The 57,671-nt window shown below is 33.6% G+C and carries 65 protein-coding genes, 1 tRNA gene and 1 riboswitch (2 of these 67 only partly in view); of the genes, 4 read left to right on the forward strand and 62 right to left on the reverse strand.

Annotated elements, in window-relative coordinates:
• From BUA21_RS14860 to BUA21_RS01425, 23 genes are all read right to left on the reverse strand, one after another.
• Window positions 1-446, reverse strand: partial view of a type I restriction-modification system subunit M gene (locus tag BUA21_RS14860; protein ID WP_200796490.1) — the 5' end (the start) only. It extends 742 nt beyond the left edge of the window; 446 of the gene's 1,188 nt are visible here — the first part of the coding sequence; the start codon lies at window positions 444-446; its stop codon lies beyond the left edge, outside the window.
• Window positions 447-725: 279 nt separating this feature from the next.
• On the reverse strand, window positions 726-3,290 hold the full coding sequence (locus BUA21_RS01320) for a S8 family peptidase (RefSeq protein WP_072742722.1): 2,565 nt from the start codon (window positions 3,288-3,290) through the stop codon (window positions 726-728).
• The gene (locus tag BUA21_RS01325) at window positions 3,290-4,252 is read right to left on the reverse strand and encodes an AAA family ATPase (RefSeq protein ID WP_072742723.1); all 963 of its coding nucleotides are present in this window, start codon (window positions 4,250-4,252) and stop codon (window positions 3,290-3,292) included. Before BUA21_RS01325 ends, BUA21_RS01320 begins: the two co-directional genes overlap by 1 nt.
• Window positions 4,253-4,510: 258 nt before the next feature.
• The gene (locus BUA21_RS01330) at window positions 4,511-5,812 is read right to left on the reverse strand and encodes a ComEC/Rec2 family competence protein (protein WP_072742724.1); all 1,302 of its coding nucleotides are present in this window, start codon (window positions 5,810-5,812) and stop codon (window positions 4,511-4,513) included.
• A gap of 178 nt (window positions 5,813-5,990) precedes the next feature.
• Window positions 5,991-6,491: a hypothetical protein gene (locus tag BUA21_RS01335; protein WP_072742725.1), complete on the reverse strand. Its 501-nt coding sequence runs from the start codon at window positions 6,489-6,491 to the stop codon at window positions 5,991-5,993.
• A gap of 76 nt (window positions 6,492-6,567) precedes the next feature.
• A complete protein-coding gene (locus BUA21_RS15270; protein ID WP_072742726.1) occupies window positions 6,568-7,830 on the reverse strand; it encodes a flagellin N-terminal helical domain-containing protein in 1,263 nt (420 codons plus the stop codon).
• 157 nt (window positions 7,831-7,987) lie between these two features.
• Complete coding sequence (gene csrA, locus BUA21_RS01345; protein ID WP_072742727.1) at window positions 7,988-8,218, reverse strand: carbon storage regulator CsrA; 231 nt, start codon at window positions 8,216-8,218, stop codon at window positions 7,988-7,990.
• Between the two features lie 2 nt (window positions 8,219-8,220).
• Window positions 8,221-8,667 carry a flagellar assembly protein FliW gene (gene fliW, locus BUA21_RS01350; protein WP_072742728.1) on the reverse strand — a complete coding sequence of 149 codons (447 nt, stop codon included), beginning with the start codon at window positions 8,665-8,667 and terminating at the stop codon, window positions 8,221-8,223.
• 70 nt (window positions 8,668-8,737) lie between these two features.
• Window positions 8,738-9,133, reverse strand: a complete 396-nt coding sequence (locus tag BUA21_RS01355) for a DUF6470 family protein (protein WP_072742729.1) — start codon at window positions 9,131-9,133, stop codon at window positions 8,738-8,740.
• A gap of 78 nt (window positions 9,134-9,211) precedes the next feature.
• The gene (gene flgL / locus BUA21_RS01360) at window positions 9,212-10,153 is read right to left on the reverse strand and encodes a flagellar hook-associated protein FlgL (RefSeq protein ID WP_072742730.1); all 942 of its coding nucleotides are present in this window, start codon (window positions 10,151-10,153) and stop codon (window positions 9,212-9,214) included.
• Window positions 10,154-10,181: 28 nt separating this feature from the next.
• Window positions 10,182-11,606, reverse strand: coding sequence for a flagellar hook-associated protein FlgK (flgK, locus tag BUA21_RS01365; protein ID WP_084604086.1), 1,425 nt, complete (start codon window positions 11,604-11,606; stop codon window positions 10,182-10,184).
• Window positions 11,607-11,632: 26 nt separating this feature from the next.
• Window positions 11,633-13,030, reverse strand: a complete 1,398-nt coding sequence (gene flgK, locus BUA21_RS01370; RefSeq protein ID WP_072742732.1) for a flagellar hook-associated protein FlgK — start codon at window positions 13,028-13,030, stop codon at window positions 11,633-11,635.
• A gap of 2 nt (window positions 13,031-13,032) precedes the next feature.
• Window positions 13,033-13,506 carry a flagellar protein FlgN gene (locus BUA21_RS01375; RefSeq protein ID WP_158281631.1) on the reverse strand — a complete coding sequence of 158 codons (474 nt, stop codon included), beginning with the start codon at window positions 13,504-13,506 and terminating at the stop codon, window positions 13,033-13,035.
• Window positions 13,507-13,519: 13 nt separating this feature from the next.
• On the reverse strand, window positions 13,520-13,801 hold the full coding sequence (flgM, locus tag BUA21_RS01380) for a flagellar biosynthesis anti-sigma factor FlgM (RefSeq protein ID WP_072742734.1): 282 nt from the start codon (window positions 13,799-13,801) through the stop codon (window positions 13,520-13,522).
• A 66-nt stretch (window positions 13,802-13,867) separates the two neighbouring features.
• Window positions 13,868-14,287, reverse strand: coding sequence for a TIGR03826 family flagellar region protein (locus BUA21_RS01385; protein WP_072742735.1), 420 nt, complete (start codon window positions 14,285-14,287; stop codon window positions 13,868-13,870).
• Between the two features lie 12 nt (window positions 14,288-14,299).
• The gene (locus BUA21_RS01390) at window positions 14,300-14,962 is read right to left on the reverse strand and encodes a ComF family protein (RefSeq protein WP_072742736.1); all 663 of its coding nucleotides are present in this window, start codon (window positions 14,960-14,962) and stop codon (window positions 14,300-14,302) included.
• 8 nt (window positions 14,963-14,970) lie between these two features.
• Window positions 14,971-17,184 (reverse strand): SF1B family DNA helicase RecD2, encoded by a 2,214-nt coding sequence (gene recD2 / locus BUA21_RS01395; protein WP_072742737.1) that lies wholly within the window; start codon window positions 17,182-17,184, stop codon window positions 14,971-14,973.
• 51 nt (window positions 17,185-17,235) lie between these two features.
• The gene (locus BUA21_RS01400; RefSeq protein ID WP_084604088.1) at window positions 17,236-17,814 is read right to left on the reverse strand and encodes a hypothetical protein; all 579 of its coding nucleotides are present in this window, start codon (window positions 17,812-17,814) and stop codon (window positions 17,236-17,238) included.
• Window positions 17,815-17,875: 61 nt separating this feature from the next.
• Window positions 17,876-18,019 (reverse strand): YvrJ family protein, encoded by a 144-nt coding sequence (locus tag BUA21_RS01405; protein WP_072742738.1) that lies wholly within the window; start codon window positions 18,017-18,019, stop codon window positions 17,876-17,878.
• A gap of 64 nt (window positions 18,020-18,083) precedes the next feature.
• On the reverse strand, window positions 18,084-18,302 hold the full coding sequence (locus tag BUA21_RS01410) for a DUF2922 domain-containing protein (RefSeq protein ID WP_072742739.1): 219 nt from the start codon (window positions 18,300-18,302) through the stop codon (window positions 18,084-18,086).
• 37 nt (window positions 18,303-18,339) lie between these two features.
• Complete coding sequence (locus tag BUA21_RS01415; protein WP_072742740.1) at window positions 18,340-18,561, reverse strand: DUF1659 domain-containing protein; 222 nt, start codon at window positions 18,559-18,561, stop codon at window positions 18,340-18,342.
• A 202-nt stretch (window positions 18,562-18,763) separates the two neighbouring features.
• Window positions 18,764-19,951, reverse strand: a complete 1,188-nt coding sequence (metK, locus tag BUA21_RS01420) for a methionine adenosyltransferase (RefSeq protein ID WP_072742741.1) — start codon at window positions 19,949-19,951, stop codon at window positions 18,764-18,766.
• An 89-nt stretch (window positions 19,952-20,040) separates the two neighbouring features.
• Window positions 20,041-20,147: riboswitch (SAM riboswitch) on the reverse strand.
• Between the two features lie 189 nt (window positions 20,148-20,336).
• Window positions 20,337-20,789 (reverse strand): COG2426 family protein, encoded by a 453-nt coding sequence (locus BUA21_RS01425; RefSeq protein WP_072742742.1) that lies wholly within the window; start codon window positions 20,787-20,789, stop codon window positions 20,337-20,339.
• 206 nt (window positions 20,790-20,995) lie between these two features.
• On the opposite strand from BUA21_RS01425, the gene BUA21_RS01430 reads away from it, so the two are divergent.
• From BUA21_RS01430 to BUA21_RS01440, 3 genes are all read left to right on the forward strand, one after another.
• A tRNA-Pro gene (locus tag BUA21_RS01430) sits at window positions 20,996-21,072 on the forward strand.
• 167 nt (window positions 21,073-21,239) lie between these two features.
• Window positions 21,240-21,950 carry a tRNA lysidine(34) synthetase gene (locus BUA21_RS01435; protein WP_072742743.1) on the forward strand — a complete coding sequence of 237 codons (711 nt, stop codon included), beginning with the start codon at window positions 21,240-21,242 and terminating at the stop codon, window positions 21,948-21,950.
• A 19-nt stretch (window positions 21,951-21,969) separates the two neighbouring features.
• Window positions 21,970-24,828, forward strand: coding sequence for a phosphodiester glycosidase family protein (locus BUA21_RS01440; RefSeq protein ID WP_072742744.1), 2,859 nt, complete (start codon window positions 21,970-21,972; stop codon window positions 24,826-24,828).
• Between the two features lie 42 nt (window positions 24,829-24,870).
• Here the strand turns inward: BUA21_RS01440 and BUA21_RS01445 are convergent, their stop codons facing one another.
• From BUA21_RS01445 to BUA21_RS01595, 31 genes are all read right to left on the reverse strand, one after another.
• Window positions 24,871-25,707, reverse strand: coding sequence for a transglycosylase SLT domain-containing protein (locus tag BUA21_RS01445; RefSeq protein ID WP_072742745.1), 837 nt, complete (start codon window positions 25,705-25,707; stop codon window positions 24,871-24,873).
• A 25-nt stretch (window positions 25,708-25,732) separates the two neighbouring features.
• Window positions 25,733-26,062 (reverse strand): rod-binding protein, encoded by a 330-nt coding sequence (locus tag BUA21_RS01450; protein ID WP_072742746.1) that lies wholly within the window; start codon window positions 26,060-26,062, stop codon window positions 25,733-25,735.
• A 13-nt stretch (window positions 26,063-26,075) separates the two neighbouring features.
• Window positions 26,076-26,870, reverse strand: coding sequence for a flagellar basal-body rod protein FlgG (gene flgG / locus BUA21_RS01455; RefSeq protein ID WP_072742747.1), 795 nt, complete (start codon window positions 26,868-26,870; stop codon window positions 26,076-26,078).
• A 12-nt stretch (window positions 26,871-26,882) separates the two neighbouring features.
• On the reverse strand, window positions 26,883-27,890 hold the full coding sequence (locus BUA21_RS01460) for a flagellar hook-basal body protein (protein WP_084604089.1): 1,008 nt from the start codon (window positions 27,888-27,890) through the stop codon (window positions 26,883-26,885).
• A 58-nt stretch (window positions 27,891-27,948) separates the two neighbouring features.
• Complete coding sequence (mreB, locus tag BUA21_RS01465; RefSeq protein ID WP_072742749.1) at window positions 27,949-28,977, reverse strand: rod shape-determining protein; 1,029 nt, start codon at window positions 28,975-28,977, stop codon at window positions 27,949-27,951.
• A 164-nt stretch (window positions 28,978-29,141) separates the two neighbouring features.
• Window positions 29,142-29,396 carry a sporulation transcriptional regulator SpoIIID gene (gene spoIIID, locus BUA21_RS01470; RefSeq protein WP_072742750.1) on the reverse strand — a complete coding sequence of 85 codons (255 nt, stop codon included), beginning with the start codon at window positions 29,394-29,396 and terminating at the stop codon, window positions 29,142-29,144.
• A 99-nt stretch (window positions 29,397-29,495) separates the two neighbouring features.
• Window positions 29,496-30,233, reverse strand: coding sequence for a M23 family metallopeptidase (locus tag BUA21_RS01475; protein ID WP_072742751.1), 738 nt, complete (start codon window positions 30,231-30,233; stop codon window positions 29,496-29,498).
• Between the two features lie 88 nt (window positions 30,234-30,321).
• Window positions 30,322-31,341 (reverse strand): stage II sporulation protein D, encoded by a 1,020-nt coding sequence (gene spoIID / locus BUA21_RS01480; protein WP_072742752.1) that lies wholly within the window; start codon window positions 31,339-31,341, stop codon window positions 30,322-30,324.
• A 71-nt stretch (window positions 31,342-31,412) separates the two neighbouring features.
• Window positions 31,413-32,666, reverse strand: a complete 1,254-nt coding sequence (gene murA / locus BUA21_RS01485) for a UDP-N-acetylglucosamine 1-carboxyvinyltransferase (RefSeq protein WP_072742753.1) — start codon at window positions 32,664-32,666, stop codon at window positions 31,413-31,415.
• Between the two features lie 25 nt (window positions 32,667-32,691).
• Window positions 32,692-33,474, reverse strand: a complete 783-nt coding sequence (locus BUA21_RS01490) for a YwmB family TATA-box binding protein (protein WP_072742754.1) — start codon at window positions 33,472-33,474, stop codon at window positions 32,692-32,694.
• Window positions 33,475-33,662: 188 nt separating this feature from the next.
• Entirely contained in the window at window positions 33,663-34,094 is a 432-nt protein-coding gene (locus BUA21_RS01495) for a F0F1 ATP synthase subunit epsilon (RefSeq protein ID WP_072742755.1), read from the reverse strand.
• Between the two features lie 2 nt (window positions 34,095-34,096).
• A complete protein-coding gene (gene atpD / locus BUA21_RS01500) occupies window positions 34,097-35,494 on the reverse strand; it encodes a F0F1 ATP synthase subunit beta (RefSeq protein WP_072742756.1) in 1,398 nt (465 codons plus the stop codon).
• Between the two features lie 19 nt (window positions 35,495-35,513).
• Complete coding sequence (atpG, locus tag BUA21_RS01505) at window positions 35,514-36,368, reverse strand: ATP synthase F1 subunit gamma (protein ID WP_072742757.1); 855 nt, start codon at window positions 36,366-36,368, stop codon at window positions 35,514-35,516.
• A 27-nt stretch (window positions 36,369-36,395) separates the two neighbouring features.
• The gene (gene atpA / locus BUA21_RS01510; protein ID WP_072742758.1) at window positions 36,396-37,901 is read right to left on the reverse strand and encodes a F0F1 ATP synthase subunit alpha; all 1,506 of its coding nucleotides are present in this window, start codon (window positions 37,899-37,901) and stop codon (window positions 36,396-36,398) included.
• Between the two features lie 22 nt (window positions 37,902-37,923).
• Complete coding sequence (locus BUA21_RS01515) at window positions 37,924-38,466, reverse strand: F0F1 ATP synthase subunit delta (protein ID WP_072742759.1); 543 nt, start codon at window positions 38,464-38,466, stop codon at window positions 37,924-37,926.
• On the reverse strand, window positions 38,454-38,966 hold the full coding sequence (locus tag BUA21_RS01520) for a F0F1 ATP synthase subunit B (protein ID WP_084604090.1): 513 nt from the start codon (window positions 38,964-38,966) through the stop codon (window positions 38,454-38,456). The genes BUA21_RS01515 and BUA21_RS01520 overlap by 13 nt, the downstream gene beginning before the upstream one ends.
• Before the next feature lie 54 nt (window positions 38,967-39,020).
• Window positions 39,021-39,299 carry an ATP synthase F0 subunit C gene (gene atpE, locus BUA21_RS01525; RefSeq protein WP_269844706.1) on the reverse strand — a complete coding sequence of 93 codons (279 nt, stop codon included), beginning with the start codon at window positions 39,297-39,299 and terminating at the stop codon, window positions 39,021-39,023.
• A 49-nt stretch (window positions 39,300-39,348) separates the two neighbouring features.
• Window positions 39,349-40,020 (reverse strand): F0F1 ATP synthase subunit A, encoded by a 672-nt coding sequence (atpB, locus tag BUA21_RS01530; protein ID WP_199228944.1) that lies wholly within the window; start codon window positions 40,018-40,020, stop codon window positions 39,349-39,351.
• A 26-nt stretch (window positions 40,021-40,046) separates the two neighbouring features.
• Complete coding sequence (locus BUA21_RS01535) at window positions 40,047-40,442, reverse strand: ATP synthase subunit I (RefSeq protein ID WP_072742760.1); 396 nt, start codon at window positions 40,440-40,442, stop codon at window positions 40,047-40,049.
• Window positions 40,443-40,445: 3 nt separating this feature from the next.
• A complete protein-coding gene (locus BUA21_RS01540) occupies window positions 40,446-40,673 on the reverse strand; it encodes an AtpZ/AtpI family protein (RefSeq protein WP_233242576.1) in 228 nt (75 codons plus the stop codon).
• A gap of 215 nt (window positions 40,674-40,888) precedes the next feature.
• Window positions 40,889-42,247, reverse strand: a complete 1,359-nt coding sequence (locus BUA21_RS01545) for a short-chain fatty acid transporter (protein ID WP_072742761.1) — start codon at window positions 42,245-42,247, stop codon at window positions 40,889-40,891.
• A gap of 148 nt (window positions 42,248-42,395) precedes the next feature.
• Window positions 42,396-43,055, reverse strand: coding sequence for a CoA transferase subunit B (locus BUA21_RS01550; RefSeq protein ID WP_072742762.1), 660 nt, complete (start codon window positions 43,053-43,055; stop codon window positions 42,396-42,398).
• Window positions 43,055-43,708, reverse strand: a complete 654-nt coding sequence (locus tag BUA21_RS01555; protein ID WP_072742763.1) for a CoA transferase subunit A — start codon at window positions 43,706-43,708, stop codon at window positions 43,055-43,057. Before BUA21_RS01555 ends, BUA21_RS01550 begins: the two co-directional genes overlap by 1 nt.
• A gap of 132 nt (window positions 43,709-43,840) precedes the next feature.
• On the reverse strand, window positions 43,841-45,019 hold the full coding sequence (locus tag BUA21_RS01560) for an acetyl-CoA C-acetyltransferase (protein ID WP_072742764.1): 1,179 nt from the start codon (window positions 45,017-45,019) through the stop codon (window positions 43,841-43,843).
• Window positions 45,020-45,276: 257 nt separating this feature from the next.
• Window positions 45,277-46,386 carry a non-hydrolyzing UDP-N-acetylglucosamine 2-epimerase gene (wecB, locus tag BUA21_RS01565; RefSeq protein WP_072742952.1) on the reverse strand — a complete coding sequence of 370 codons (1,110 nt, stop codon included), beginning with the start codon at window positions 46,384-46,386 and terminating at the stop codon, window positions 45,277-45,279.
• 10 nt (window positions 46,387-46,396) lie between these two features.
• Complete coding sequence (locus BUA21_RS01570) at window positions 46,397-47,446, reverse strand: glycosyltransferase family 4 protein (protein ID WP_072742765.1); 1,050 nt, start codon at window positions 47,444-47,446, stop codon at window positions 46,397-46,399.
• A 99-nt stretch (window positions 47,447-47,545) separates the two neighbouring features.
• Window positions 47,546-47,803: a helix-turn-helix domain-containing protein gene (locus tag BUA21_RS01575; protein ID WP_072742766.1), complete on the reverse strand. Its 258-nt coding sequence runs from the start codon at window positions 47,801-47,803 to the stop codon at window positions 47,546-47,548.
• Between the two features lie 162 nt (window positions 47,804-47,965).
• Window positions 47,966-48,595, reverse strand: a complete 630-nt coding sequence (gene upp, locus BUA21_RS01580; RefSeq protein WP_072742767.1) for a uracil phosphoribosyltransferase — start codon at window positions 48,593-48,595, stop codon at window positions 47,966-47,968.
• A gap of 41 nt (window positions 48,596-48,636) precedes the next feature.
• Window positions 48,637-49,086 carry a ribose 5-phosphate isomerase B gene (gene rpiB / locus BUA21_RS01585; RefSeq protein WP_072742768.1) on the reverse strand — a complete coding sequence of 150 codons (450 nt, stop codon included), beginning with the start codon at window positions 49,084-49,086 and terminating at the stop codon, window positions 48,637-48,639.
• A complete protein-coding gene (locus BUA21_RS01590; RefSeq protein ID WP_072742769.1) occupies window positions 49,083-49,538 on the reverse strand; it encodes a low molecular weight protein arginine phosphatase in 456 nt (151 codons plus the stop codon). Before BUA21_RS01590 ends, rpiB begins: the two co-directional genes overlap by 4 nt.
• Window positions 49,539-49,548: 10 nt before the next feature.
• Window positions 49,549-50,598, reverse strand: coding sequence for an L-threonylcarbamoyladenylate synthase (locus tag BUA21_RS01595; protein ID WP_434223131.1), 1,050 nt, complete (start codon window positions 50,596-50,598; stop codon window positions 49,549-49,551).
• Between the two features lie 154 nt (window positions 50,599-50,752).
• Between BUA21_RS01595 and BUA21_RS01600 the strand changes: the two genes are divergently transcribed.
• Window positions 50,753-51,466, forward strand: coding sequence for a ZIP family metal transporter (locus tag BUA21_RS01600; RefSeq protein WP_072742771.1), 714 nt, complete (start codon window positions 50,753-50,755; stop codon window positions 51,464-51,466).
• Here the strand turns inward: BUA21_RS01600 and prfA are convergent.
• From prfA to glpX, 8 genes are all read right to left on the reverse strand, one after another.
• A complete protein-coding gene (prfA, locus tag BUA21_RS01605; protein WP_072742772.1) occupies window positions 51,463-52,530 on the reverse strand; it encodes a peptide chain release factor 1 in 1,068 nt (355 codons plus the stop codon). The two genes, BUA21_RS01600 and prfA, sit on opposite strands and share 4 nt — an antisense overlap.
• Before the next feature lie 35 nt (window positions 52,531-52,565).
• Entirely contained in the window at window positions 52,566-53,087 is a 522-nt protein-coding gene (locus BUA21_RS01610) for a chromate transporter (protein ID WP_072742773.1), read from the reverse strand.
• Window positions 53,084-53,620 (reverse strand): chromate transporter, encoded by a 537-nt coding sequence (locus tag BUA21_RS01615; RefSeq protein WP_072742774.1) that lies wholly within the window; start codon window positions 53,618-53,620, stop codon window positions 53,084-53,086. Before BUA21_RS01615 ends, BUA21_RS01610 begins: the two co-directional genes overlap by 4 nt.
• A gap of 11 nt (window positions 53,621-53,631) precedes the next feature.
• Window positions 53,632-54,495 carry a peptide chain release factor N(5)-glutamine methyltransferase gene (prmC, locus tag BUA21_RS01620; protein ID WP_072742775.1) on the reverse strand — a complete coding sequence of 288 codons (864 nt, stop codon included), beginning with the start codon at window positions 54,493-54,495 and terminating at the stop codon, window positions 53,632-53,634.
• A complete protein-coding gene (locus tag BUA21_RS01625; RefSeq protein WP_233242575.1) occupies window positions 54,486-55,442 on the reverse strand; it encodes a DUF1385 domain-containing protein in 957 nt (318 codons plus the stop codon). The genes prmC and BUA21_RS01625 overlap by 10 nt, the downstream gene beginning before the upstream one ends.
• A gap of 191 nt (window positions 55,443-55,633) precedes the next feature.
• Window positions 55,634-55,834, reverse strand: a complete 201-nt coding sequence (rpmE, locus tag BUA21_RS01630) for a 50S ribosomal protein L31 (protein ID WP_072742776.1) — start codon at window positions 55,832-55,834, stop codon at window positions 55,634-55,636.
• 97 nt (window positions 55,835-55,931) lie between these two features.
• Window positions 55,932-57,305 carry a transcription termination factor Rho gene (gene rho, locus BUA21_RS01635; RefSeq protein WP_072742777.1) on the reverse strand — a complete coding sequence of 458 codons (1,374 nt, stop codon included), beginning with the start codon at window positions 57,303-57,305 and terminating at the stop codon, window positions 55,932-55,934.
• Between the two features lie 97 nt (window positions 57,306-57,402).
• Window positions 57,403-57,671, reverse strand: partial view of a class II fructose-bisphosphatase gene (glpX, locus tag BUA21_RS01640; RefSeq protein WP_072742778.1) — the final stretch only. 700 nt of this gene lie beyond the right edge of the window; the window shows 269 of its 969 coding nt (coding positions 701-969); the start codon falls outside the window, past its right edge; it ends in the stop codon at window positions 57,403-57,405.

Genomic DNA, 57,671 nt, shown 5'->3' on the forward strand with positions numbered 1-57,671 from the left:
GATGGGTCTACAAATTTTTCTATTACTGCTCCAAGTATATCCGCCTCAATCATTGTATCTATTTGATTCCTAAACTTGAACTTCTTAAGGATTTCTTGTACATTAGGTGAAAACCCATCTAAATAAGCTATAAAATCAGACTTAAGCTGTTGATTTTTTGATCTTGATTTCAAATCTTTCAATACAAATGGAGAGCTATTATAAAAAGATTGTCCTGCTGCATTACATAACGCATCTGTTTGATTTAAAATTCCTGCTTCATCTAATGTTTTTTTCATTTGAAGTACTTGTTCCTTAGTTCCTTCTAACACCGCATCAAGTCTTCTAATGACCGTCATTGGTAAAATAACATCTCTATATTTTCCTCTCACATATACATCCCTTAGACAATCATCTGCAATACCCCATATAAAACTTACTATTTGATTATAAGTTCCATCGTCCATATATTTTTGCCCTCCTTGCTTCCTCTATAATTGCATACTATATTGCTATTTTAATTATAGTGAAAAAAGGAAATATAAGCAATCTTTTTCCCATATTTTGTATCTAATAAAACTAAAGCTTTTTTTGGGTTATAAAAAAATAAGCCCTACATAATGAAAAATTGCAGTTATATATGCAATAAATAAAATTTGAATATATAACTGCAAAAGCTCCAAACAAAAAATAATTTAAGCCTCCACTTTTAATAGGTAGAAGCTTATTTGACACTTGCTTTTAAATCAATATTTTATCTTATTTTCAATAACTGTCTTTGAATCAATCTTATTATTTATAACATTCTTAATTGGCGTATATAAATCAACAGACTGTTCAGGTGTAGAGATACTCACAATCATAGAATATCTAATTTTTGAATTTGCTTTGCCCAAATGAGGACGCAATTTCCACCACCCACCTTCAGGGTATACTGCCAAATATCTTTCTTCAGCTAAATTTGCACCAGTATCTATCCAAAAATCAGAATGAATAGAACCTACATTTCTATTTTCCGAACCAAAGAACCATCTGTCACTGTCATTTTTAGATAGACTTTCTTTATCGAAATCTTCTTCACGAACTTCCTTGTTTATTCTCTCAAGAAACTTTTCTTTAGATTCATTTATGTTATTGATATCAAAATTTAATCTGCATCCTGGATATCTATACTTGTCATCCCAACCTTTTTCTCCAGGTGCAGGATCAATAAAATAAGATAAAGTTACTTTTAATATAACTTCTGTTTCACCTAAGCCCAGCAAAACTTCTTTAGGCCACGGAAGTTCATAAAGCGACATTTCCTTGATAACCACACTTTTCCCTTTTTCTTTTATAAAAGGTTGCAATTTCCCTTCAATAACCAAGTTTACTGAATTGCTAGCACTATATAGAGCCCTTTCTAAATCTGGAACACCATATCCAACAATTCGTAGTAAATCTCTCTTCCTTCTTTTGTCTTTTTTGTGATACTTGTCAAACTTTTCATCTCCATAAGCCTGTCTTATCATAGCGTCAGTCCATTCTGCTGAATGAACCAGCAATGCCCTAATAGTTTCAGGCCACGCATCGGGATATTTTTCCATTATTTTTGCAGCCATATTAGCTGCTTGTGCAGAAGCAGGGCTTGTCATAGCCATTGTGGTAAAAAAATCACCTTTCTGAAAGTCATTGCTAGTTGTTAACAAACTAAGCTTGTCTACAACACAGTATTTCATAGCATCATTTTCATTGTATCCAAGATTTCCACCTTCTAAAACAATATCAGGTTTAATTGGCCATTTGTTCTCCCAAGTTAATGATGAAGAATTAAAAGGAGAATAAGAACCTGGCTCAACTAATGGACTATATCCACCATCTTGAGTACTCCCATCATCAAAGCTAGACTTATTGGTATAAGCTCCAACTGTTAATACATTCCATGATTGTGCTGGATTCTCCACAGAATGATTCACCACAGCAGTTTTATAATCTCCTGATATTTCAATTTCATCAATATAAGTATTTCCTGCCGAAACTATAATTAGCCTTGGATCAGAGTCTTCTGACTCATAATTTCCCAGTGCTAAATTATCTAATGCGGCAGACCATGATGTTGGATTTCCATCGCCTCTAAATTTATCTTTATCCCTCTTGTCAGCATTTATATCCGTTTCAGCCGTAACTGCCATAACTACAACCCTGTTATTCTTAGGATTTGTTATCTCTGCCTTGTTAATAGCCTGAGAAGTTATATCTCCATATAACTCAAGCTGATTTTTTATTTTATCGTCCACGATTCGAACCGATTCTAGCTTATGATTAATTTTAATATGTTCATTACTTTCCAATAAATTTTCTAAATCAAAATACGTTGCTATACCAGCCATTCCCGTTCCATGACCTGTTTGACTTATATCCTGAACGATACCATCAGCAAAAGTAGTATGCATATCATCATCTTTTAAAACTGGAGCAATTAATGGGTGACCATTACTAACCCCTTTGTCTAAAATACATATTGATGTATTTGCATCCTCATTAAAAGTTACACGATTTAATAATTCCTGAACCCATTCTCCTTGTTCTTCTCTACTATTGTTTTCAATAAAAAAGTTTGCAGGTGTAGAAAGTTTTCGAAATTCTGCAATATGTCCGCTATTCCATAAAATGTCTTTCAATAGTTTCTTATTAGCTCTAATTGCAACAACAGCTCTTTCAGGAAATATAATATAATCTTTAGAATATTCAATTTCAAGTTTATCACATAAATCGAAAAACTCATTTAATATATCCATATGATTTTCTTTTTTATATACCGATAACCATACTTCGCAACCTTCCAAACTTTCTTCAGGAATAGGTCGTTTGTCAGTCCATAAAGCATCAACCATAGCTAAAACAATTTCTTCAATTGAATCAATAACTTCTTTATTTTTATCTTTTTCCCGATACTCTTTTATTTTTTTTATAAAAAAATCCTTTTGATTGTTAGGAATAAAAACAGTGGCAAACTTAGTTTCATCAACCTCTCTAACATTGCACATCCTTACATTTTTACCGATATGTTCTAAACTTTTTGTGATTAAATCATATTCAGATTTACCTCTAAATTCAAGATATATACCATTTCTATCTGAAACAGATATTATATTTGTTTCTTCTAATTTATCCTGAGTTGCTGCTTCATCCAACATTTTTTCTAAACAATAAGCATGCTGTTGTCTATTTTGACGTTTTGGTATTCTTGCTTTACCTCCACCTCCACCAGAAGGAGTAAAAGGAAAAGATTCTAATGAATCAGAAATAACTATATTATCTAATCTATTCATTAATTAACCCTCCTATATTGCAACAATCGCTTCCTATCGTTTAGAAATTGTATGAGCATCATTTCATTCACTTTTTCACCAGTAAGTAATGCCTCTTTTAGAGAATCATCACAAGCCGTTACAATATCGGCATGATTTAATCCTCTAGCTTCTTCTATAACTTTGTCGGATAAAACATCTGAAGTTGCTTTTTCATTTAAATTTATTCTTATCAACTGAATAATTTGTTCCTCATCAGGTAATCTATATTCAAAAACATCATCAAACCTTCGAAACAGAGCTTTGTCTAGCATATTCGGATTATTAGTAGCAGCTATAATAATACTTGCTGAATCATCTTCTTCAATATATTGAAGAAATGAATTTAGTATACGCCGCATTTCTCCTACATCATTGTCATAAGTTCTATCTGATCCTATAGCATCAAATTCATCAAATAGATATACTCCTGGGTATTCCTTTATTTGTTCAAATACTTTCTTAAGTTTTGCACTAGTTTCTCCCATATACTTAGAAATTAAGTGTTCCAACTGAATATTATATAAAGGTAATTTAAGTTCATTTGCTATGACAGAAGCCGTCATAGTCTTGCCTGTTCCAGGTTCTCCTTCAAGTAACAACTTAGATCTGTTTTTCAGTCCGTTTTTAAGTAAAAGATTCCTTTTCCTATATTCATCAAGTACTCTTTCTATCCTTATTTTTAATTCATCACTTAATACCATACGTTCTAAATTTGCATTTGTATATCTCAATTCTATAGCTTCATCATTTTTGTTAAATTTTAAAACATTTGACTGCTTTGCGGGAGAGTTTTCTACCAATGCTTTAATCTCCCTAGCACTTTTGGTGCGTCCAATTTTTGCTTCATGGGCAGCTATTTGCAATGAAATAACTTTGAATTTTTCATTATCGTTGTCAAAATGTGCTTTCATCAAAGATTTAATTTGCTCTATAGTAGCCATTAACTCTCCCTCCCTCTATAAATTAAATTAGTTGTCCTTATTTAAAAAGACACGTGATTTCCACGTGCCCTACAAGAAAGCATAGGATTTGCGTGTAATCCTGTGCAATTATTCAATTGTGCCTATATAACAATTATAGCATTAATTATCAATCAAAGTCAATATAATCAGAACAAATATTCGCAACGAAGTTTCGTTTTATATTTCTTTGATTTTTGGGAAAATAAAGACTATCCCCTGAAAAAATATAATAAACAATTAAAAATTAATTTTCAGCTCTCCTTGCCAATCAGTTCTATGAATTTCAAATCCATTACGATTTAGATCCATAATTGTCTTCCTCCTTGGGTGTCCATACCTTATAGAATTGTATCCTACTGGTATTATAGCCTTGGCACCAGCTTTAGCGGTAAAGGGATTTGAACCATCCATTTCGGCTCCATGGTGAGGCACAACTAAATAATCTACCTCGAAAAATGGCAATTGAGTCAAATCTAGATATTTATAATCTAAATCTCCCAAAGAAACAACTTTTTTAGAACCTTTAATGAATAAAACAAGACCCGAATTATTTTTGTTAGCTCCATTTCCCTTGAAAATACTCAACCAATTATTAGAGTATATTTGTCCTGACATATTGTTTTCAACCAAAAATATTTTTTTATGTGAGCATATATAAATTAAATAACATAGCCTTTTTAAATTGACAGTGTTGACATGCGATGGAGCAACCCATGGTATACTTAAGATTTCCTTTGTTTTTGAAAGAGTAATTGCAAAATAATGATCAATATCCCAATGTGATAAAAATACCCCATTGTATTCTTGAAATTTAAAATTACTGCGAACATGACTTTTATCTTTTTTATAAGAACGTGTATATCCTACATCAAAAAACATTCTTTCTCCTGTATCCAATTCAAAATAAGAATTATGTCCTTCTCCAATATGATTTATCTTCAAACTCTTTATTTCCTTTTGAGAAAACCTAAAATTTTCTTCTACCGCATCCTGAAATTTCAATTTATCATCAATATAAATATCATGTGGTAATTCTCTTTCTTCATAATTCGATATTTGATCTGTAATTTCTATTACATATTTTTTTACGCTCATAGGACTGGCACAAAAATAAATTTTCCCTATCGTCAATTCTAGATTATCATTATGAGTATTATCTTCTTTATATGCGCTTATCTTAAAAAGATAATATTCTTTATCTAATCGTTTCTTTAATTTTTCGATGACATTTTTATTATATGTATCTATTACCATAAAATAAAAAAACATGTTGAAGTCATCTTTATTTCCTTCAAATAACTGATTGTCATAATAAATCATTTCATCATTTATAATATCTACAAAAAAACTATACCCTTCATCATAAACTTCATAGTCACTAACCTTGCCATAAATAAAGCCTTCCTCTGGAAACGGATTTAATTTTTTACCTATTTCACCTATCACAATTCTTACCCCCTCTTCAGCTATGTTTCCAATCTCGTCAACTATTCCTTTATTTTTTATAACCCCATTTAAATAAGAACCCTTTGCTCCCAATAAAAACCTACTTCATTCTTGTAACTTTTCGAGGAATACGTTTGCCTTTGTATTATTTCTAAATATCTACAATATATAAATTCGACATAGACTTGGAAAATCCTTGTCGTTTTATGAAATATTTATGAAAAAATAAACTTCATTTAAACACAGATCCTAAAAATTATATCCTCGTTCATTATAAAATAAACTGCAAATTATAAAAATACCCATTCTCATCAAAAGATTCTCCAACATTTATTAATAAAAATATAGCATATTCATATTTTAATTCTTGTTTATATTTTTCTAATTTCTTAACATCGATATTTCTATCCATCTTATTGGTACTTTTTTTAACTTCTATTACAAGCAAATTTTCCTCCTTTTTTCTTTTATGAACTATAATATCTGGATATACCGTCTTTGCAATTGTATCTTTAACATTCATCCTTACTTTCTCTCCATTTTTATAGATTTTCTCTATACTTTCGAAAGTTAGTTTCTTCGGATCACCTAAACCACTTCTATTATACTCACAATCCACATCATACCCATCAAAAAGTTGTTCTATATAAATTGCCAACCTATGACATAATGTCCTTTCATTTATATCTATTTCAAGCAATTCTTTGTCACGTTCAATTAACATATTCAGTGCTTCTTTAATTTTTGACTCAACATTGTCCTTTGGTATCATATACTCACCATTCTCCTTTATATGCTAAAAGAGCCAGAGGAAAAAATCCCCTGACCCTTCATAATGTCTACCTTAATTATCTTAATAATTGAAGCACTGTTTGAGGTGCTTGGTTTGCTTGAGCCAACATAGCTGTTGCTGCTTGTTGTAGTATATTTTGTTTTGTAAATTCCATCATTTCTTTTGCCATGTCTACGTCTCTAATTCTTGATTCTGATGCTTGTAGGTTTTCAGCTGATGTATCTAGGTTCTTGATTGTATGTTCTAATCTGTTTTGCATAGCACCAAGTTTAGATCTTTCTGCTGAAACTGTTTCAATTGCTTTGTTTATAGTAGTAATACTACCTTCTGCATTTGCTCTTGTAGATACATCTGAACCGTTGATAGTAAATTTAAATCCATCTGTTAGTAAGTCCCCTGTCAATCCTAACTTAGCTGCTTCTATAGCACTTCCACCTTCTGGTGTTACTGATACTTTATCTGCTACTGTTCCAACTAACTTACCATCTTTAACAAGATTTGTTCCTTTAATTTCATAGTTTCCTGGTGCTAAAGCTGAAGAAGCTGCTGCATCTATCTTGTTTTTAATATCATATTTAGCACCATTGCCACTAATAGTGATTTGTGCTCCTGCATCTAAAACTTCTTTACTTGTTAAATCAATTACTTCCGCACCACCAGCTGTTATCTTGCTAGTAGCTATTGTAGCAACAGTATTTCCATCAGCGTCAAGTAATGCATTTTTAGCTTCGTTAACTGTATAAACTCCATCTGCTAATACTGCATTATTTGTATTATTAGCTGTATCTCCTTGTGCAGTGGATATTGTACTAACTAATCCTAAACTTGTAGAATCCATTTTTCCTATTTGTAATTCTACATTTTGTCCTTCGTTAGCTCCTATTTGGAATTTACCTTTGAATGATCCATTTAATAAACCTTGAGTATTGAATTCAGTAGTATTTGAAATTCTATCAAGTTCAGATACTAATTGATTCATCTCATCTTGAATTGCTCCTCTATCAATCTCTACATTTGTATCAGTAGCTGATTGAACTGCTAATTCTCTCATTCTTTGAAGAATTGCATGAGATTCATTTAATCCACCTTCTGCTGTTTGAATAAGTGAGATACCATCTTGAGCATTTCTTGATGCTTGAGTAAGTCCTCTGATTTGTCCTCTCATCTTTTCACTGATTGCTAGTCCTGCTGCGTCATCTCCAGCTCTGTTGATTCTAAAGCCTGATGATAGTTTTTCTAAGGATTTAGCTGTTCCTGTGTTGTTGATTCCTAATTGTCTATGAGTGTTCATAGCCATAAGATTGTTGTTAATTCTCATTATAAATTCCTCCTTGAATTTTGTTTTGTTTTGGCATCCTTGCCGGCTGCCCTTTGGGCAGAATTATTTGTAATTGAGAAATAAAATGTTTCATTTTATTTCTCACCATATATATCGACAGTATGATTTTAAAGTTTAGTAAATTTTAGAGTTTTTTTTATTTTTTTATGAGTCCTTTTAATTGGTCTATGTTTATGTTGTTTTTGACTTGGGAGGCTTTTTGGTTTTCTTCTTGGATTTGTAGATATATTTCTTTTCTGTGGATGTCTATGTTTTTTGGGGCATTTATGCCTACCTTTACTTTGTCATCTTCTATTCCTATTATGGTGATTTCTATATCATCCCCAATGATGATGCTTTCGTCTTTTTTTCTTGAAAGTATGAGCATGGCTATTCCCCCCTACTTTCTTCTTTTTCGAATATATGATGCTTGGTTGTGTATCTTTTGTCTTCTAGTATGACTTGTTTCCCTAATTTTTCTTTTCCATTTATGATGATTGGGCCTGAAAGGTTTGTAGTCATATCTTCTAGATTTTCTGGTACTACTACTATGGTGTATACAAATACATCAGTTTCATCTTTTATCTTTAGTTTTTCTATGGCTGACTCAGGAATGGTTATATCATAGTCTGGATATACGAAAAAAGGATTTATGATGACAAAAGCTAGATTTTCATTTTCTACGGATTGGAGCCAATCAAATGGATTTTCTTCATCTGGATTGTTTATGACGACAAATTTTTTGTATTGTTCAAATCCTGGAATTCCTTCAGGGAAAGTGAGAACATTTTCTTCATCTATTTCGATTTCGCCAAAACTTGAGGCGTGTAGTTTCATGTTTTTCACTCCTTCTTTTTATCAATTAGTAAGTTATTAAGAAACCAGCGAATGAATTCGCCTCTACGATTTATTTTTGAGTGTCTACTGTTTTGCCTGTGGTTGGGCTGACTTTGTAGTTTTGGTAGTTTTCTTTGTAGGAGTTTATTTTTCCTGCTTCCCAATCTATATTTAGATGGCCTTCTATTTCTATTTTTGGACGACTCTTGGGGATGGTATCTATTGTCCAGTCTTTGTATTCTAAACCTTTTTCAAAGGCTATTTCTGGTATTGCATCAGGCATATCATTTTCTATCATTGCCATTCTGTTGCCTTCGTAGACTATTTGATCTATTCCTTCTGCTGCTTTCTGGTATGCATATTGTACTGATTCTGCTGAAAAATCTGCAATCCCTTTAAGCCCTGCCTCTGAAAAACATTGTCTCTGATCTATAATCACCCTTGGAAGCTGTCTATCTATGATCATTTTGCTCAATCCTTTCGCAAAAAATTGTAAATTGTGAATTGCGGTACAAATACAATTTAACATTGACTTTTTAAGGTTTTACCTTAAAAAGTCTACTAAGCTTGGTTGGATGATTCTTGCTCCTACTGCTAAGCTGGCTCTGTATACATTTTCTTCTGTTTTTAACTTTATTGAAACTTCAGCTAAATCTATATCTTCATTGTAAGAAATAAGACTTTTGGTGCTCAAAACTTGAGAGTCTAATTTCTTTTGAGTAAGGTTCAGTCTATTTATCTTTGCTCCTACTTCTGCTCTTACCGATAATACCTGATCCATGCAAGTCTTGATTCTGCCTAGGGTCTTGTCTATTTCACCTTTATCCACTTCTCCATTTAGTGCTTTCTCAAATTTGTCAAATACAGAAATTAGATAGCTCTCCTTTGTATTATCAGAGCTATCAGCATTATACCCTGGATTATCGTCATCAGTTCCTACTCCAAATACTCTCATTCCTACAGTATTAACTTTTATATCTTCAGAAACTCCCACGTTGTATTCAACTACTTCGGTATTGGATAAATCAATTTTATACTTCCCATCCTTGCCAAGCAATTCTTTATCTGTCTTGTATCCGCTAAATATATATCTTCCTGCATAGGTTGTGTTTGATATTTGTACTAAATGTTCTTTTAGCTGAGCTACTTCTTCTTTGGTCTTTTTCAAATCATCTTCTGAATAGGTTCCATTGGCCATTTGTACCGCCAATTTATCAGCTCTATCTAAAACTTCTCCTATTTCTATGAGAGCTGATTCTGTTTCAGTCATCCAAGAAGTCGCATCTTTTACATTTCGCTTGTATTGTTCTATTTTTGAAAGATCTGTATAAAATTTTAAGCTCTTGCTGGCTCCTATTGGATCATCTGAAGGCACAGAAAACTTTTTCTGTGTATCCATCTGCTGATTCAATTTTTCCAGTCTCCCTAAATTTTCATTTAAATTAAACAATGTATTTGAAATCAACATATTATTCGTTATTCTCATAGATTTTCTCCCTCCGTTCGAAAAAATTCTACCTGCCCACAAGTCCTAGTCTATTTATAGTTACATCTAGTATTTGATCAAGGGTTGTGATCATTCTGGCTGAGGCGGTGTAACTATGTTGAAATTTGACTAAGTTTGTCATTTCCTCATCTTGATATACTCCTGATTCTGATTGTCTTCTTTTTTCGATGTTTTTTATGATTAATTTTTGAGTACTGTCCATTCTTTGAGCTTGCATACTGTCTACTGCAAGGTTTGAAAGGATGGATTTTATGAAATCATCCGGGGTTCCTTTGGACATACCATCTCCAAAAAAAGCCTTATCTTCTCTTAAATCTATTATTTTAAGTATATTTGTATTGTCTTCTACTCCGTCCTTTGTTCCGGCTGCTGCAATTTTCCCTACATCTTCAAGAATAGCTTGTGATACTGAAATAGTCAAAGCCGGGTTGTTAGCATCAAAAGTAAAGAATTCTTTACCCTGTTCACCTTCCAAATCATACCCCTTCCCATGCTGCTCATTTATTTTCCCTGCAAATCCACCAGCAAAATCATCCAATTTCTTCTGATAGAAAGGTATTCCTCTATAGCTCCCTTTTTCTCCATCACCTTCTACCAATTCAATGAGTCCTTTTAGTTCTCCTGATTGAAGAGTGACTTTGTTGCCATCTGCCCATTTTAGTTCTCTGTTTTCATATGGATATGCAGAATTTTTTGGCTTATATTCCATCTTGTTTATATAGTCATGGTCTATTAATGATATACCACCTACGTTTACTCTGTATTTCCCATCTTTTGATTCATCTACTCTTACATTGACTATTTTTGAAAGTTCATCTACCAATAGTTCTCTTTTATCTCTCAAGTCATTGGCACTTTTTCCATCTAGTTCAAGTACATATATTTGCTTGTTCAAATTTCCTATTTGATCAGCTATATCATTTATCTGTTTTACTTTAGTATCTATTGAAAATATGGTTTCTTTTCTCATGTTTTCAAGTCGCTTTGCTGTTTCGTTTATGTGTTTTGTAAGAGATAGTGCTGATTCTTTGACAGGTTGTCTAAAAGCATAGTCTGAAGGATTTTTTGAAAGTTCATCCAAACTTGAAAAAAAATCATCCATATATTTTCTAAAACTACTATCTGATGGTTCTCCAAGTAGCTTTTCTATTTCAAGTAGTGAAGTTCTTTTAGCTTCCCATTCTCCTTTTGGCGCACTTTCATTCCAATATTTAAAATCTACATAGGAATCTCTCATTCGAACAATATCATATATTTCTGTGCCAGTACCTAAGTATCCTATCCCTGGCAAACTCATAGGATTTGTAGCTCTTTGAAGAGCAACTTGTCTTGAGTATCCATCTGTGTTCATATTGCTTATATTGTGATTTGTCACATACAAGGCTCTTTGACTTGCAAGTAGCCCACTTACCGCTGTATTAAAACCGTACATTTTGCTCAATCCTTTCGCAAAAAATTTTATCTTCCCACTACTCCCATTCTATTGACTATGTTTTCCATCATTTCGTCTATAGCATTAACTACTCGGGAATTGGCTATATAGGAATGTTGGTATTGTAGCATCAGGGTCATTTCTTCATCTAGGGATACTGATGAAATAGAACCTTTTCTATCTTCTATTTGTTTTAGCAGTACTGCTTGATTTGAGGCAATGCTTTTGGCTTTTCTTCCTTCTATTCCAATGATATCTACCAAATCTCTGTAAAAATCATCAAAAGTCGTATTTTCTAATTCCTTAAAACCTTTTTCCCTAAGCTGAAGTATATCCTTTATGATTTCTCCGTCTCCTTTGGCACCACTTTTTGATACAGCTATTTTGTTGAAGTTCGAAAGATCTGGATTCACCTTTATATTTCCTGCAGTTATTTCTCCATCAGTAGGTACAAAAAATTTAGTCCCAGTATTTTCCTCTAGGTCTTTCCCACTTTCATGTATCGTATTTATTTCACTAGCTATGGTGCTTACAAGAGCATTTAGTTTTACTCTATATTCCACATCTATACTGTCACGAACAGCTATATATCCACCAAGTTCTCCTTTTTCGCCCAGTTCTATTTTGTCTCCTGTATCTTTCCAGTGAATATAGCCATATCCTCTATTGTCTGTCTTTATATCAATAGGATTTATATAGTCTCCATTGACTAAATCTCTTCCTTGAAGAGTCACTGCAATTTCTCCTGTGTTTTTTTCATAATAGGTAATAGGAATGAGTTTTGAAAGCTTATCTAATTTTTCATTTCTCATATCCTTAAAATCATTGGCCTTTATATTTGGGCCTCCACCTTCTGCCATTTTTATCTTTCCATTTAAATCTGATATATCTTTTAATAGACCATTTACTTCTTCTACTTTGTTCAATATTTCCTTGTTTAAATTTCTCTGTAAATTGTCAAGCTGCATATCTATATGGTTTACAGTTTGAGTAAAGGCTACTGCTGACTCATGAACTAGCCCCCTCAAAGTCAAGCTATCTGGCTCCTTGTATAGTTCTGACCATGAGCTCCAGAAATTGTTCATGACATTTTGAAGTCCGCTATCACTCAAATCGTTGAATATCATTTCAACTTCATTTAATATATCAGCCTTTGCATAGTGATATCCATAAATGCCCAATTCTCTTCTAAATCTCACATCTATAAATTCATCTCTTATCTGCCTTATCTCTTCTACATGAACTCCTGTGCCCATTTCATGCCCACCAACTTGAGTAGTAACATATCCATTAGTTGCATGAATAGCACTTTGCCTTACATAACTTGGATTGTTGACATTTGCAATATTGTGAGACACTGTATCTAATGCTCTTTTATTTGCATTTATGCCAGATATGGAAATATATAATCCTCCAAAAGCCATAATTACACCTTCCTATCAAAAATACTTTTACTTTGATTTAAATCACTTTTATCTTTCCCATAAGTTGTTGGAACTTGAGTGCTTGTCAAAAGATTTAAATTGAAATCTATCCATTCCAAATTGTCTCTAATGAGAGTATTGTTTAATTGATTTTTTTCATCTATATCGGATAAAATATGAAACAAATCTTCTCCTATACTTTCTAAAGACTCTCTTTCGCCTTCAGGCATTTTAGATATTAAAACAGAAAGGGGAAGCAATCTATCCATCCCCCAGTTGTCAAGAAGTTCTTCTCTTTTTAGTTCCAATAGAGCTATATTATTTATATATTCTTCTTCTTCCTTAGTAGTATTCTGAAGCTTATCCAAATCCTCATCAATTATAATTTGAGTTTTTTCTTGTGTAATGATTTGAAGTTCTTTTAAAACTTTCAATTCTTCTTTTAGAATTTCCTCCAACTCTTCCTTAAAAGTCACTTTATCACCACCATCATGCTCTTTTATCAAAATTTATATTTTCCATCATCTTTTCTACAATCTTTTTCCCATCTACTTCATAAGTTCCAGCTTTGATTTCTTCTTTTATTTTTTCCACAAGCTCTGTTCTAGTATCTGGAACGTTTTTAAGACTATTCACTGCGAATTGATACTCCAAGGCCTTTCCCGACAATTTCAATTCATCTTTCTTTGAATTCACTTTACTATTATCTATTTTCTTTATTCCTTGAGTATTATAAACTTGAATTATTTTATCTATTCTATTTATATTCATAAAAAACACCCCATTTTTCCTTTCTTGTATATATTATCGGAAAAAATGAGGTGTTACTTTAGACCTTTATTTTTTTTCGTCATCTCTATATCTTTCGGTAACTCTTATTTTTTGTCTTACTCTGGTGCTTTGCAATGTATCCTTTTGTTTACCGCTTATGGCCTGTTTGAATTCTCTTTGCATCTCCAAAGTGCATTTATCACAAAATCTCCCAGTTTTTATAGGCTTTCCGCATTTCTCACAGCTTAAAAGCAAATTGTTTTCATCTCTTACTTCTAGTCTTCCTTCTTTTAAAAATTCTATGATCTTTTTTGAATCTACTTCTGTTTCATCTGAAATTTCCTTTATGTTGGCACTTGGATTCTCTTCAATATATTCCTTGACCTTTTGAAAATCCATTTCATCATCTCTTCTACATTTAGGACAGATATTAAATCCATCATAAGAATAGACTCTCCCACAACGCCTACAATTTCTTATATCCATATTTTTCACCCCTCATATTTTAAGTCCAGAAGTTATAGTTAATGCATGGATTTTACCTGCTTTGACTTTTTTTAATGTCCTACCACATTCATTTAAAGTTCCTCCTGTAGTAATAATATCGTCAATCAAAAGAATTTCTTTGTCTTTAAATTCTAATGGTTCTTTGACTTCAAAAGCTCCCTCTAAACTTTTCATTCTCTGATACTTGTCCATTTTGTTTTGAATTCTTGTCCATTTAGTTCTTATGAGATTTCCTGTTGAAAAGGGGATATTTAGAGTTTCCCCTATATATTTTGCCAAGAGCTCTGATTGATCATATCCTCTTTGAGCTTTTTTTCTCCTATGAATAGGTACATAAGTTATGATATCTATATTTTCTAGAGGAATTGTAGCATTTATAGTGTTTATGAGTATTTCTCCAAGAGGCTTATAATAATACCCCTTTCCATTGTATTTATATTGATAGATTTTTTGTCGTATAAATTCATTGTAAAATAGAGAAAATATAGCTTCTTCAATATAAGGAGAATTTATATTTAGCCTTCTATTCATATATTCTAATTTAAATTTGCACTCAGGACATAGAAAACTTTTCTCTTCTACTTTTATACCACAAAAATAACATATATCATCATCCTGAAATAAAATATCATTAAATCCCTCAATTAATCTCATGATATCACCTAAAATACAGAAAATATTTGTCTTATCTTTACATCAAGACCTGAATACCTCTTTGTAATTCTATTGTTTTTAATCATCATATAAAGATATTTTTCATCTCCTACCAAAACCACCAGCTCTCTTGCTCTAGTAATAGCTGTATATAATAAATTCCTAGTCATTAGCATTGGAGGTCCCCAGTATATGGGCATGATGACTACTGGGAACTCACTTCCCTGACTTTTATGAACTGTAGTGGCATAGGCAAGTTTCAACTCATCTAATTGACTATAATCATATTCTACTTCTTTTTCATCGTCAAACAATACTTTAAGTATTCTATCTTCTTCATCTACACTAGTTATAAAGCCAAAGTCTCCATTGTATACGCCTTCTCCTTCTTCTTTAACTCTGCCATCCTCAATTATTTTCCATTCAGCGGTATAATTGTTTTTTATCTGCATGACTTTGTCCCCTACTCGAAATATTTCATTTCCTACCTTTTTTTCCGTCTTTCCATGTCCCTTTGGATTCAATATTTCCTGAAGAAATTTATTCAATGAATTGATTCCCACATCTCCCTTTTTCATAGGAGTAAGAACCTGTATATCTTTTAAGGGATCGTATCCATTGAAATTTGGTAGTCTCCTATTGCATAAACTAATTACAGTTTCTACAATTTCATTTGGATTGTATTTAGGTAAAAAATAAAAGTCTTTATCCTTTACATTTAAATATGGAGCTTCTCCTTTATTTATTCTATGGGCATTGACAATGATCATGCTTTCTTCTGCTTGTCTAAATATTTGGTCTAATTTTACAACTTTCACTACTCCACTTTCTATAATATCCCTCAATACATTTCCTGCACCTACTGATGGAAGCTGATCTATATCTCCTACAAATATAATTCTAGTCCCTGGCAATATAGCCTTTAGGAGATTGTTCATAAGAAGTATATCAACCATAGAAGTTTCATCTATAATGACTACATCTGCTTCCAATGGACTTTCTTCGTTTTTACCAAAAGCCAGATCCCCTTCTAAAAAAGAATATTCAAGAAGTCTATGTATAGTCTTTGCCTCTCTATTTGTAGCTTGACTCATTCTCTTTGCTGCTCTTCCTGTAGGAGCTCCCAAGACTATTTCTAGTTGTTCTCTTTCAAATACTTGAATAATGGCATTTATGGTGGTAGTCTTTCCTGTTCCAGGCCCTCCTGTAATGACAAGCATCCCATTTTCTACAGATTCTTTTATAGCTTCTATTTGTTTTTGTGCAAATAATATACCTTCTTCCTCTTCTATAGCCTTTATTTCCTTTTCTACTTCCATATTAAGAGAGTCTAGTTCTACTCTTGAAAGCTCTACTATTTTTCTACTCACATTGGATTCTGCTTTGTAATAGGGCATGTAATATACTACTACTTCATCATTTATATTTTCAATTTGTATATCTCCTCTAATGGCTAAATCCCTAAGGCTATCTTCTAAAAGTTCCAAATCCAATTGTAATATCTTGGAAATTTCCACGAGCAATTCATCTTTAGGAACAAAGCTATGACCACTTCCTGCATACTCTATGAGCTTAAATTTTATCCCTGCTTCTATCCTATATGGTGAATTTAAATCTATTCCCATATTTTGAGCTATTTTGTCTGCAGTTTTAAATCCAATTCCAAATACTTCTTCTGAAAGCCTATAGGGGTTTTCTTGTATTATCCTTATAGTATCCTTGCCATATTTCTTATATATCCTCACTCCATAAGAAGGACTTATATCATATTGGCCCAAAAAAACCATGATATCCTTAAGTTCTCTCTGTTCTTCAAAAGCTTCCATTATTTTTTCAATTTTCTTGTCTCCTATACCCTCTATTTCTTTTAATCTTTCTGGATTGTACTGTATAATATCTAGAGAATCCACTCCAAATCTTTCTACTATTTTTTCAGCTGTTTTTGGTCCTATGTAAGGAATGAGACCTGAAGAAAGATATTTTACTATTCCATTTAAAGTAGCTGGAACTACTGTAGATACATTGGCTATCTTGAGTTGTTCTCCATAGTTGGGATGGTTCGTCCATTCTCCTTCTACTTTCAAGGTCTCCCCTATATTTAGAAAGGGAACATATCCCACTATAGTTATGACATCATCACTTGTTTCCAATATGGCAACAGTATAACCATTGGATTCATTTGTATATATTATTTCCTCTAATGTTCCCTCTACCGTTATCAAAGCTTATTCCTCCAATTTGTTACTTTGCTTTAGAATATTATATCACAAAGTTTAGTGTAGAGTCTCTCTTATACTAAGTATTTCTTGTCTTAAGAGAGCTATATCTCCTTTAGTGGCTGGTTTGTCAGATTGAGAATAAAAATCATCTGTTTCATATGTTGTCCCATGTTTTTCTTCATAAAATTTTTCTACTATATATCCCTGTTTTATATGCTTTTCAATTGTCTTCATAGTATTTAAACTTTTTATCTTTATATTGAACTTTAAATATACGATTCCTTGACCATCTTCTTCTCCTACTTTTTCTATATATTTTATATTTACATATCCTAATGAACCATCATTTTTAGATATAGGTTTCCTCACCTTTATAGGAATAAAAATATTGTCCTTGTTGAAAGGAATCGGTACTCCATTGTTGCTTCCCAATAGTTCTCCATAATATTTATTTGATCCTTTTAAATCCAATAAAAAATATTTCCCTAGTCTATTTAAAAAAGTTCTAGTAGATTTATATACTTCTATTTCTCCACTACTAGATGTATATAAAATAGTGGAATTTCCCCTCATGTCCAGATAAACTGGAACAAAAGCCATTAATCCTTCACCTATATATTTCTCCATCTCCATAAAAATCCCTCCCTGACTTATTATACTAGAACGTATGTTCTAAGTCAAGAAGGGATTTTTTTTATTCCATATTTCCAATTGCCCTGGATAGTTCATTTATGCTTTTAGTCAATTCATCTAATTTACCTTCTATCCTGACTAGAAGATATATGGATATGACTATGGGAAAACCTAAATTGGCTATCTGGGAAAATACCTCATCCATATTTTCACCTCTTTTCTTTTTTAGATGACAGTAGGGGAGAAACCATTCTCCCCTACTGTAATATCTAGAATACAATATCTTCTACACTAGTTGTCACTATTCTTGCTCCTAGAGCTTCTACTATATCTCCGCCATTTGAATAGAATATATTTTTTGCAACTATTGTATCCATGACCTGTTTTATTTCTTCTTTTGTCGCATCTTCTCTGGGATTGTCTACAGCTATATTGACTTTTTTCTCGGATGCGTTTTTGAAATTCAACTCAAGTTTAGTTTTATCCATATTATCACCTCCTCATTTTTTCTATAAATATTTGACATTATTCTAATATTAGCTCTACTTCTTCTAGTTTCTTTACTTTGAGTAAATTCATAGTTTGAAGTCCTGCCAAAGCAGTTCCTACTCCATAGACATCTTCATTTGTTGCATTTACTTTTACATTTGAATAGGTCTTTGATTTTACTATTTGCTTATCTCCGTCCATTCCTCCATCTAGTTCAAGTTTAAGTCTAGAAGCTTCTTTTACTTCTTTCATTGCCATATTATCACCTCCTCTTATTTCTTTTGAAAACTACTTTCAAGTACCGCCGGTAAGTATATATTAATACAAGAGGAGAAAATAAAAAAAAGCAGAGTGACGTATTGTACTCACTCTGCTTTTCATGAACTTTCATTATTCTACTTATTTTTCCCGGGAAATAATCTATTTCTACATATTTTTGCATGAGAAATTGACTTTCTCCTTACTTTCCAAGTCCTTCATTTTTAAGAATTTCTGCCTTATCTGTCTTTTCCCAAGGAAGATCTAAATCTATTCTTCCAAAATGACCATAGCTAGCAGTTTGTTTGTATATTGGTCTTCTCAAATCTAGCTTGTCTATAATAGCTGCTGGTCTTAAATCAAAATGTTTTCTAACTAATTCTTCTATTTTTTCATCTTCAACTTTGCCAGTTCCAAAAGTATCTACATATATAGACAATGGTCTAGCTACACCTATAGCATAAGCAAGGCCAACTTCACATTTGTCTGCAAGTCCTGCTGCTACAATGTTCTTTGCCACATATCTTGCAGCATAAGCAGCTGAACGGTCTACTTTTGTTGGATCTTTTCCTGAAAATGCTCCACCACCATGACGTCCATATCCACCATAAGTATCAACTATTATTTTTCTTCCTGTAAGTCCCGCATCTCCCATAGGTCCACCAACTACAAATCTTCCTGTTGGGTTTACATAGTATTTAGTATTTTCATCTATCATATTTTCTGGAACTATTTTCTTTATTACATGTTCTATAATATCCTTTTTTATAGTTTCCAGTTCTACATCTGGAGAATGTTGAGTTGAAACTACTATGTTTTCAATTCTAACAGGTGTATTGTCATGATATTCAATAGTCACTTGAGTCTTTCCATCTGGTCTTAAGTAGGAAAGAGTGCCATCTTTTCTCACTTCTGTCAATCTTCTAGCTAATTTGTGAGCTAATGATATTGGCATAGGCATTAGCTCTTCTGTTTCATTGCAAGCATATCCAAACATCATACCTTGGTCTCCAGCACCAATTTTGTCATATTTGTCTTCTCCATTTCCTCTGCTTTCAAGAGCCTCATTGACTCCCATAGCTATATCTGGAGATTGTTCATTGATTGATGTCAGAACTGCACAAGTCTCTGCATCAAAGCCATATTTTGCTCTGGTATATCCTATTTCTTCTACTGTTTGTCTTACTACATGAGGTATATCTACATAACAATCTGTAGTTATTTCTCCTGCTACCAATACCATTCCTGTAGTCACAGAAGTTTCGCAAGCAACTCTTGCATAAGGGTCTTTTTCTAGTATGGCATCTAGTATGGCATCTGATATTTGATCACATACCTTGTCTGGATGTCCTTCAGTCACTGATTCTGACGTAAACAACCACTTTTTCATTAAACTGCCTCCTTGTTTATTTAAAATTTTTATAGTTTATTCTGAAAAACAAAATAGCCTCTTCCAAAAGGAAAAGGCAAGAAAAGTTGACCTCATCTTTCAGAATACTATTCTGTGGGATTTAGCACCTCACAGTCAAAGACCATAGGTTGCCGGGTTTCACAGGGCCCATTCCCTCCACCACTCTTGATAAGGCATCAAGATTTTTATTCATTTAGGCATATTTTAACACAATAAAAATATTGTGTCAACAAAGTGAAAAAATTGACATGGATTATGAAAACAACATAGCTTATATGTTTACTTTGAATATTGATGTAGTATAATATAAATATTTAAGTTATAATTTTGGCAAGGTGAATTGAATTCACCTTGCCACTGTTTTTCAAAGAACTGACACTATATTATAAGTCAAAGTAAATACTATGATACCAGCTGTTATAATACCAGATATAATTGCAGTTAGTGCTTTTTTGAAATTCAATTTAAGTAATGTTGCTGCTATGCATCCTGTCCAAGCTCCAGTAGTTGGTAAAGGTATTGCCACCAATATAAACAGACCCAATACACTATATTTTTTTATCTTATCTCTACTTCTCTTTAGAGTTCTATTTTTCACCCATATTACAGCTTTAGAAAATAATTTTGTATTTTCAAGAAAATTCATAACAGGCTCCAACAATTTCAATAAAAAAGGAACTATGATACTATTTCCCAATATACTTATGATTGTGCTTTCAATAGGGCTTAGTCCCAGAGATACTCCAAGTGGTATGGCGCCTCTTAGTTCAGAAAGTGGCATAGCAGCTAATATAAATACTTTTAATTCCTCACTCATCTCGATCCTCCTATAGCATATTAGTTTATTATATTCTATACACTAGAGAAAAACCCTTTAAACTTTTAAAACTATTTTAAAATAGTAAGAAATAGCGAGAATAGTGTAGATTTAAAGCGATAGTTTGTTATAATTTTATATATTCACTGTTTTTCATATGTGCATTGAAAGTGAAAATCCACTATACTATAAGAGTCGGCGGTCGACGGGGTGTAGCGCAGTTTGGTAGCGCACGTGGTTTGGGACCATGGGGCCGGGGGTTCGAATCCCTCCACCCCGACCACCAAAAGAAGGATTGAATATTCAATCCTTCTTTTTTTATGCCTTACCAACTTAAGGTCACCTTGGCTAATTTTACATTGTCAAGGTATTGTAATGTATTTGTAACCTATTTGATATATTATAATTATATAATTATCTTCAAAGGTACCCTTTAGAAAGGTTGATGTGATGAAAAAAATATTAGGAGCAATGAGAAGAGCTATTGAGGATTTTGATTTAATCCACGATGGCGACAAAATTGGAGTAGGACTTTCTGGCGGAAAAGACAGTATGGTCCTTTTATATGCACTAAAATTATATCAGGGATTTAGTCCGGAAAACTTTGAATTGGAAGCTTTTACAGTGAATCTTGGATATGAAGATTTTGACACAGAAACTATAAGAAAATACTGTGAAAATATTCACGTACCTTTCAATCTCAAAAAGACCAATATAAAAGATATAGTATTTGATGTAAGAAAAGAAAAAAATCCCTGTGCTCTATGTGCCAACATGCGTAGAGGTGCTATTCACAATTCCCTTAAGGAAAAAGATTTCAACAAACTTGCCTTAGCTCATCATGGAGATGATGCATTAGATACTCTTTTTTTGAGTATGCTCTATGAAGGAAGGATAAATACCCTTCAACCTTTAACCTATCTAGATAGAAAAAAGATATATGTCATTCGTCCCTTTTTATATCTATCAGAATACGACATAAAAGGAGCCCTAAACAAATATGAAATCCCAGTAGTTAAAAACCCTTGTCCTGTAGACAAAAAAACCAAGAGAGAATATATCCATAAGCTTTTAAAAGATATATACAAAGAAGTCCCTGGGTCCAGAGATAGACTTCTTAGAGCAATACAAAATGGCGAGGAACTAAATCTTTGGTTTTAATGAAAAGTGAGGTGGAGAAATGAACAATAATTTTAAAAAGTTTTTAGTAAGTTTAATTGCAATATCGTTAATTCTTAGTGGTAATATTCTTTCAATGGCTGAGGCAAAAAAAGCACCAGCTCAAACTTATACAATATATGAGACAACAAATACAGAAGATCTTTCTAGCGGGGTAATTCATGAAAATGTACTTAGGTTTACCAACAAGGGTTGGTGGAATATAAATGTGTTAAGAGTTGATTTGGAAGATGAGTACACAGAAATAAAGGGGTTATTTAGCAACAAGGGAATTTCAAACAGAGAAAAGGTAAGCACTATGGTGAAAGAATCCAATGCCATAGCTGGAGTCAATGGGGATTTCTTTGAATACAAACCATTTCCAAGCCCAATAGGTACCTTGATAAATAATGGGGAAATCATATCATCTCCAATGGCGAAAGAATATGCAAAACCTGCTTTTGTACTTGCAGATAGCAAAAATGCTTCAATTACTTATTTTGACAAAAGACTTGCAGCTGTATCTTCTGCAACAGGAACTGAAGTCATTCTTTCAGCTATAAACAAAGTAAGTCAAGCCTATGAAGAAGTAATGCTCTACAACAAACACTGGGGGCCTAAATCCATAGGAAACAAACTTCACAAAGACCTTATAGAAATAGTAGTAGTAGACAATATTGTAACTGACGTAAGAATTGGGCAGCCACCAGTAGACATCCCTGAAAATGGCTACATACTTGCTGGAAGGGGAAGAGTAGAAGAAAGGCTTTTAAATAATTTTCATCTAGGAGACACTGTGGAGCTTAGACTTTCCACTACTCCAAACTATGACAATATAAAGATGGCAATTGGCGGCGGAAGCATCATACTTAAAAATGGTGTAGCAATGAATACAGATATAGCTGCAAATGGATTGGATCCAAGAACAGGAATAGGAATTTCTAAAGATGGCAAAGAACTTATCATTGCAACTATAGATGGTAGAGATTCATCTTTCAAAGGGGTCACTGGAAAAACCTTTGGTTCCATAATGAAAGAATTGGGAGCAAATGATGCACTGCTATTTGACGGTGGTGGCTCTACTGCTATGGCAGTTAAATATGTAGATGAGGAAAATGTGAAAGTTGTCAACAAACCTTCTGATGGAGGAGAAAGAAAAGTTATAAATGGTGTAGGAGTATTTTCAAATGCACCTAAGGGAAATCTTTCTAGCATAAAAGTCGCAACTGATGACAAGAATATGTTCTTAAATACCACAAGAAGATTTAGTATAAAGGGATATGATGAATACAAAAATCCTATAGAAGTAGATCAAGAAAAAGTCACTTATACTGTAGAAGGTATAAAAGGTGAATTCAATGGAAATACATTAAAGGCCCTATCCACTGGAAAAGGCAAGATAATTGCAAACTATGAAGGTATCACTTCTTCCATTGATATTCAAGTATTAGAAACTGTAAGAGATATAGTTTCAGATATAGATAAATTCACTATAGATATAAATAGTCAAAAGAATTTGGGAGTATTCTACGGAAGGGATAGAGATGGATTTAATGCAATAGTATATCCTGAAGATGTAAAATGGGAAATCACAGGAAATATTGGAAAAGTTGAAAATGGCATATTTTACAGTAGTAGCGAACCAAGTTCTGGTGCCATAACCGCTAGAATTGGGGACGGAATAGAAAATATATTGGTAGCTGTAGGAAGCAAGGGAGTACTTCTTGAATCCTTTGAAGATTTAAATAGAGTATCTTTTTCTTCTTATCCAGCTGAAGTTTCAGGAAGTATTGGATTAGTAAGTGAAAATAAAGAAGGCAATGGCTCTTTGAGTCTTAAATATGACTTCACAGTAGGAGAAAAAACTAGAGCTGCTTATGTCAACTTAAATCCTAATGGTCAAAGTGGAATGCTTCTAGACGGAAATCCTAAAAAGCTAGGTCTTTGGGTATATGGAGACGAAGGAAATGCTTGGCTTAGAGGCAGCATCAAGGACAAAAATGATACTGAATACAATATAGATTTTGCAAAAGTAGTGGATTGGACAGGATGGCAATATGTTACAGCTGATATACCTTCAAATATAGCTTATCCAATCACTTTAAGTAAAATATATCTAGTAGAAACAGATCCTGTGAAAAAAAGCAGTGGAGAAATTTATATGGATGGCCTTGTAGCCGTATATCCTACAGGATATAAAAATATGGTATTACCTGCCTCTAGTACTATGACTGATGTAAAAAATAAAGAAGTAAAAAAAGATAAAAATGGTTTTTCCTTTATAGTCACCTCTGCTCCACAAAATCTGGACGATGTGGTTGAATATAAAGCTAGTGACAAAATCAAAGCTAATGTAAATAAGCACGATTTAGCCATATTCATGGGTGGTAGCACAGCTGATTTCAAGAAAGGGCTAAAGCCTAAAACAATCATGGATGTAAAAAGCGGATATAAACCTTATAGATATGGAAATGTACTTTTCATAAAAGCTGATAGTTCTAAAAATGGACTTAGAGCCACAAATTCAGAACAATGGCTATGGCTTAAAAATGATTTGACAAATTCAAAAGAAAAAAACATAGTTCTCATGTTGCCAACCCCAATATTCGGCAACGGAGGATTTACTGACAAACTTGAAGCAGAACTTCTACACAGTATACTTTCTGAAGCCAAACTAAATGGAAAAGATATTTGGGTAGTTTATGGAGGAAATGGAAATAGTAACGATTTGAAAGATGGAATCAGGTATATTCAAGTAAATTCAAAAGGAGTCTCAAATCCTCAAGATATTTACAATATCAGCATGGCTGAATTTGTAGTAAATAAAGACAATATCACATACCAAATAAAGCCTGTTTTTCAAAGACCTAAAATTCAGTAAAAATTGAATGAAAAAGCTGCTAACTTTAAGTTAGCAGCTTTTTCATTCAAACTTTTTTATCCAGTTTCCAAATACCCAGCCAGTTTTATTGTCTGAGGTCTTTACCTTATAGAAATAAAATCCTCTCTTAAGATTTGGTCCTTCCAATATAGTCATCTCTGTATTTTCTTTTATTTTCCCTATCTCCTTTCCATAGGGAGAAGACAAAAAAACTATATATTTTTTCCCATCAGGAATTACCTTGTCATCTTTACTGTATATGATAATATCTCCTTTGTGAGTTTCCTTTGGCGGATTTATTTTAGTTTTATTTTTCGGTACCCCTCTTGAAGGAATACTTCCTCTATTTACAGGAACTATCTTTTGTCCATATTGTTTTTTCGCAACTGAATAAATTTTGTTTTGATAGGTATTTGAATTTACATTTGGATTGTTCCTCTCCAAAAGTCCATTGTAGGCCCAAAGAGCAAAATACCAATTTTCCAATACATTTGGATCCATATCTCCTATTTGAGGCATCCTATCATTGGCATATCTCCACTTGGCAAGAAGAACATCTGCCCCAGCTTCAATATTATAAATTGGATCATTTTTAAGTTTATTTGCATCATAGCCTCTACTATGAACTTGCATGATGCCTATATTTCCACTTCTACTCGTATAAGGAGCACCTTTGTCATTGAACTGTCTAAAAGAACTCTCTATTTTTGCTATGGACTTTAAAATAACACTAGGTATTCCCCTCTTTTTTGCTACTTCTTCAACCAACTTTTCTGTCTCTTTTTTGGACAACTTTTTGCCCACTTCACAATAAGCCGTACTAAAGGCTCCCACCACTATCATGAGTAGCAGAAGAACAGATATAATCTTCCTTCTCATGAGAAAAAACCCCCTAATTTAAAGATTAATAATTTACATTTTGCCTTTTAAATTGCTCATATAGCATTTTGGCTAATCCTATACCTTCACCTTTCTTTGCTACTTCATTTGAAATTTGCTCATCAAACATATCTTCAAAAATCTTTGTAGCAGTGCTTTTTTCTATAAAACCATCTTCAGGTATAGTCTTTCTCATTTCTTTCATCGTCATGTGGATAAAAATAGTCTCAAAATCCTTGCATACATTCATCAGTTCTTCATCTTTATTTGTCTCTTTTGCACCTTCTATTTTTCTCTCTAAAATAGACTCATCTGGAGTACGCCTTGTGATAAAATCATTCGGAAGAATTTCCATATCATCACCTCAATTATCTCTTCAAATTGTTGATTATCTGTAGCATTTCATCTGAAGTCTGTATAGTCTTAGAATTTATCTCATAGGCTCTTTGAGCTGTAATCATCTTCACCATTTCTTCTACTACTTGAACATTGGAAGCTTCCAAATATCCTGATACAAGTCTTGATTTCATCTCTTCTACTTCCACTGGCATTTCTTCTCCTGAAGCTTGGCTGGCACTATATAAATTCATTCCTTCTCCTAAAAGCCCTTCAGGATTCATGAAATTCACCAATTTAAGTCTTCCTATATCAACTATTTCTCCATCTTCATCTCTTCCTGTTATATATCCAAATTCATCTATACTTATATCTCTCAAACCACTTTCAAAGATTATTTCATCTTCATCCTCACTTAATACTGTATATCCTTCTGAAGTCACCAATTTCCCTTCGTCTCCATCTATACTCAATTTAAAACTCCCATCCCTTGTATATCTAATATCTCCATTGGGAAGTTCTATGGCAAAAAAACCTTCTCCATCTATAGCTACATCATATGGGTTTTGAGTTTCTATAAAGCTACTAGTTCTAAAATCCCTTTTAGTAGCAGTAGGCATGACTCCATGACCTACTTCTAAATTTACAGGTCTACCTTGATCATCAGTCAAATTGCTCCTCTTCATATTGGCATAAAACAAATCCTTAAACTCTGCTCTTTGAGTTTTATAAGCCGTAGTATTTACATTGGAAAGATTGTTTGCAATAGTATCTATATTTAGCTGTTGTGCCCTCATTCCAGTAGCTGCAGTCCACATAGCTCTCATTTTTTCGCCCTCCTATACTCTTCCTATTTCATTTGCTGATTTCTCAAGCATTTCATCCTGAACTCTTATGGCTTTCTGGCAAGATTCAAAATTTCTCAAAAGATTTATCATCTCCACCATTTCTTTTATAGAATCTACATTGGAGTCTTCCAAAAAACCTTGGAGTACTTCTCCACCAAAAGGTGCTTCTTCCCCTTCAATATCTTCTGGCATTTGATATAGATTATTCCCTACTTTTCTTAAATATTCCTTGTTGTCCAAATCCACTACATCAAGCATAGACACATTTAGTTCTTGTCCTCTGCCCATGTCTATAGGCCCATTTTGCCCCAATACTTTATATCCATCAATTGTCGTCAATTCTCCATTTGCATTTACAGTAAAAGCACCATTTCTTGTATAATAGATTTCACCATTATCTCCTTGGACTTTAAAAAATCCACTTCCATTTAAGGCTACATCATATTTCCCACCGGTCTCAACAATTGATCCTTGGCTGAAATCTACTACAACTTTTTTCACATTGACTCCTGCACTCATAGTACCTATGACTCTAGGGCTTGGATTGTATACAAGTCCCTGTATCATTGCCTCTAAATTTCCACCTTGACCTTGTACAGGATTTCCACCTGGACCAACTATATAGTTTTCTGCATCTACCTTGTACTCATTTTTTTCATTTCTATAGAAAGTCCTTAAATATCCTTCATCATCTACAACAAATTGAATATCCTTTACATAACTAATTCCATTGGGCGTTCTCACCATGAAATAGCCTTCCTCCGTATGAGCTGTATGTGTTTCTCCATCTGTTTGATAATATATTTCATTTTCTCCACTTGACCTAATACTTGGTTTGTCATTTATTTTGCTAAGAAGCACTTCTGGAAAAGATTCAGTTATAGTTATATCTTTCTTATATCCCATTGTATTCATATTTGAAAGATTATTTGCTATTGATTCTAATCTTTTTTGATTTGCTATAAGAGAAGTTGCAGATATATACAGTCCTCTATTCAAAATTCATCACATCCTCATTAAATACTCTAGAATGTTATCGTCATATGGAAAAAAACCTTTAGTATCTTCCACCGATAGATTCTTCACCTACTATACTATTATCTAGTACATCTACCCAATCCAAAGCCTTTCCTGTACCTATAGCCACACATTCAATAGGATCATCCGCAATTCTTGTTGGAATTCCTGTTCTCTCAAATATGAGCTTGTCCAAACCATATAGTAATGCTCCTCCCCCAGTCATGACTATGCCTGTATTTCCAATATCCGCTGCCAATTCTGGTGGAGTCCTTTCAAGTACTGCATGAACTGTATCCACTATATTTGTAATAGGCTCCTCAAGAGCTTCTAAAATTTCCTCTGAAGACACAATTATAGTCTTTGGAAGACCTGTAACTAAATTTCTCCCTCTTATCTCCATAGTTATATCTTTATCTCTTTTATACGCTGTCCCTATTTTCATCTTCAACTCTTCGGCACTACGTTCTCCAATCATCACATTGTGTTTTTTTCTTATATATCTAATTATAGCATCATCACATTCATCCCCAGCTACTTTTATTGAACGACTAACAACCATGCCGCCCAATGATATAACTGCTACATCAGTAGTACCCCCACCTATATCCACTACCATATTTCCATTTGGTTGCGTGATATCAATTCCAGCTCCTATAGCTGCTGCAATAGGTTCTTCTATAAGGTATGTCTTTTTAGCGCCCGCTTGAGTGCTAGCTTCTACAACTGCCCTTTTTTCAACTTCAGTTACACCACTAGGTACACAAACTATAATTCTAGGTTTGAAAAAACTCTTGCCTATAGCTTTTTGAATAAAATATTTAAGCATTTTTTCCGTCACTTCATAGTCAGATATTACTCCATCTCTAAGTGGTCTCATTGCAATGATATTTCCTGGTGTACGCCCTAGCATTTTTCTTGCCTCTTCTCCAACAGCTAAAAATTGTTTAGTATTTTGATCTATTGCTACTACTGATGGCTCATTTAGAACTATTCCCTTTCCCTTTGCATAGACAAGAATACTAGCAGTCCCCAAATCTATTCCCATATCAGTTTTTAATGCAGCCATTACTTTTCCTCCTTTTTGGTTTATTATATATCAATTGTAGTTGATTTTTCCATAAAATTTCGCATCATAATATTATTCTATATAAATGCAAAAAACCCTTTATTTTTTTAAAATTATTTGAAAATTTTATCCAAAAATGCTTAAAAGGTCCCATAGGGACCTATTTAATCGTTTACAGCTTTGTATTTCATCTTTGTAGCCTTGCCACCTCTTATATGTCTTTCTGCTTTGTTCTGTTCTAATACTTCTTTCACCATACTTGCAATAAGAGGGTTTATCTTTGGGAGCCTTTCAGTCACATCTTTATGTACTGTACTTTTGCTCACCCCAAATACACCGGCTGCTTGTCTTACGGTGGCTTTTTCACTTATTATATATTTTGCAATCTCTAGTGCTCTTTCTTCTATATAGTCTTTCACATATTTAACCCCCTTTAAACTTATTTTGGGATTTTAACCTTTTTTAAATACTTATGCACATTTTAAAATTTATAGAACTCTTATTGCCTAATTTGAAAATTAGTTTAAATTAGGCAAATAATTTTTAGGATCCATATTTTCCTCATTTAATATAACCTCGAAGTGAAGATGTGGCGCATCTGCCATTTCTATTCCCTTAGGCTTTCCTATGCCGCTTATAGTATCACCCTTTTTTACTTTTTGTCCTACTTGTACCATGTCTTTAGTAGAAAGATTTGCATACTTTGTCTTAAGTCCATTTTCATGATCAAGTACTATGACCACTCCCCACAACTCATCTTCGTATGCTTCACTTACTGTTCCCCCTAAGCTAGCTTTTACAGGGGTTCCCTCTTTTGCCTCTATGTCTACTCCACCATGACTAGTCCATTCTTCCAATGTCTTTGAATAAACCAAATTTTCTCCTGTAAAATCTAGTATCATTTTTCCTTCCACTGGCATACAAAAAGTTTCTTTAGCTTCTGGTTTTGGTTTTTCTTCTTCTAACTTTTCTGGTTCCTCTAAATCTTCATCTAAATTTAAATCTTCTTTATCTTCTTCTTTGTTTTCTCCCATTTTGGCACTCGCCAAAGAAGGCTCCATCAAATCCTTTTCATAATCTCCCATTTCACCATCTTCTACTACGAAAAAGTCTTCATCTTTTATAGGCTTATCATTGCTTTCAATTTTCTTTAAATTATTTCTAGATACCCAAACTGATGTTACAGCTACTACACATACACAGATAAATAAAATAATATAAAATCCATCTTTCTCCCACGAAAACTTGTTTTTCATCTCTTCACCTCCATTAGCTAGTATTACCAAATTTAAATATTTAATACATAAAAAAAGTGAGTAAAAGAACTTTTTTTAGTTCTTTTACTCACTTTTTATATTGTTCTATTTCAACACCTGTATAATAATGCTTAATTATTTCTATATAATCACTACCTTTTTTAGCCATGCCATTGGCACCCCATTGACTCATGCCCACCCCATGACCATAGCCAGTAGTTTCAATATCCACTATTTCAGCCTTGGGATTGTAGGTAATCTTAAAATTGGTGGAATTCAAATTGAAAAGTTCTCGAAGTTCCCTTCCTTCCACCACATGACCATCAATCATTATCTTTTTTATCCTTCCACTTTCAGTCCTTTCAACAAGCTTTATCTTTTCTGGAAGATTTTCTTGAGTAATATTGGCATTTGGATATATACTCTTTATCTTTTCTATAAATTCACCTACAGTAAAAGTAGCAACACTTTTAAACTTTGGTGCCTCCTCTTCATTGGGACTTTGAACCCCTTTCAGATAAGGCACATCATTTGCAAATACATCTTTTGAATCCTCTGTCATACCACCACTAGTAGAATGATATAGAGGCTCTATTATCTCACCGTCATAATATATTACTTCTCCCTTTGTACTATCTACAGCCTTTTCAATCTTAGACCAATACTTGTCAACCCATTTCTTTGAATGAATGCTCTCAAGCTCCCCCAAAGAAAGAAAAGCTTGACAGTGAACACCAGTACAAAGTGGAGCTTGTGGATGATCTGGATGGCCTTCTTTGAACTTATTTGTCTTATAAAGAGCATAAGTCCTACTAGCCACTGCCTGGGCCTTCAAAGCTTCCTCGTCAAACTCTGCTGGCATCTCAGCCGCTACCACTCCTTTTACATAGTCCTCAAGAGGAATTTTAACTACCTCTTGGGTCCTAGTATCATATACTTTTATGTATCCATCAAACTTTTCATCTACTATATTTTCTTCTATTTTCTTTTCTTTTGCTATTTCCTTTGTATCTTCCTTAGAGACTAAATTCACAGTCTTCACCAAAATTGTGGGAAGAACGATAGTGATTATCAAAATAAATGCCAGGTATATCCAAAACTTTTTCATCTTTTCCCCCTCTTTTTCATCTCAAAGTTATCTAATTACATTCTATGCTATGGGAAAAGATGATATGTTAATTATTCTATTCTATAAATTTTAGCTCCCAATTCAGAAAGCTTATTTTCAATGCCATCATATCCTCTGTCAATATGGTAGATATTATCTATAGTAGTCTTTCCATCTGCCACCAATCCTGCAAGTATTAAAGCTGCTCCTGCTCTTAAATCTGTAGCCTTCACAGGGGCTGAAGTCAAACTATTAACTCCCTGAACTATGGCAGATCTACCATCAATCTTTATATTTGCACCCATTCTCTTAAGTTCATCTACATGCATAAATCTGTTTTCAAATACAGTTTCAATAATGACACTTGTTCCTTCAGTCACACTCATAAGGCTCATAAATTGAGCTTGCATATCTGTGGGAAATCCTGGATAAGGAAGAGTCTTTATATCCACAGCCTTTCTATCAGCCGTACCTATAACTCTTATCTTGTCTCCATTTTCCCAAATTTCACATCCAATTTCTCTAAGCTTTGCAATTGCTGGCTTTATATGGCTAGGAATCACATTTTCAATAATGATATCTCCACCTGTAATGGCACTTGCCACCATAAAAGTACCAGCTTCAATCCTGTCTGGTATAATGGAATGAGTTGCTCCTCCAAGCTTTTCTACACCACGAATACGAATACTACTAGTTCCTGCTCCACTTATATCTGCACCCATCTTGTTTAAAAAATTGGCTAAGTCAACTATTTCTGGCTCCATAGCTGCATTGTCAATAGTAGTCTCTCCCTCTGCCAATACAGCTGCCATCATGACATTTTCTGTAGCACCTACACTGGGAAAATCCAAATAAATTCTATCACCTTTGAGTTTATCTCCAAATGCTCCAACATATCCATGGTCCACATCAATTTCTGCTCCCAACGCTTTAAATCCCTTTAAGTGTAAATCTATAGGGCGGGTTCCTATGGCACAACCTCCAGGAAGAGAAGTTTTTGCCTTCCCCAAGCGGGTCAATAAGGGTCCCATAACTAAAAAAGAAGCCCTCATTTTACTCATCAACTCATAGGGTGTTTCATATTTGTCCATATTGGCAGAATTTATCTTTATTTTTCCTCCGCCATATTTTTCTACATCTGCTCCAAGTAATGACAATACCTCACAAAAAACATCTACATCCTTTAAATTTGGCACATCTTCCAAAACAATATCTTCCGTACCCAACAAAGAAGCCGCAAGAATTGGCAGTGCTGAATTTTTGGCCCCACTAATCCTAACTGTTCCTTTTAATGGAGGGCTCTTCTCCACCACAATTTTGCCCAAAACAAATCCCTCCTACTCTTTTTCTTTAATAGCCTATAGTAATAATAGGTGTTCCAATCCAGATATACGTTTTGTCTTCATACTCATTATACCTCATAGCCACATTATAATTCATCTTTTTATTTCCTGTATAGATATAATTATTTATAAGTGGAGTATAAGCAGTAATACTGACTAAATTTTCATCTTCATAATTCTCTATTATTTTACCATTTATTTTATTAATTGTCATTTGAATTTTTTTGTCTATCTCATTCCTACTTAATTTTCCATTAAAGCTGCCTATAATGCAAGTGGTAATTTCTGCTTTATTTTCATTTTGCTTAAATATTGCTCTTCTTTTCTCCATTATTTCATCAATTCTATCATATTCCTCTGTTTTTATCATATCTACAAAAGCAGTAGTTTCTCCGCCCATCTTTTCCTCGTCTAAATAAGATGTAACAAATATACTTATTGCTTCACCATTTTCATTTTTTCCCCAAATATTGTATTGAATAGAACGGTCTTCAACTGTTATATTTTCTGAATAACAATTCTTATCACAATTTTTTTCATAGAAATTTTCTTCTGTTTTTTCTCCAACTATGCCCATTTCTTCTTTTATACCCTGACCTAGTTCAATTATTTCACTTTCACTTAAAAATTTATCAACTATAACTCCCCCGAAATTTATATCCATTTCAACTATATCTGCTCCTATTTCTTCAAGACTCTCTACCATCTTGTTTCCAGTACCATTCATACCAGTACAACTTGTACCTAAAACCAAAATACATATAACAATAAAATATAATGCCCTCTTCATTATCTTTACCTCCTCATATCATTAAAATCAAATGTAAACACAGAAGAACCGTCCCCTTGTGTCTTTGTGTTCTATTTTTGAGGAAAGGGCACTATGTAAAAATGTAAAGGGGGACAAAACACTTTTACTAAAAAAAGCACCCTTTCCTCATGATATGAGTATTGCCATGAGAGGGTACTTTTTATACATCAATCTCTTATTTTTCTATCTTCAACAGTGACTAAATCAGCAACTTCAAGTCTGTTTATAGCTCTCTTTAGAGCCATTTCAGCTCTTGCCACATCTAGTCCATCTTGCCTATTTTTTAATCTTTTTTCTGCTCTTTCTTTGGCCTTTTTAGCTCTTTCTATATCTATTTCTTCAGGCCATTCTGCTGAATCTGCAATGATTGTAGTTTTTTCGCTGGCAACTTCAATATATCCATTAGATACAGCAGCTATTCTTTCCTTTCCGTCTTCTGTCCTTATCTTTACTTTCCCAATTGTAAGAGGAGTCACAAGAGGAGCTCTGCCTTTTAATACTGCAAAATCTCCTTCTACGCCTCTTGCTACAACCATTTCCACTTCACCGGAAAAAAACATTCTATCAGGAGTCACAATTTCAAGAAGAAAATTAGCCATGATTATTCCTCCATCTTCTTAGCTTTTTCTACCACTTCATCAATAGTTCCAACCATGAAGAAGGCTTGTTCTGGCAAATCATCATGTTTTCCTTCAAGAATTTCCTTAAATCCTCTTACTGTTTCCCTAATAGGAACGTATTTTCCTTCCATTCCTGTAAACTCTTCAGCTACATGGAAAGGTTGTGATAAAAATCTTTGAATCTTTCTAGCACGAGCAACTATAAGCTTATCATCTTCTGAAAGTTCATCAATTCCAAGTATAGCAATGATGTCTTGAAGATCTTTATATCTTTGAAGAACTTCTTGCACTCCACGAGCAACTTCATAGTGTTCATTTCCTACTACTGCTGGATCTAGTATTCTTGAAGTAGAATCTAGTGGATCTACTGCAGGATAAATACCCAATTCAGCAATTTGACGGGATAGAACTGTAGTTGCATCTAAGTGAGCAAATGTTGTAGCTGGTGCCGGATCAGTCAAGTCATCAGCTGGAACATATATAGCTTGAACTGATGTGATAGAACCTTTTTTTGTAGAAGTGATTCTCTCTTGCAATTGACCCATTTCAGTTGCAAGTGTTGGTTGATAACCTACGGCACTAGGCATTCTTCCAAGTAGTGCTGATACTTCTGAACCAGCTTGAGTAAATCTAAATATATTGTCTATAAATAAAAGTACGTCTTGACCTTCTTGATCTCTAAAATATTCTGCCATCGTAAGACCTGTAAGTCCAACTCTCATTCTTGATCCTGGTGGCTCATTCATCTGACCAAATACTAGTGTAGTCTTATCTATAACACCAGATTCAATCATTTCATAATATAGATCATTTCCTTCTCTGGTTCTCTCTCCTACTCCTGCAAATACAGAAAGTCCACCATGCTGTTTAGCTATATTGTTTATAAGCTCCATGATAAGAACTGTCTTTCCTACTCCAGCACCACCAAATAGGCCTATCTTTCCACCCCTTGAATAAGGAGCAATAAGGTCTACTACTTTGATTCCCGTTTCAAAAATTTCTTTTGAAGTTTCTTGTTCTTCAAAAGATGGAGCTGGTCTATGAATTGGAGCAAAATGCTTTGCTTTGACAGGTCCTTTTTCATCTATAGGCTCGCCCAATACATTAAATAGTCTTCCCAAAGTTTCTTTACCTACTGGAACCTTTACAGACTCGCCTGTATCTAATGCTTCCATACCTCTTATAAGTCCATCCGTAGAACCCATAGCTATACATCTTACAGTATCGTCTCCTGTATGTTGTGCAACCTCTACTACCAATCTTTGTCCATGATTATCTATTTCTATGGCATTTAAAAGATTGGGTAGGTTTTCTTCGGCAAATCTTATATCAACTATAGGTCCAATGACTTGAACTATCTTACCTATGTTTTTGTCCATATCCACACTCCTTTCTACCTTACTTTAGAGCTTCTGCTCCTGCTACAATTTCAGACAATTCACTAGTTATAGCAGCCTGACGTGCTCTATTGAAACTAATAGTTAAATCGTCAATCATCTCTTCTGCATTGTCCGTAGCTGATTCCATGGCAGTTCTTCTTGCACCTTGTTCACTACAAGAAGATTCCATAAGAGCACCATAAATAGTACTTTCAATGTATTTTGGAATAAGGTAGTCAAGTACTTCTTCTGGAGAAGGCTCATATTCTACTACAGATATTTTTTTATCTTCCCCACCTTTAATATCGCTAGGAAGAAGTTTTATCACATTGGTCTCTTGAGAAATCGTAGTAATAAATTTTGTGTAGGCAAGTTTCACTTCATCTATTTCTTTTTTCTCATATAGATCCATAACAAGTTTTCCCATTTCCTGTGCATCACTGAAAAAAGGCTCTTCTGTTATGCCTACAAATTCACCCACTACATTGTATCCTCTTCTCTTAAAATAATCTCTTCCCTTATATCCAACAACTACTAGCAAGGTATCTTCCTTTTTATCTCTTATCTCATTTTCCACAAGTCTCATGATATTTGAATTGTATCCTCCTGCCAATCCTCTATCAGCAGTCACTACTATATAAAGGGACTTTTCTACTTCCCTCTTTTCCAAGAAAGGATGAGATATATTCCCAGTAGTAGAAAGTATCTCTTGAATACTCTCATATACTGTATCAAAATATGGTCTTGTAGTCTCTAGTTTTTCCCTTGCTTTTCTAAGTTTCGCAGAAGAAACTAGCTCCATAGCCTTAGTTATTTGTCTAGTATTTCTAATTCCTCTTATACGTCTCTTTATATCTCTTGTTGATTCAGCCAAATTTTCACCCCCTGCTTTTAAGGGAATTTAATGGAAATTCTTCTTAAATTCTACAATAGCATCCTTTAGCTTTTCATCAGTTTCGTTTGTTATATCTTTTTCCGTCTTTATACTTTCAATTATCTCTGGATAATTGTTATTCACAAAATTCACAAATTCTTTTTCAAATTGACTTACTTTTTCCACAGGTATATCAGTTAAATGTCGATTTATGACTGCATAAAGTATGACAACTTGGTCTTCAACCTTCATAGGACTATATTGAGGTTGCTTAAGGATTTCCATCATTCTTTCACCTTGGTGAAGTCTTTCCTTAGTATCCTTGTCAAGTTCCGAACCAAATTGAGCAAAAGCAGCCAATTCCCTGTATTGAGCCAATTCAAGTTTAAGTTTCCCTGCAACCTTCTTCATAGCCTTTATCTGAGCAGCACCACCAACTCTAGATACAGAAAGTCCAGTATTTATAGCTGGTCTCTGTCCTGAGAAAAACAAATCTGTCTCTAAGAATATCTGTCCATCAGTTATAGAAATAACATTAGTTGGAATATATGCAGATATATCTCCAGCTAAAGTTTCAATAATAGGTAGTGCTGTGATAGAGCCTCCGCCATATTTTTCATCCAATTTTGCAGATCTTTCAAGAAGTCTTGAATGTAAATAAAATACATCTCCAGGGAAAGCTTCACGTCCTGGTGGTCTACGAAGAAGTAATGACATTGCTCTATATGCAATAGCATGTTTGGAAAGGTCATCATAAACAATAAGTACATCCTTTCCCTGTGCCATAAATTCCTCTCCCATAGTTACACCTGAATATGGTGCTATATATTGAAGTGGAGCAAGTTCACTAGCTGTTGCTGAAACTACAATAGTATAGTCCATAGCTCCGTTTTTTTCCAATACATCAACTATTTGGGCTACAGTACTTCTCTTTTGTCCTATAGCTACATAAATACATATTACATCTTGACTCTTTTGATTTAAAATAGTATCAATAGCCAAAGCTGTCTTTCCAGTTTGTCTATCTCCTATGATAAGCTCTCTTTGTCCTCTACCTATAGGGAACATAGAGTCAATAGCCTTTATACCAGTCTGTAGTGGTTGGTTTACACTTTTTCTCGTAATAACCCCTGGAGCTATCTTTTCAATAGGTTTAAATTCTTGAGCATTTATAGGACCTTTTCCATCTATAGGCTGCCCAAGAGCGTTTACTACTCTGCCTATCATCACATCTCCAACAGGAACCTCTACTATCCTTCCCGTTCTCTTTACAGTATCTCCTTCTTTTATGTCTCTATCTGAACCTAGAAGCACACAACCTACATTGTCTTCCTCTAAATTCAGAGCCATTCCATAAACTTCTCCAGGAAATTCTATAAGTTCACCAGCCATACATCCTTCAAGACCATGAATTCTCGCTATTCCATCTCCTACTTGGATGACAGTTCCCACGTCTACCATGTTAAGCTTTTTTTCATATCTTTTTATCTGTTCCTTAATGACTGAACTTATTTCTTCTGGCCTTAGTTCCATTAGATTATCACCTCTACTTCCTTTATACTCTCATTCCTTTCAAATTCTTTTCAATAGACTCTAGTTGTCCTTTCACAGTTCCATCTATTATCTTGTTGTCAATTTTCAAAATTGCTCCTCCTATGATGCTCTCGTCAACAAGATTTTTAAGTACTACATTCTTGTTCAATTCCCTTGAAAGTTTTTCTTTAAGTCTATTTTGAGTACTCTCATCCATTGGAATAGCCGTCACCACTGTAGCTAAGGCAATATTTTTTTCTTCATTGTAAAGAAAATCAAAGTACTCACTTATTTCTTCAATATACATCTCTCTTCTTTTATCAACTATCACATAGAGGAAATTTAAAATTTCCTCAGAAACCTTTCCTCCAAATACATGATTTAAAATTTCTTTTTTTTCATCCTTAGATACCTTGGGATGATTTAACACTTTTTTAAAATCATTTTCTTCAATCAATACATTAGACACAGCATTTATTTCTTCTTTGAACTGATCCACTTTATCTAATTCTAAACCAGTCTCAAACAAAGCCAAAGCATATCTTTTGCTGACTAATTTTGCCATTTGTCCACCCCTACCTCGTCTACAAACTTGTCAATCATATCTTTTTGCAAGTTCATATCAAGATTTTTGTCAATGACTTTAGAAGCTATTAAAATTGCCATTTCTCCTGCTTGAAGTTTTATTTCTTCTAGAGCTTTTTCTTTTTCTCTCTCTATTTCAACTCTTGCTTTTTCCATGATACTATTTGCTTCAACTCTTGCTTCATTGACAATATCTTGTTTTATCTCTTCACCACGTTTTCTAGAGTCTTCTATTATCTTCTGGCCTTCAGTTTTGGCTTCATTTATTTTAAACTCATATTCACTCTTTAATTCTATAGCTTCACTTTTAAGAGCTTTGGCATCATCTATATCGCTTTGAATTCCTTCTTTTCTCTCATTCATAAATTTAGAAACAGGTTTATATAGAAAATGTCTCAAAATAAAGAACAACACCACTGTAGCAATTAATTGCAATATCATTGAAGAAAGCTGTGGCAAAACTCTTACATCAAAATCCATAAACTAAACCTCCTTCTTTTGAGGTGATTCTAAGAGATGGGTTCCCCCATCTCATTAAAGATTCAAATAAGCAGTTAAAAGTGGTCTTACAAACAATAGTATTATAGCGATAACTAAACCATAAATACCAGTAGTCTCTGCAACTGCTTGACCTAAAAGCATAGTTCTCGTAATATCACCTTGTGCTTCTGGTTGTCTTCCTACCGCTTCTGCAGCCTTTCCAGCAGCATTACCCTGACCAATTCCAGGTCCAATACCTGCTATCATAGCAAGTCCTGCACCTATAGCTGAACACCCCAATATAAAAGCTTCACTAGTTATTCCTTGCATCATTATTCTTCCTCCTTCCAAAATTTGAAAATATAGATTTGTTTTATTCATACTATTCCATGGCACTAGATATAAATATCATAGTAAGCATGGAAAAAATAAATGTCTGAAGTATACCAGAGAAAACATCAAAATATGCATGCATCACTGGTGTAAGTATTGGTGCAAAATATCCCAATGCACTATACACTAAACTCATGATTATAACTCCACTCAAAACATTACCAAACAAACGGAAAGAAAGTGATATTGGATTGGCAAATTCATCTATAACATTTAGTGGAGTAAGTAATGGTAGTGGTTCTGTAAAGCTCTTGAAAAACCCCACAAATCCCTTTGATTTTGCTCTATAAAATTGAGTTAAAGCAAATGTCATAAGGGCCAAAGTAAGTGTCACACTATAATCTGATGTTGGAGGTGTAAAACCTAAAAGTCCAAATAGATTAGCTACTAGAAGATATAGTACCAATGTAGTAATATATGGTGCAAAAAACATATTTTTAGGACCCATAGTACTCTCAACCAGCCCATCTATTCCTTGAATTAATGCTTCTACAACATTTAAAAATTTTGAAGGTTTTTCATCTACTTTTGCTTTCTTGATTTTACTATTTACAACCAATGCAAAAATAGTAAGTATAATAACCACTATCCATGAGTTCACAACGGAATCAGGTACTACTATATCTTTTCCAAATAACTTCATATATATTTCTATTTTCAAATATTCTCCCTCCTTTCCTATGCCTTCTACCTAGATTCTTTTTGCTTTATAGCTTCTTTTATACTCTCATATATAGTACTAGAAAGTATAACTATTTTTATAATAAAAAATCCTAATACCGTAGTCAAAAAATTTATATAATTGGCCTTTGCTGCCACAAATAGTACTACAAAATAAATAGCATATCTAATAAAATAATTTCCCAGAGTGTAACTGTAAGCTTTAGAGGGTTTCATCAGAACAGCTTTTTTCGTAGTTTTCCCCATAAGTATAAAACTTAAAATATTTATACTTGAACCAAAGATCATACCCAATATATAAGGTTTTGGTTCTTTCAAAAATATAGCCAATATTCCTATGATTATGAGGCTTAGTGCTATAGCCTTCTTTATGATTCCAGAAATGACTTTGTCTTGAAACATTTTTCACTTCCTCTTATCTTTCTTGTCATCAGCAAGATTAAACAAATTCATAAATCCTGCCATTGCTCCTAAAATAATAAAAATAATGGAAAATAACATATCTTTTTTGAATACTTTATCCAACCATCCACCCAAGTATACTCCCAATATTATAGGTACAACTATAGATAGGCCTACTTGAGTTATGAGGCTTAAATTTTTTAGCATATCTTTTTTCCCATTATTCTTCAAAATCAACACTCCACAAATATTTTTATTCATATAAAATAATATATACCAATAGAAGATAATTTTCAAACTAATTTAACAATTATCGTATAAATTATAGTTAAAACTTATTTTACTATATATATTACATTATAATTCATATATATTTTAATTTCTACAATAGTCAAAAGAAAAAGGCAGCAAATTTGCTGTCTTTCTCCAGTTTAAATTATTTTACATTATAATAGCAAGAATCCCAAAATAATTATGATTCCTGACCAAATAAGATCAATCAAACAGAATCCCATGATGTCCCTTGCTCCAAGTCCTGCAATACCTAGTGCTGGTAGAGCCCAAAATGGTTGAATCATATTTGTCCAAGCATCTCCCCAGGCAATAGCCATAGCGGTTTTAGCAGCTGGTACACCAAGAGCTTGTCCAGCTGGCATCATGATAGGAGCTTGAACAGCCCATTGTCCACCACCAGATGGAACAAAGAAATTTATAATTCCAGCACTCAAGAATGTGTATACTGGAAATGACTTAGCAGTAGATATGTTTACAAACCAATTTGAAATAACTCCTGCAAGGCAAACTCCATCTATGTTTTTGCCAGTCATCATACCCATGATTCCCGCATAAAATGGAAATTGAAGTATGATTCCCGATGAACCTTTTACTGCTTCTCCCACAGCTTTTATAAATTTTCTAGGAGTTTGATGGAACAAAATTCCCAATGTCAAGAATATAAAATTAAGTATGTTTAGATTTAAGTCAAACCCCTTAGTTGCAAAATAATACACAATATAGATAATTCCAAATATTCCTATAATAAAAGAAATTATCTTACTATTTTCAAGTTTATCTGCAGGTGTTTCATTTACTTCTACACTAGCAGCCTCTTCTTCCTCATTCTTACTATCAAGTAATGCTGGACTAATTCTTACAACTTTACCTGGTTCTGGATGCATGGCTCTGTTTATAAGTGGTAATGTAAGTATTATTGCAAAAGAAATAATTAAGTTAAATGGAGAAAATATAGTTTGAGTTGTAGGTATTATTTCTGTTATAGCACCAGCAGTCATTGTTGGTAAATCAGATGTAGTAGTAGCCAATGTTAATGGTATAGATGCTGAGATTCCACCATGCCATACAAGAAATCCTGAATAAGCACTGGCAATTAAAAGTCTATAGTCTACATCCCTAACTTGTCTTGCTAATTCCATAGCATATAGAGCACCTATTACAAGTCCAAATCCCCAGTTTAACCAACAAGCCAAAGCTGAAACCAATGATACTGCAAATATGGCTTGAGTAGGAGTCTTAGCTAAACCGGCCATTTTCTTAAGGCCCTTCTTTACTGGTGAAGAACTAGCCAAAGCATGTCCTGTAACTAATACCAATGCCATCTGCATAGAAAACAAAAGCAAACTCCAAAATCCATCCCCCCAGTGAACTAACATTGCTACTGGGCCTTGATGAGTAAAGATCATACCTAATACCAGCGTCAAAATAGTCAAGAAGATTGCGAAAATAAACGCATCTGGCAGGTATTTTTGTACCAATGCAACACAACCATTAGTAAATTTTTTAAACATGAAATAAAACCTCCCTTTATTTTATATTTATAAGAAAAATATTTTCCCTTATATTTACTAAATTTACTTATATATCCATTGCTGTGTTGAATTTAAGTAGCATCTAGTATTACTAGATGCTACTTCTTAATACTTATAAAAGTTCTAACTATATTTCCATTTCTTTTAAGTTTTCTGAAATGATTAAGTCTGCTTCTGTAGCGGCTTTTACATCGTCTACTGTAAATTCTTTGTTGATTTCAACCAATACTAGTCCTTTATCTGTTACTTCCATAACTCCCATTTCAGTTATGATCAAATCTACTTCTTTTGCAGCTGTCAATGGAAGTGTACATTTCTTAAGTATCTTTGGATTTCCTTTAACAGTATGTTCCATAGCTACAATAACTTTTTTAGCTCCTACTACTAAATCCATAGCTCCACCCATTCCTGGGACCATTTTCCCAGGAATCATCCAGTTTGCAAGGTTTCCTTCTTGGTCTACTTGTAGTGCTCCAAGAACTGTAGCATCAACATGTCCACCACGAATGATTCCAAAAGATGTAGCACTATCAAAGAACATTCCACCTTCTTTTATAGTTACATATTGACCACCAGCATTTACAATATCTTTATCTTCTTTTCCTTCTTCAGGAGCTGGTCCCAATCCTAAGAAACCGTTTTCTGATTGAAAAGTAACATCCATTCCTTCTGGTACATAGTTTGCGACTAGTGTTGGAAGACCAATACCTAGATTGACAACATCCCCGTCTTTAAGTTCTTTAGCAACTCTCTTAGCTATAAAATTCTTAATTTCATTTTTATCCATTATTTGTCACCTCCAACAATGTAATCAACAAATATTCCTGGAGTTACAACATCATTTTGATCTATTTCTCCTACTTCTACAAGATTTTCAGCTTCAACTATAACTAAATCAGCAGCTGCAGCCATTACAGTATTGAAGTTTCTAGTAGCTCCTCTATAAACTATATTTCCTTTTTTATCAACTTTATGACCAAGAATTAGTGCGACATCAGCTTTTAGTGGCAATTCCAAAAGATATGTCTTGCCGTCTATATCCATCTTTTGTTTGCCTTCTTCTATTACAGTCCCAACACCTGTTGGTGTCAAGAATCCGCCAAGGCCTGCCCCTGCTGCTCTCAATCTTTCAGCTAGAGTACCTTGTGGAATTAGATGAACTTCCATTTCTCCATCATTCATCTGTCTTCCAGTTTCTTTGTTTGTCCCTATGTGAGAAGCATATAATGTTTTGATTTGTTTGTTCACTACAAGTTTCCCGGAACCTATATCAACAAATCCAGTATCGTTACAAATTAGTGTTAAATTTTTAACTCCTTTTTCAACTAGTGCATCCACAAGTTTGTGAGGAGTTCCACAGCCTAAAAAGCCACCGATAGCAATAGTCATACCATCTTCAATATGGCTTATAGCTTCTTCAATAGATACTACCTTGTTCATGACATACACCTCCGATTAATTCTTTAACTACAACTAATATTATATCACTTGTTAATATTTTTTCAATGTTATCTTTTTTCTGAATTCTATTTAATAGGCTACTAAAAAGTAGCCTATTATTTTAAATCCAAATTATCTTCTAACTATAAGAGCTATACCTTGACCGCCACCTATACATAGAGTAGCTAGACCATTTTTAGCATCTCTTTTATCCATTTCATATAGCAATGTAACAAGTATTCTAGCACCAGAAGCTCCTATTGGATGTCCTAGAGCTATTGCTCCACCGTTTACATTAGTTTTCTCTGGATTTAAATTTAAATCCTTAACTACTGCCAAAGATTGGGCAGCAAATGCTTCATTTGCTTCTACCAAATCCATATCTTCAATCGTAAGTCCTGCTTTTTCTAATGCTTTTTTTGAGGATGGTATTGGTCCTGTACCCATAATAGATGGGTCTACTCCTGCTGAAGCATAAGAAACTATAGTTGCAAGAGGTTTTATTCCCAATTCATCTGCTTTTTCTTTTGACATTATAACTAATGCTGCAGCACCATCATTAATTCCTGACGCATTTCCAGCAGTTACAGTTCCTTCTTTTTTAAATGCTGGTCTCAATTTAGCCAAAGCTTCAGCTGTAGTTCCAAATCTTGGATGTTCATCAGTGTCTACTACTATTGGATCTCCTTTTCTTTGTGGAATTTCAACTGGTATTATTTCATCTTTAAATCTTCCTTCTTTAATAGCCTTTTCTGCTCTATTTTGGCTTTGAAGTGCAAAAGAATCCTGTTCTTCTCTACTGATATTCCATTTCTCCGCCACATTTTCGGCAGTTATTCCCATATGATAATCATTGAAAATGTCCCAAAGTCCATCATGAATCATATAATCCATCAGTTTTGAATCGCCCATTCTTTGGCCCCATCTATTGCTTTCCAATACATATGGTGCCATACTCATGTTTTCTGTTCCACCTGCAAGGATGATATCTGCTTCACCAGCTCTTATAGCTTGAGCAGCTAATGCTACAGTTTTAAGGCCAGAACCACATACTTTATTTACTGTAAAAGATGGTACTTCTACAGGTATTCCAGCATGTATTGATACTTGTCTAGCCACATTTTGTCCAAGTCCTGCCTGCAATACATTTCCAAAAATTACTTCGTCAATTTGTTCAGCATTTATACCAGCTCTCTTTATAGCTTCCTTTGCTGCAATAGTACCAAGCTTAACTGCAGGAACATTTTTAAAAGCTCCTCCAAAGGTACCTATAGGTGTTCTAACTGCACTTGCAATAACTACTTCTCTCATGTATATATACCTCCTTGTTCTATTTATAATACTTTTTCAATTATTTATATTAGATATGATACGAAACCCTGTTTTTGTATACATATCTATACTTATCTTATATGCAATTTCCATGCCATCTTTAGGTAAATCCAATTTATATGTAATGTTATTTTTTTGTCATACTTCGTTATTTTTTTAACTTTCTAAAAGATATTATACACCCATTAATGAAAAAAGCCAATACCTTTTAAAAAATTTTAAAAGGTATTGGCTTTTTAGTCTAACTTTTGAAGTATTATATCTACTATTTTTTCCGCTGCTTTCCCATCTCCATAGGGATTTACTGCATTGGACATTTTCAAATATTTTTCCTTTTCATTTAATAGCATATTGATTTCTTTATATATTTTTTCTTCATTTGTTCCTACAAGTTTTGCAGTACCTGCAACAATTCCTTCTGGTCTTTCAGTTTCTTCCCTAACTACAAGTACTGGCTTGCCAAGGCTTGGAGCCTCTTCTTGAAGTCCACCGGAATCTGTAACTACTAAATAGGATTTAGCCATTAGATTGGTAAATGGTTCATAATTTAGCGGCTCTACTAAATGTATTCTTGGATGATTGTCAAATACTTTATAGGCAATATCTCTAACTTTTGGATTCAAATGAATAGGAAATACCACTTCCACATCTTCATGGGCTTCTACTATTCTCTTTATGGCTGTAAATATATTTTCCATAGGTTTCCCTATATTTTCTCTTCTGTGAGATGTCATGAGAATCACTTTTCTGTTTTCAAAATCTATACTGTCTAAAAGTTCATCATTAAATATGTATTTATCCTTTACCACATGAAAAAGTGCATCTATGACAGTATTTCCCGTTATAAATATTTTTTCATCTGGATAACCTTCCTTTAAAAGATTTTCCCTGTTTTTTTCTGTGGGAGCAAAATGAAAATCTGTAAGTATTCCAGTAAGCTTCCTATTGGCCTCCTCTGGATAAGGAGAATATAGATTCCCACTTCTTAGGCCTGCTTCTACATGACCGATTTTTACCTTTTGATAAAACGCAGCCAAGGCTCCTGCAAATACCGTTGTAGTATCTCCTTGGACTAAAAGCAAATCTGGTTTATTTTCTATAATCACTTTTTCTAATCCTTCCAAAGCCTTTGTAGTTATCTCTGTAAGAGTTTGTCCAGGTTTAAATATGTTTAAATCAAAATCGGGCTCTATATCAAATATATTTAATACCTGATCAAGCATCTGTCTATGTTGAGCTGTAACACAAACAATATTTTCTATTCTCTCTTCCTTTTCCATAGCTTTAACAATTGGCGCCATCTTTATAGCTTCTGGTCTTGTGCCAAATACAGTCATAACTTTCATTTTTCCACCCCTATTCTCTATTTTCATCATCTTCTTGCCTTTTCTTTTCTACAAGTCCAAGTCTTCTAGCAAAGAGTATTGTCAAAATAATGACAATTCCTGATATGATTACAGCCTGCCTGCTATTCGCTTTGGCTATGAGAACTGCTGATATTCCAAAGGCTGCACTTATCAAATATAATATAAGTACTGTTTGTTTTTGATTGAATCCTCTTTGCAATAACTTGTGATGAAGATGTCCTTTATCTGCTTCCATTATAGGTCTTCCATTTAAAAGTCTTCTAAATATAGCAAAAGTCGTATCAAATATTGGAAGTCCCAATATAATGATTGGAACTACTATAGCTATAGTAGCTACACTCTTCATTACACCTTCTATAGCTACTACAGACAACATATAACCTAAAAAAAGTGCTCCTGTATCTCCCATAAATATTTTAGCTGGATTGAAATTGTAAGGCAAAAACCCCAAACATGCTCCAGCTAGGATTATAGACATGATCATTACAGTTCCATATCCAAAACCACTTGCTACAAAAAGTAAGGACAAACTAGCTATCATGGCAACTCCTGCTGCCAATCCATCAAGTCCATCAATTAAATTTATAGTATTAGTGATTCCTACAACCCAAAAAACTGTAATTGGTATGGAAAAACCCTTTAAATATAGTAGAGTACTTCCTTTTGAAAATGGATTGGTTATAAAATCAATTTTTACATCTCCTAAAATAAGAACCACACTGGCAAGAACTTGAAAAAATAATTTCGCCTTTGGACTCAAATCTTTTATATCGTCTATTATTCCTGAAATAGCAATTATACTACCTCCTATGATTATAGAAATCACAGTCTTATCTATAGGCAAAAAAATAAGAATTGAAACCATAGTGGCAATATATATTGCTAGTCCTCCTAGTAATGGTATAGGTTTTTTGTGAACTCTTCTATTATCTTTTGGTACATCTATGGCTCCAACTTTATAGGCAACTTTTTTTGCAAAGGGAGTCATCATTAAGGAGATGATTGTGGCCGTAAAAAATGGCAATAAGTATTTTCCCATGATATTATTCGCTCCTTTATAAGCTTTCTCCTTAAAATTTTATATTAGATTTATGAATAAGTCAATGAAAGCTCTAGTCTTGTAGCCAAATTGTAAACATCAATCAATTTCTAAATATTCTCGACTTTCTACATAGCCCTTTCCAATTTTATGGGTAATATAGCCTAATCTATATTTTTTGTTTTCTATATTTTGCTCAATTAAATTTTCTTCTATTAAATGGTTGAGTATTCTATGAACCGTACTTCTATTTATTCCTAAATCATTGCTAAGTTCTATAGCTGACATCTCATAAGGCTTTTCTGAAAGCCTTTTAAGTATCATTATACCCTTCTTTAAAGAAGTAATCTTCTTCATCTCTCTCCCTCCTTGCGACAGCAGGGACGGTTCTTTCTGTCGCATTTTTGCTACCCCGATGGCGGTGGTATTTTTCACTATAATTATATCATCAGTAAGCATTCTTTTCCATCTATTCCAATGTACATTTATCTAAAAATAAAAGGTGGATATATCCACCTTTTATTTAGTTCCAAATAGTCTATCTCCTGCGTCCCCTAGACCTGGAATTATGTAAGCATGTTCATTTAGCTTTTCATCCACATTAGCTACATAGATATCTACATCTGGATGAGCAGCAGTCACTGCTTCTATTCCTTCAGGTGCTGCTATTAAATTCATAAGTTTTATATTTTTTGCACCTCTGTCTTTTAAGAATTGAATAGCTGCAACAGCAGATCCTCCTGTAGCAAGCATTGGATCTAGAACTATCAAATCTCTTTCCTCTATATCTTGAGGAAGTTTGCAATAGTATTCTACAGGTTTAAACGTCTCAGGATCCCTGTAAAGTCCAATATGTCCCACTTTTGCTGCTGGAATCAAATTGAGCATTCCATCTACCATTCCAAGACCTGCCCTTAGTATTGGCACCAATCCCACTTTCTTTCCAGATATCACTTGAGATTTTGTCTTGCAGATAGGAGTTTCGATTTCGATTTCTTCCAATGGCAAATCTCTCGTCACTTCATAAGCCATTAGCATAGAAACTTCTTTCACCAATTCTCTAAAATCCTTTGAACCAGTATTCTTATCCCTTATAAAAGTCAATTTGTGTTTTATCAAAGGATGATCTAATACTACTACTTTGCCCATACATAAGACTCCTTCCATATTAGATTAAAAAACCTTATACATTATATCATATACTTTCTTTCTATGTCAGAAATTTTATTTATTCTTCTTTCATGTCTTCCACCTAAAAAAGCTGCTTTAAGCCAAGTTGAAACTATTTCAATGGCCAAATCCCTTCCTACTACTCTTCCTCCCAAAGCCAACATATTTGCATTGTTGTGTTCTATAGACATTCTAGCTGAATAAGTATCACTACATAAAGCACATCGTATGCCAGGAACTTTGTTTGCAGATATAGATATTCCTATTCCTGTTCCACATACAACTATTCCCTTGTCACATTCTCCGCCTTTCACAGCTTCAGCTACTTTTTGTCCATATTCAGGATAGTCTACGGAATCTTTAGAATTTGTACCATAGTCAATATATTCTATCCCATTTTCTTCTAAATATTTCTTTACTTCTTCCTTAAGCTCATATCCACCATGATCTGAACCTATACCAATTTTCATTTTTGCTTCTCCTCCTTTTTTGCAATGCTTTCCAATGCCTTTTTTATTTCTTCTTTGGTATTTTCATATATTCTTTTGTTTCCACCAAAGGGGTCTAATATATCTTCTTCTACTCCATAGGCATATTCTTTTAGAGTATATGTTTTTTCTTTGACAAAATCATATTTAGAATTCAAGGCTTTTTTGTGAGATGTAGACATAGTGAGTATCAAATCTGCTTCTTCAAGCAAAGACCTATTCACCATCTTTGCCTTGTGACTGGAAATATCTATTCCTTCTTCTTTTAAAACTTCTATAGCCCATCTTGAGGCACTTTGACCATCTATGGCATATATTCCAGCAGAATCAACTCCTATATTCCTTATTTCTTTTCTGTCTAATATATCACTCATAAGCCCTTCTGCCATAGGACTTCTGCATGTATTTCCTGTACATACAAAAAGAATTTTCATCCAAACCCTCCTATACTTTTCTTATATCTCCACCACAAGCTTTTTTCATGCGATTCATTATGGCTCTTCCTATTCCCTCTGTATCTACACCTTCTGCTAGAATCATATCTACATTTAGTTCATCAAATTGCCTTAAAACTTTAAATAGATTTCTTGCTATGGTGTCTTTGTCACTTCTAGAGCCTACTACCAATACTATTCCTTCATTATATTCATCTTTGGTCTCTTCTGTAGCCATGATTCCTACTTTTTTGCCTTCTAGTGTCAAAGATTTAACTTGAGATTTAATGTTTTTTGATATAGTTTTCACATCTCCTGTGAAAACTATCATCTTTGCCTTTGGAGCATAATGTTTATATTTTTGTCCTGGAGATTTTGGTACTATATTTTCATCATCACTTATGATGCTCTGGTCATATTTTACTTCTGAAAAAATCTGAAGCAAATCCTCAAGAGTTACTCCGCCTGGTCTTAATATTGTAGGAACTTCCTCAGACATATCAAGTACCGTAGACTCTACTCCCACTCCTGTACTTCCTCCATCTATTATCATATCTATTTTGCCATACATATCTTCTACTACATGGCTTGCCTCTGTAGGGCTAGGTCTTCCGGATGTATTGGCACTTGGTGCTGCAATAGGCACTCCTGAAGAATTTATAAGCTCTAATGCTATTTTATTTCTTGGCATTCTAATAGCCACTGTAGAAAGTCCTCCAGTCAATTTTTTTGATACTTTGCTACTCTTTTTAAATATAATAGTCAAAGGACCTGGCCAAAACTTTTCCATAAGCATCTTCATGTTTTCATCTACTTTTTCTACCAATGGATATACTTCATCAATACTTGACACATGAAGTATAAGAGGATTGTCTTGAGGCCTTCCCTTGGCTATAAATATCTTATCTATGGCTTCTTCACAAAAGGCATTTGCACCTAATCCATATACTGTTTCTGTAGGAAAGGCTACTACTCCTCCATTTTTAATTAGCTTTGCTCCAGCCTCTATTATATCCTTTTCGGGATTTTCCCTGTCTGCTTGTGATACTATTGTCTCAATTTTATCCATATTGTTTCCCTTCTTTTTTCCTTAGCTTTTTCTTCTAAATATATATTATACCTTAAGTTGAAACTTTTAAGTAGAGTAAATTTATAGTTCTTTATTATCATAAAAAAGAATATCATAAAAATAGTAAATGTCTTAGGAGGTTAATATGAAAAGTATTTTTGATATAAGTATCATAGGTTTTCTTGTAGGAATGGTAGGGACTGGCCTTGGCGGAATTTGTGCCATGTTTATAAGAGATGCTCAAGATAAATTTTTAAGTATTCTTTTAGGAATCACTGGGGGATTTATGCTAAGTATTGTGAATTTTGAACTTTTGCCTCAGTCTTATATTTTGGGTGGAATATGGAATGAAATACTTGGAATCCTATTGGGAATGTTTTTAATCATATTTGCAGAAGAAAAAATTCCCGAAAATAAATATGACCCTCTCATGAAAAGTAGTCTTATATTAGCTATAAGTATAGGAATACACAATCTCCCAGAAGGTCTAGCTATAGGATCTAGCTTTATGGCAGAAAGCAATATTGGCTATATACTTTCTTTGGCCATGTTCATACACAATTTGCCAGAAGGATTGACCCTTGCTATACCTTTAAAATTGTCAAAAGTTCCAAATTTAAAAATACTCCTAATCACTATATTGGCAGGATTGCCAACTGGAATAGGAGCGTTTATAGGAGCTTATCTGGGAAATATTTCAAATATATTTGTATCTCTATGTCTCTCTTTTGCTGGAGGAGCTATGCTATATATAATATGTAGTGAACTAATACCAAATGCAAAAGCCCTTCACAGCGGAAGGACTTCTACTATAGGTATAATTCTAGGTTTTATATTGGGGCTATTCTTTGCATTTTAGCCAACTTGTTTTAATTTTTCAGCTTGATCTGTAGTTATGAGTGCTGCTAGCATTTCATCTATATCTCCATCTAAGAAAGCTTCAAGTTTATATAGAGTCATATTTATTCTATGATCTGTAACCCTACCTTGTGGATAATTGTAAGTTCTAATTCTTTCACTTCTATCACCAGAACCTACTTGACTTTTTCTTTCTTGTGCAATCTCTGCATTTTGTTCTGTAAGCATTTGATCATAGAGTCTAGTTTTAAGAATTTTCATGGCTTTGTCTCTATTTTTTAGCTGAGACTTTTCATCTTGACAAGATACTACCATTCCTGTAGGAATATGTGTGATTCTAACAGCTGAATCTGTAGTGTTAACACTTTGACCTCCATTTCCAGAAGAACGGAATACATCTACTCTTATATCACTTGGATTTATATCAAGGTCTATATCCTCTGCTTCAGGAAGTACTGCTACAGTAGCAGTGGAAGTATGAATTCTACCACTTGCTTCGGTTTCAGGAACTCTTTGAACCCTGTGGACACCACTTTCATATTTAAGTCTACTATATGCGCCTTTTCCTTTAATCATGAATATAACTTCCTTAAATCCTCCAATACCTTGGTCATTGGAACTCATGATTTCAATTTTCCAACCTTTTCTCTCCGCATATCTTGAATACATTCTAAAGAGATTTCCAGCAAATAATCCTGCTTCATCGCCTCCAGCTCCTGCCCTTATTTCAACTATAACATTTTTGTGATCATTCGGATCCTTAGGTATGAGTAATACCTTTAATTCTTCTTCCAATTTTTCGATTTTATTTTCCAATTCACTTATTTCTTCTTTTACTAATTCTTTCATTTCATCATCTAGTTTTTCTTTTAGCATTTCCTTGTCTTCTTCAAGTCTAGTGACGTTTTCATTGTATTCCTTATATTTCATAACAATTGGCTCAATTTCTCCATGTTCCTTTACAAGCTTTTGCCACTCCGCTCTGTCTTCCATTTCTTTTGGATCTATTATTCTTTGACTCAATTCCTTATATTTATTTTCTATAAAAGATAATTTTTCTATCACAATTTTCACCTCCAAAAACTTTTACTACAAATATATCAATAAACTAATGCTCCAATTGTACCTGCAATGACTATGCCCAATATAGGATGGAGTTTTTTAAAAGAAATGAGATAAAACAATACTCCTCCTATTATGACGCTCTTAAAGTCTATAAATGCATTTTTAGAAACTCCAATACTAGCTGACAATATAAGACCCAATACTACTGGTCGTATTCCTCTAAAAGCCCATTCTACATAAAGAGAATCTTTAAATTTAGATAGAAAATGAGCTATGATGAGGATTATGACAATGGAAGGTAGTATTACAGCAAGTGTTGCCACTACAGAGCCCCATACACCAGCAACTTTATAGCCTATAAATGTAGCTGAATTTATAGCAATTGGTCCTGGAGTCATTTCCACTACAGCCAATATATCTATAAATTCACTGGCAGTCATCCAGCCATGGATATCTATTATTTCCTTTTCTATAAGTGGAAGCATAGCATATCCTCCGCCAAAACTAAATCCACCTATTTTTAAAAATGATATGAAAAGTTTCAACAAATTCGTCATATGTCTTTCTCCTTCATTTTAAAATACCCAATAGATCCAAATGCTGCTACAAGTATTATATATATAGGAGATATATTCATCCCTACTATTAGAAGTACTGTCACAGCAGCAATGGCTATTTTAGCCCAATTTAGCTTCATATTTTTCCCAAGTTTATAAACTGCTGAGAATATGAGCGCAGCCACTGCAGGACGTATTCCTAAAAATATCTTGTCTATTACTTCATTTTGCCTATATTGCCACAAAAACGTGACAATAGAAAGGATGATTAAAAATGAAGGAAGGATAGTTCCTAAAGTACACAATAAAGAACCTTTAACACCTTTCAATTTATATCCAACATAAGTGCTTGTATTTACCGCCACAGGGCCAGGTGTCACTTCCGCTATGGCCAGAATATCCATAAACTCATCAGTATCAAGCCATCCATTTTTTTCTACAACCTCCTCTTGAATAAGGGGAATCATAGCATATCCTCCCCCAATAGTGAATGCTCCTATCTTAAAAAAAGTCCAAAACATCTTAAAGTACATGTTCTTTCCCCCTAAGGCAAGGTCCCAAATATTACTCTATCCAGTCCTTGCAAATCTTTTATGATATTTATGTTTTCGTAATTTTCACTTTTAAATATTTTTATAAGGCTAGGACCTTGATCATATCCTATTTCAAATATTAGCATTCCACCACTTTTTAAATATTTTTTGCTCTCTGGAATTATCTTTTTATAAAAATCTAATCCGTCTATTCCTCCATCCAATGCCTTTCTGGGTTCAAAATCTTTGACTTCTATTTGAAGTTCTTCTATATCTTTTCTGGGTATATAAGGAGGATTCGATACTATTATATCTATTTTTTCGTCTATTTGTAAAGAATTTATTTCTTCTAATATATTTTCTTTTATTACTTCTACTCTATCTTGAAGATGAAATTTCTCTACATTTTTCCTTGTAACTTCCAAGGCTTTCTCATCTATATCTATAGAATATACCTGGGCTTTCTTTATATGATAGGCAAGAGTTATGCCTATACAGCCACTCCCTGAACCTAAGTCAAGTATATTTATCTTTCCTTGATAATTTTTTATTCCATTATTTAATATATAATCTACCAATATTTCCGTATCAGGTCTAGGAATGAGTATTCCCTCTTCTATATAAAAATTAAGTCCATAAAATTCTTTTTCATTTATAAGATAGGCAATAGGCCATCCAGTTCTTCTCTTTTTGACAAGTTCTAAAAACTTATCAACAATTTCATCTGAAACTTCTCTGTTTCCATGTGTATAAATATAAGATTTATCTACATTCAGTAGATAACTTAATATTAAAATCACATCCAAGGGCCCATTTAAATACTCTCTTTCTCCCAATATATTGAGTCCTCTTTCCAAAAGCTTTTTTATTTCCAAAGGTCTTCCTCCTTGTCTTCTACAAGTACACCTTTCAAAGCTTCAATGGCTACTTCTATTTGTTCTCCATCAGGTTCTCTTGTAGTAGCTACCTTTTGAAGCCAAAGCCCTGGATAAGATAAAATATAAGCAAGTTTACCACCACTTCTACCTATTATTCTATTTATTTCATATGAGATCCCAGCTATAACTGGCAACATTAGAAGTCTTATGAAAAATCTCTGTAGTGGGTTTGGCCATCCAAACAGGGAAAGCACCAATATACTCACTATCATGACCATAAACAAAAAGCTGGTTCCACATCTTGGATGAAGAGTTGGATACTTCTTTACATTTTCAACTGTCAATTCTTCTTCATTTTCATAGCAGTGAATAGTCTTGTGTTCTGCTCCATGATACTCAAATACTCTGCCCACGTCTTCCATTTTAGAAATGGATATTACGTATATGAGGAAAAAAATTATTCTTATGACTCCCTCTATGAGATTTAAGAGTACTGGACTTTCTACTACATTTTTAAATAAATTTGTTAAAAATGTAGGTGCCAGCATGAAACATACTATGACTATTGCAAAGGACAAAAGCATTGTAAAAAACATCTCTACATTTTCAGCCTTTTTAGGACTCATTTTCTTTTCCAAAGCTTTTTCAAATTTAGTCTTCTCCATATCTTCTCCAAAAAATTCTGCTGAATACATAAGAGATTTGGTCCCTATGACCATAGCCTCTACAAGTCCCACTACTCCTCTTATAAATGGAAGTCTCAAAAATTTGTGATTGATACTTGGAGTATCTAATCTTTCCTTTTTAACTTCTATCTCATGATCTGGCTTTCTAACTGCTATAGCAATATCTTTTGGTCCTTTCATCATAACTCCTTCTATGAGAGCTTGCCCTCCTATAGTAGTCATGTGTTTGGGAACCCTGTTTATATCTTTTATCTTCAAATGATCAACTCCCCAAAACATTTTATACTCATATTATACCATATAAAACTAGCCACAGGAAAGCCACGATACCTATGTTTCGTTTGGCTAACCAGGGACATCATCCAACCAGCCAAATGAAACATCCCCGTGGCTGGTTTCCAAAAAAATAAAGGCTAGATGTAAGCATCTAACCTGTCTCTTTAAAGAAATTATTTCATACCATATTTCTTCTTGAACTTTTCTACACGTCCACCTTTTTCAACAAACTTTTGACGACCTGTAAAGAATGGATGACATTCTGAACAAACTTCTACTCTAAGTTCTTCTTTAGTTGAACCTGTCTTGAAAGTATTTCCACAAGCACAGTAAACTGTAGCTTCGTGATATTCTGGATGAATTCCTTGTTTCATGATGCTCACCTCTCTTTTGTAGCTAGTTTATAGAAATTATCTATTTTACATATTTCAACTTTTTAATTATAGCATAGAAAAAAAAGTATTTCAACTTTTAAACCCAAATTTTATTTCTCATTTCCTCAATAAATATATCATTTGTTTTGGTCTGCATTAAATTTTCAATGAGAATTTCTGTTACGTCTTGAGTAGGAGCATTGGATAGAGCTTTTCTCACACTCCAAATGGTCTCAAGTTCTCTTTGATTTAAAAGAAGTTCTTCTCTTCTAGTACCAGATTTATTTATGTCAATGGCAGGGAATATTCTTTTTTCAGAAAGTTTTCTATCTAAATGAATTTCCATATTGCCTGTACCTTTGAATTCTTCAAATATGACATCATCCATACGACTTCCTGTTTCAACTAAAGCAGTCGCAAGTATAGTCAAACTGCCACCTTCTTCTACATTTCTAGCAGCTCCAAAAAATCTTTTAGGTTTATGTAATGCACCTGGATCAAGTCCACCAGAAAGAGTTCTACCTGTTGCAGGTATGGTTAAATTGTATGCCCTTGCAAGTCTTGTGATACTATCTAAAAGTATAACTACATCTTTTCCATGTTCCACAAGTCTTTTAGCTCTTTCAAGAACTATTTCAGCTACCTTTGTATGGTGTTTAGGCAATTCATCAAAAGTTGAATAAACCACATCTCCCCTTACAGATCTCTGCATATCTGTAACTTCCTCTGGTCTTTCATCTATGAGTAATACTATCAATTCAATTTCAGGATGGTTTATTGAAATAGAATTGGCAATCATTTTAAGTAGAGTAGTCTTTCCTGCCTTTGGAGGAGACACTATCATACCTCTTTGCCCCTTTCCTATAGGAGCCAACAAATCTATCATTCTTGTGGAAAGCTCATTTGGAGTAGTTTCAAGGACAATTCTTTTTCTTGGATAAATAGGAGTCAATGTATCAAAATCTGGTCTATTTACGCAGGTTTCAGGATTTAAATCATTGACACTCTTTACATAAAGAAGGGCTTTATACTTTTCTCCCTGTTTTGGTGGTCTTGTAATTCCCTTTATCTTATCTCCTGTTTTAAGTCTAAATCTTCTTATTTGAGAAGGAGATACATATATGTCTTCATCGCCAGAAAGATAATTTTCACATCTTAAAAAACCATAACCATCGGTGTGAATTTCCAATATTCCCTTAGCCATATTTATATTATCCATTTGTTCCAATTCTTCTGTGACCTTTTCCGGCAGTACATCTGTATTTATATCTTTTATATCTATTTTTTCAGCTTTATATTCGTCATAATCTTCTTCTCTTTCCTCATCATCTATTTCTTTTGAAGCATAATCCTGAAGTATCAAATCTATAAGCTCTTCTTTCTTGAATTTATAAGGACTCCTTATTCCTATATTCTTTGCAATTTCTCTCAATTCGGCAATCTTCTTGCCTTCTAACTCAATTTGGGTCAAAAAAATACACCTCCACTATATATACCTTTTATCTATTGGTTGAAAAAATAAGATGAGAAAAAAGAAAGGGAACCCTGTAGGAAAAACCTACAGGAAATTATTTAGCATATTCTGGCTTTTTATCTAGCTTGTGAAGTGCTTCTACAAATCTTATAGTACCGGTCTCAGCCCTCATGACTACAGAATAAGTTTTAGCCATATTGTTTTCATAATATACTACACCTCTTAAAAGTTCGCCATCAGATATACCTGTAGCTGCAAATATTATTTCGTCTCCTTTGGCTAAATCTTCTAGCCTCAAAACTTTATCTATATCAGCACCCATTTCACGACATCTTTTTATTTGTTCATCAGTCATTGGATATA

Origin of the sequence: Sporanaerobacter acetigenes DSM 13106, from assembly GCF_900130025.1 — a bacterium.
Classification (GTDB): domain Bacteria; phylum Bacillota; class Clostridia; order Tissierellales; family Sporanaerobacteraceae; genus Sporanaerobacter; species Sporanaerobacter acetigenes.

Bases quoted from the DNA above. Each gene is read 5' to 3' on its own strand.
- BUA21_RS01425 (WP_072742742.1), bottom strand. From the start codon at position 20,789: ATGAGTGAGGAATTAAAAGTATTTATATTAGCTGCTATGCCACTTTCT.
- rpmE (WP_072742776.1), bottom strand. From the start codon at position 55,834: ATGAAACAAGGAATTCATCCAGAATATCACGAAGCTACAGTTTACTGT.
- rpiB (WP_072742768.1), bottom strand. From the start codon at position 49,086: ATGAAAATTGGTATAGGTTCAGATCATGGTGGATATGAGCTTAAGGAA.
- BUA21_RS01560 (WP_072742764.1), bottom strand. From the start codon at position 45,019: ATGAGAGAAGTAGTTATTGCAAGTGCAGTTAGAACACCTATAGGTACC.
- BUA21_RS01410 (WP_072742739.1), bottom strand. From the start codon at position 18,302: ATGGATAAAACTAAACTTGAGTTGAATTTCAAAAACGCATCCGAGAAA.
- BUA21_RS01415 (WP_072742740.1), bottom strand. From the start codon at position 18,561: ATGGCAATGAAAGAAGTAAAAGAAGCTTCTAGACTTAAACTTGAACTA.
- BUA21_RS01590 (WP_072742769.1), bottom strand. From the start codon at position 49,538: ATGAAAATTCTTTTTGTATGTACAGGAAATACATGCAGAAGTCCTATG.
- flgK (WP_084604086.1), bottom strand. From the start codon at position 11,606: ATGTACGGTTTTAATACAGCGGTAAGTGGGCTACTTGCAAGTCAAAGA.
- BUA21_RS01320 (WP_072742722.1), bottom strand. From the start codon at position 3,290: ATGAATAGATTAGATAATATAGTTATTTCTGATTCATTAGAATCTTTT.
- BUA21_RS01615 (WP_072742774.1), bottom strand. From the start codon at position 53,620: ATGTACTTTAAGATGTTTTGGACTTTTTTTAAGATAGGAGCATTCACT.
- BUA21_RS01520 (WP_084604090.1), bottom strand. From the start codon at position 38,966: ATGGATTTTGATGTAAGAGTTTTGCCACAGCTTTCTTCAATGATATTG.
- BUA21_RS01400 (WP_084604088.1), bottom strand. From the start codon at position 17,814: ATGGAGATGGAGAAATATATAGGTGAAGGATTAATGGCTTTTGTTCCA.
- BUA21_RS01440 (WP_072742744.1), top strand. From the start codon at position 21,970: ATGAACAATAATTTTAAAAAGTTTTTAGTAAGTTTAATTGCAATATCG.
- BUA21_RS01335 (WP_072742725.1), bottom strand. From the start codon at position 6,491: ATGATACCAAAGGACAATGTTGAGTCAAAAATTAAAGAAGCACTGAAT.
- flgL (WP_072742730.1), bottom strand. From the start codon at position 10,153: ATGAGAATAACGAATAATATGTTGATTTCAAATACATTGTTTAATTTA.
- BUA21_RS01385 (WP_072742735.1), bottom strand. From the start codon at position 14,287: ATGGATATAAGAAATTGTAGGCGTTGTGGGAGAGTCTATTCTTATGAT.
- BUA21_RS01445 (WP_072742745.1), bottom strand. From the start codon at position 25,707: ATGAGAAGGAAGATTATATCTGTTCTTCTGCTACTCATGATAGTGGTG.
- mreB (WP_072742749.1), bottom strand. From the start codon at position 28,977: ATGGCTGCATTAAAAACTGATATGGGAATAGATTTGGGGACTGCTAGT.
- BUA21_RS15270 (WP_072742726.1), bottom strand. From the start codon at position 7,830: ATGAGAATTAACAACAATCTTATGGCTATGAACACTCATAGACAATTA.
- BUA21_RS01550 (WP_072742762.1), bottom strand. From the start codon at position 43,055: ATGGATAAAAATGAAATTAAGAATTTTATAGCTAAGAGAGTTGCTAAA.
- fliW (WP_072742728.1), bottom strand. From the start codon at position 8,667: ATGAAACTACACGCCTCAAGTTTTGGCGAAATCGAAATAGATGAAGAA.
- upp (WP_072742767.1), bottom strand. From the start codon at position 48,595: ATGGGCAAAGTAGTAGTATTAGATCATCCTTTGATAAAACACAAATTG.
- BUA21_RS01475 (WP_072742751.1), bottom strand. From the start codon at position 30,233: ATGAAAAACAAGTTTTCGTGGGAGAAAGATGGATTTTATATTATTTTA.
- BUA21_RS01390 (WP_072742736.1), bottom strand. From the start codon at position 14,962: ATGAGATTAATTGAGGGATTTAATGATATTTTATTTCAGGATGATGAT.
- spoIID (WP_072742752.1), bottom strand. From the start codon at position 31,341: ATGAAAAAGTTTTGGATATACCTGGCATTTATTTTGATAATCACTATC.
- BUA21_RS01555 (WP_072742763.1), bottom strand. From the start codon at position 43,708: ATGAACAAGGTAGTATCTATTGAAGAAGCTATAAGCCATATTGAAGAT.
- BUA21_RS01405 (WP_072742738.1), bottom strand. From the start codon at position 18,019: ATGGATGAGGTATTTTCCCAGATAGCCAATTTAGGTTTTCCCATAGTC.
- BUA21_RS01545 (WP_072742761.1), bottom strand. From the start codon at position 42,247: ATGTTTAAAAAATTTACTAATGGTTGTGTTGCATTGGTACAAAAATAC.
- BUA21_RS01435 (WP_072742743.1), top strand. From the start codon at position 21,240: ATGAAAAAAATATTAGGAGCAATGAGAAGAGCTATTGAGGATTTTGAT.
- BUA21_RS01495 (WP_072742755.1), bottom strand. From the start codon at position 34,094: ATGGCTAATTTTCTTCTTGAAATTGTGACTCCTGATAGAATGTTTTTT.
- BUA21_RS01355 (WP_072742729.1), bottom strand. From the start codon at position 9,133: ATGATCATAGATAGACAGCTTCCAAGGGTGATTATAGATCAGAGACAA.
- atpA (WP_072742758.1), bottom strand. From the start codon at position 37,901: ATGGAACTAAGGCCAGAAGAAATAAGTTCAGTCATTAAGGAACAGATA.
- BUA21_RS01325 (WP_072742723.1), bottom strand. From the start codon at position 4,252: ATGGCTACTATAGAGCAAATTAAATCTTTGATGAAAGCACATTTTGAC.
- flgG (WP_072742747.1), bottom strand. From the start codon at position 26,870: ATGAGAGCTATGTGGACTGCAGCTACTGGAATGAGGGCACAACAGCTA.
- BUA21_RS01535 (WP_072742760.1), bottom strand. From the start codon at position 40,442: ATGTTTCAAGACAAAGTCATTTCTGGAATCATAAAGAAGGCTATAGCA.
- wecB (WP_072742952.1), bottom strand. From the start codon at position 46,386: ATGAAAGTTATGACTGTATTTGGCACAAGACCAGAAGCTATAAAGATG.
- BUA21_RS01490 (WP_072742754.1), bottom strand. From the start codon at position 33,474: ATGAAGAGGGCATTATATTTTATTGTTATATGTATTTTGGTTTTAGGT.
- BUA21_RS01515 (WP_072742759.1), bottom strand. From the start codon at position 38,466: ATGGCAAAATTAGTCAGCAAAAGATATGCTTTGGCTTTGTTTGAGACT.
- atpE (WP_269844706.1), bottom strand. From the start codon at position 39,299: ATGATGCAAGGAATAACTAGTGAAGCTTTTATATTGGGGTGTTCAGCT.
- flgM (WP_072742734.1), bottom strand. From the start codon at position 13,801: ATGAATATAAATAGAATAGATAAAATAATTCAAGTTTATAATACTCAA.
- csrA (WP_072742727.1), bottom strand. From the start codon at position 8,218: ATGCTCATACTTTCAAGAAAAAAAGACGAAAGCATCATCATTGGGGAT.
- BUA21_RS01610 (WP_072742773.1), bottom strand. From the start codon at position 53,087: ATGACGAATTTGTTGAAACTTTTCATATCATTTTTAAAAATAGGTGGA.
- flgK (WP_072742732.1), bottom strand. From the start codon at position 13,030: ATGGCTTTTGGAGGATTATATATTTCCATATCTGGCATAAATGCAAAT.
- BUA21_RS01600 (WP_072742771.1), top strand. From the start codon at position 50,753: ATGAAAAGTATTTTTGATATAAGTATCATAGGTTTTCTTGTAGGAATG.
- BUA21_RS01570 (WP_072742765.1), bottom strand. From the start codon at position 47,446: ATGGGAAAATACTTATTGCCATTTTTTACGGCCACAATCATCTCCTTA.
- BUA21_RS01450 (WP_072742746.1), bottom strand. From the start codon at position 26,062: ATGGAAATTCTTCCGAATGATTTTATCACAAGGCGTACTCCAGATGAG.
- BUA21_RS01575 (WP_072742766.1), bottom strand. From the start codon at position 47,803: ATGAAGAAGATTACTTCTTTAAAGAAGGGTATAATGATACTTAAAAGG.
- atpD (WP_072742756.1), bottom strand. From the start codon at position 35,494: ATGGACAAAAACATAGGTAAGATAGTTCAAGTCATTGGACCTATAGTT.
- metK (WP_072742741.1), bottom strand. From the start codon at position 19,951: ATGAAAAAGTGGTTGTTTACGTCAGAATCAGTGACTGAAGGACATCCA.